The sequence below is a fragment of the Staphylococcus sp. HMSC34C02 genome, from assembly GCF_001838705.1.
Classification (GTDB): Bacteria; Bacillota; Bacilli; order Staphylococcales; family Staphylococcaceae; genus Staphylococcus; species Staphylococcus borealis.
Map to the genome: position 1 here is coordinate 1 of NZ_KV838584.1, position 43,445 is coordinate 43,445.

At 33.6% G+C, this 43,445-nt stretch carries 40 protein-coding genes and 1 riboswitch; of the genes, 24 read left to right on the forward strand and 16 right to left on the reverse strand.

Annotated elements, in window-relative coordinates; all coding sequences use genetic code 11:
* The first annotated feature begins 229 nt into the window (after positions 1–229).
* Both HMPREF3239_RS07000 and HMPREF3239_RS07005 read left to right on the forward strand, forming a co-directional pair.
* Positions 230–676: a TspO/MBR family protein gene (locus tag HMPREF3239_RS07000; protein ID WP_239469288.1), complete on the forward strand. Its 447-nt coding sequence runs from the start codon at positions 230–232 to the stop codon at positions 674–676.
* Positions 677–858: 182 nt separating this feature from the next.
* Positions 859–1,278: a MarR family transcriptional regulator gene (locus HMPREF3239_RS07005; protein WP_070855160.1), complete on the forward strand. Its 420-nt coding sequence runs from the start codon at positions 859–861 to the stop codon at positions 1,276–1,278.
* 188 nt (positions 1,279–1,466) lie between these two features.
* On the opposite strand, the gene HMPREF3239_RS07010 is transcribed toward HMPREF3239_RS07005, so the two are convergent.
* From HMPREF3239_RS07010 to HMPREF3239_RS07025, 4 genes are all read right to left on the reverse strand, one after another.
* Positions 1,467–5,588: a GW dipeptide domain-containing protein gene (locus tag HMPREF3239_RS07010; RefSeq protein WP_070855161.1), complete on the reverse strand. Its 4,122-nt coding sequence runs from the start codon at positions 5,586–5,588 to the stop codon at positions 1,467–1,469.
* Positions 5,589–5,824: 236 nt separating this feature from the next.
* Positions 5,825–6,247: a GNAT family N-acetyltransferase gene (locus HMPREF3239_RS07015; RefSeq protein WP_070855162.1), complete on the reverse strand. Its 423-nt coding sequence runs from the start codon at positions 6,245–6,247 to the stop codon at positions 5,825–5,827.
* A gap of 142 nt (positions 6,248–6,389) precedes the next feature.
* Positions 6,390–6,860, reverse strand: coding sequence for a DUF2538 family protein (locus HMPREF3239_RS07020; RefSeq protein WP_053029119.1), 471 nt, complete (start codon positions 6,858–6,860; stop codon positions 6,390–6,392).
* Between the two features lie 18 nt (positions 6,861–6,878).
* Positions 6,879–8,135 carry an LCP family protein gene (locus HMPREF3239_RS07025; protein ID WP_070855163.1) on the reverse strand — a complete coding sequence of 419 codons (1,257 nt, stop codon included), beginning with the start codon at positions 8,133–8,135 and terminating at the stop codon, positions 6,879–6,881.
* A 461-nt stretch (positions 8,136–8,596) separates the two neighbouring features.
* On the opposite strand from HMPREF3239_RS07025, the gene HMPREF3239_RS07030 reads away from it, so the two are divergent.
* Complete coding sequence (locus tag HMPREF3239_RS07030) at positions 8,597–9,772, forward strand: serine hydrolase domain-containing protein (RefSeq protein WP_053029121.1); 1,176 nt, start codon at positions 8,597–8,599, stop codon at positions 9,770–9,772.
* A 217-nt stretch (positions 9,773–9,989) separates the two neighbouring features.
* Here HMPREF3239_RS07030 and rihC read toward each other — a convergent pair whose 3' ends face one another.
* The 6 genes from rihC to HMPREF3239_RS07060 form a co-directional block, all read right to left on the reverse strand.
* Positions 9,990–10,889, reverse strand: a complete 900-nt coding sequence (rihC, locus tag HMPREF3239_RS07035) for a ribonucleoside hydrolase RihC (protein ID WP_070855164.1) — start codon at positions 10,887–10,889, stop codon at positions 9,990–9,992.
* 141 nt (positions 10,890–11,030) lie between these two features.
* Complete coding sequence (gene qoxD / locus HMPREF3239_RS07040; RefSeq protein WP_053029123.1) at positions 11,031–11,321, reverse strand: cytochrome aa3 quinol oxidase subunit IV; 291 nt, start codon at positions 11,319–11,321, stop codon at positions 11,031–11,033.
* Complete coding sequence (gene qoxC / locus HMPREF3239_RS07045; RefSeq protein WP_011276175.1) at positions 11,318–11,923, reverse strand: cytochrome aa3 quinol oxidase subunit III; 606 nt, start codon at positions 11,921–11,923, stop codon at positions 11,318–11,320. The genes qoxD and qoxC overlap by 4 nt, the downstream gene beginning before the upstream one ends.
* Complete coding sequence (gene qoxB / locus HMPREF3239_RS07050) at positions 11,913–13,901, reverse strand: cytochrome aa3 quinol oxidase subunit I (protein WP_053029124.1); 1,989 nt, start codon at positions 13,899–13,901, stop codon at positions 11,913–11,915. The genes qoxC and qoxB overlap by 11 nt, the downstream gene beginning before the upstream one ends.
* A complete protein-coding gene (qoxA, locus tag HMPREF3239_RS07055) occupies positions 13,901–15,025 on the reverse strand; it encodes a cytochrome aa3 quinol oxidase subunit II (RefSeq protein WP_070855165.1) in 1,125 nt (374 codons plus the stop codon). Before qoxA ends, qoxB begins: the two co-directional genes overlap by 1 nt.
* 294 nt (positions 15,026–15,319) lie before the next feature.
* Complete coding sequence (locus tag HMPREF3239_RS07060) at positions 15,320–15,637, reverse strand: DUF5011 domain-containing protein (protein ID WP_053029126.1); 318 nt, start codon at positions 15,635–15,637, stop codon at positions 15,320–15,322.
* 261 nt (positions 15,638–15,898) lie between these two features.
* On the opposite strand from HMPREF3239_RS07060, the gene HMPREF3239_RS07065 reads away from it, so the two are divergent.
* Positions 15,899–17,044, forward strand: coding sequence for a globin domain-containing protein (locus HMPREF3239_RS07065; protein ID WP_070855166.1), 1,146 nt, complete (start codon positions 15,899–15,901; stop codon positions 17,042–17,044).
* Between the two features lie 534 nt (positions 17,045–17,578).
* Here HMPREF3239_RS07065 and folD read toward each other — a convergent pair.
* Complete coding sequence (folD, locus tag HMPREF3239_RS07070; RefSeq protein WP_053029128.1) at positions 17,579–18,436, reverse strand: bifunctional methylenetetrahydrofolate dehydrogenase/methenyltetrahydrofolate cyclohydrolase FolD; 858 nt, start codon at positions 18,434–18,436, stop codon at positions 17,579–17,581.
* A 211-nt stretch (positions 18,437–18,647) separates the two neighbouring features.
* Here folD and purE point away from each other — a divergent pair, with 211 nt between their 5' ends.
* The 11 genes from purE to purD are packed head-to-tail and all read left to right on the forward strand — an operon-like array spanning position 18,648 to position 29,886.
* A complete protein-coding gene (gene purE, locus HMPREF3239_RS07075) occupies positions 18,648–19,130 on the forward strand; it encodes a 5-(carboxyamino)imidazole ribonucleotide mutase (RefSeq protein WP_053029129.1) in 483 nt (160 codons plus the stop codon).
* Positions 19,117–20,241 carry a 5-(carboxyamino)imidazole ribonucleotide synthase gene (purK, locus tag HMPREF3239_RS07080; RefSeq protein ID WP_070855167.1) on the forward strand — a complete coding sequence of 375 codons (1,125 nt, stop codon included), beginning with the start codon at positions 19,117–19,119 and terminating at the stop codon, positions 20,239–20,241. Before purE ends, purK begins: the two co-directional genes overlap by 14 nt.
* Before the next feature lie 3 nt (positions 20,242–20,244).
* Positions 20,245–20,949, forward strand: a complete 705-nt coding sequence (purC, locus tag HMPREF3239_RS07085) for a phosphoribosylaminoimidazolesuccinocarboxamide synthase (protein WP_070855168.1) — start codon at positions 20,245–20,247, stop codon at positions 20,947–20,949.
* Positions 20,949–21,209 (forward strand): phosphoribosylformylglycinamidine synthase subunit PurS, encoded by a 261-nt coding sequence (purS, locus tag HMPREF3239_RS07090; protein ID WP_033079949.1) that lies wholly within the window; start codon positions 20,949–20,951, stop codon positions 21,207–21,209. Before purC ends, purS begins: the two co-directional genes overlap by 1 nt.
* A gap of 1 nt (position 21,210) precedes the next feature.
* Positions 21,211–21,882: a phosphoribosylformylglycinamidine synthase subunit PurQ gene (gene purQ / locus HMPREF3239_RS07095; protein WP_053022615.1), complete on the forward strand. Its 672-nt coding sequence runs from the start codon at positions 21,211–21,213 to the stop codon at positions 21,880–21,882.
* On the forward strand, positions 21,875–24,064 hold the full coding sequence (gene purL, locus HMPREF3239_RS07100) for a phosphoribosylformylglycinamidine synthase subunit PurL (protein ID WP_053022616.1): 2,190 nt from the start codon (positions 21,875–21,877) through the stop codon (positions 24,062–24,064). Before purQ ends, purL begins: the two co-directional genes overlap by 8 nt.
* On the forward strand, positions 24,043–25,527 hold the full coding sequence (gene purF, locus HMPREF3239_RS07105; RefSeq protein ID WP_070855169.1) for an amidophosphoribosyltransferase: 1,485 nt from the start codon (positions 24,043–24,045) through the stop codon (positions 25,525–25,527). Before purL ends, purF begins: the two co-directional genes overlap by 22 nt.
* Positions 25,520–26,551: a phosphoribosylformylglycinamidine cyclo-ligase gene (gene purM, locus HMPREF3239_RS07110; protein ID WP_070855170.1), complete on the forward strand. Its 1,032-nt coding sequence runs from the start codon at positions 25,520–25,522 to the stop codon at positions 26,549–26,551. Before purF ends, purM begins: the two co-directional genes overlap by 8 nt.
* The gene (purN, locus tag HMPREF3239_RS07115) at positions 26,551–27,117 is read left to right on the forward strand and encodes a phosphoribosylglycinamide formyltransferase (RefSeq protein WP_053029136.1); all 567 of its coding nucleotides are present in this window, start codon (positions 26,551–26,553) and stop codon (positions 27,115–27,117) included. The genes purM and purN overlap by 1 nt, the downstream gene beginning before the upstream one ends.
* A 15-nt stretch (positions 27,118–27,132) precedes the next feature.
* On the forward strand, positions 27,133–28,611 hold the full coding sequence (purH, locus tag HMPREF3239_RS07120; RefSeq protein WP_070855171.1) for a bifunctional phosphoribosylaminoimidazolecarboxamide formyltransferase/IMP cyclohydrolase: 1,479 nt from the start codon (positions 27,133–27,135) through the stop codon (positions 28,609–28,611).
* Between the two features lie 33 nt (positions 28,612–28,644).
* The gene (gene purD / locus HMPREF3239_RS07125) at positions 28,645–29,886 is read left to right on the forward strand and encodes a phosphoribosylamine--glycine ligase (protein WP_070855172.1); all 1,242 of its coding nucleotides are present in this window, start codon (positions 28,645–28,647) and stop codon (positions 29,884–29,886) included.
* Positions 29,887–29,944: 58 nt separating this feature from the next.
* Here the strand turns inward: purD and HMPREF3239_RS07130 are convergent, their stop codons facing one another.
* From HMPREF3239_RS07130 to graF, 4 genes are all read right to left on the reverse strand, one after another.
* A complete protein-coding gene (locus tag HMPREF3239_RS07130; protein ID WP_011276155.1) occupies positions 29,945–30,754 on the reverse strand; it encodes an energy-coupling factor transporter transmembrane component T family protein in 810 nt (269 codons plus the stop codon).
* The gene (locus HMPREF3239_RS07135) at positions 30,747–32,150 is read right to left on the reverse strand and encodes an ABC transporter ATP-binding protein (RefSeq protein ID WP_070855173.1); all 1,404 of its coding nucleotides are present in this window, start codon (positions 32,148–32,150) and stop codon (positions 30,747–30,749) included. The genes HMPREF3239_RS07130 and HMPREF3239_RS07135 overlap by 8 nt, the downstream gene beginning before the upstream one ends.
* 12 nt (positions 32,151–32,162) lie before the next feature.
* Complete coding sequence (locus tag HMPREF3239_RS07140; RefSeq protein ID WP_053017839.1) at positions 32,163–32,738, reverse strand: ECF transporter S component; 576 nt, start codon at positions 32,736–32,738, stop codon at positions 32,163–32,165.
* Positions 32,739–32,827: 89 nt separating this feature from the next.
* Positions 32,828–32,927: riboswitch (TPP riboswitch) on the reverse strand.
* 244 nt (positions 32,928–33,171) lie between these two features.
* Complete coding sequence (gene graF / locus HMPREF3239_RS12540; protein WP_141763602.1) at positions 33,172–33,291, reverse strand: glycopeptide resistance-associated protein GraF; 120 nt, start codon at positions 33,289–33,291, stop codon at positions 33,172–33,174.
* Between the two features lie 149 nt (positions 33,292–33,440).
* Between graF and auxA the strand changes: the two genes are divergently transcribed.
* The 5 genes from auxA to ptsP all read left to right on the forward strand — a co-directional run bounded on the left by auxA (position 33,441) and on the right by ptsP (position 39,011).
* The gene (auxA, locus tag HMPREF3239_RS07145; RefSeq protein WP_053019386.1) at positions 33,441–34,736 is read left to right on the forward strand and encodes a lipoteichoic acid stability factor AuxA; all 1,296 of its coding nucleotides are present in this window, start codon (positions 33,441–33,443) and stop codon (positions 34,734–34,736) included.
* 187 nt (positions 34,737–34,923) lie between these two features.
* Entirely contained in the window at positions 34,924–36,096 is a 1,173-nt protein-coding gene (locus HMPREF3239_RS07150; RefSeq protein WP_053022618.1) for a class I SAM-dependent rRNA methyltransferase, read from the forward strand.
* A 57-nt stretch (positions 36,097–36,153) separates the two neighbouring features.
* The gene (locus HMPREF3239_RS07155) at positions 36,154–36,696 is read left to right on the forward strand and encodes a hypothetical protein (protein WP_053022619.1); all 543 of its coding nucleotides are present in this window, start codon (positions 36,154–36,156) and stop codon (positions 36,694–36,696) included.
* Positions 36,697–37,026: 330 nt separating this feature from the next.
* Positions 37,027–37,293 (forward strand): phosphocarrier protein HPr, encoded by a 267-nt coding sequence (locus HMPREF3239_RS07160; RefSeq protein WP_011276148.1) that lies wholly within the window; start codon positions 37,027–37,029, stop codon positions 37,291–37,293.
* Between the two features lie 2 nt (positions 37,294–37,295).
* Positions 37,296–39,011: a phosphoenolpyruvate--protein phosphotransferase gene (ptsP, locus tag HMPREF3239_RS07165; protein ID WP_070855174.1), complete on the forward strand. Its 1,716-nt coding sequence runs from the start codon at positions 37,296–37,298 to the stop codon at positions 39,009–39,011.
* Between the two features lie 112 nt (positions 39,012–39,123).
* On the opposite strand, the gene HMPREF3239_RS07170 is transcribed toward ptsP, so the two are convergent.
* Entirely contained in the window at positions 39,124–39,357 is a 234-nt protein-coding gene (locus HMPREF3239_RS07170; RefSeq protein WP_053022621.1) for a glutaredoxin family protein, read from the reverse strand.
* A gap of 200 nt (positions 39,358–39,557) precedes the next feature.
* Between HMPREF3239_RS07170 and HMPREF3239_RS07175 the strand changes: the two genes are divergently transcribed.
* The 4 genes from HMPREF3239_RS07175 (at position 39,558) to HMPREF3239_RS07190 (ending at position 43,261) form a co-directional block, all read left to right on the forward strand.
* Positions 39,558–40,910, forward strand: coding sequence for a cytochrome ubiquinol oxidase subunit I (locus HMPREF3239_RS07175; protein WP_070855175.1), 1,353 nt, complete (start codon positions 39,558–39,560; stop codon positions 40,908–40,910).
* On the forward strand, positions 40,910–41,926 hold the full coding sequence (locus HMPREF3239_RS07180) for a cytochrome d ubiquinol oxidase subunit II (protein ID WP_070855176.1): 1,017 nt from the start codon (positions 40,910–40,912) through the stop codon (positions 41,924–41,926). Before HMPREF3239_RS07175 ends, HMPREF3239_RS07180 begins: the two co-directional genes overlap by 1 nt.
* A 125-nt stretch (positions 41,927–42,051) precedes the next feature.
* Positions 42,052–42,711: a potassium channel family protein gene (locus HMPREF3239_RS07185; RefSeq protein WP_011276142.1), complete on the forward strand. Its 660-nt coding sequence runs from the start codon at positions 42,052–42,054 to the stop codon at positions 42,709–42,711.
* Positions 42,712–42,871: 160 nt separating this feature from the next.
* A complete protein-coding gene (locus HMPREF3239_RS07190) occupies positions 42,872–43,261 on the forward strand; it encodes a YbaN family protein (protein WP_053022623.1) in 390 nt (129 codons plus the stop codon).
* The last annotated feature ends 184 nt before the right edge of the window (positions 43,262–43,445 follow it).

A 43,445-nucleotide genomic window follows, 5' to 3' on the forward strand; every position in this document is an offset into this window, starting at 1 on the left:
AAAAGCTTGATTTAAGCGCCTTCTCAGTTCAGTCTGCTACTGCGAATTTGCAAAATAGCTGCATTATAGTATTTATGTCCAGGACTCCTTTGATATACATTTTATTTGATTTTAAGATAATTATTTCAACTATGAATATTATTTTTTGAATAGGGAAGAGGAAGTTAATAAGCAAAAGGAGAGGATTACCATTAATATATTAAAAAATACGTTTAAATTGTTACATCCAATGTTAGGTGGGAGTATCATTGGTCGAGTCATAGCGAAAGAATCAAAAGAGGATTATAACCAATTTAGAAAGCCACCATTTTCACCGCCTACAAAAGCTTTTCCAATTGTTTGGCCAATCTTATATGTACTCATGGGCGTTTCTTATTTACTCACTACGAAAAATAATGAACAGACGACTAAGATTAAAGTGACTCACTATAGTCAGTTAGCCTTAAATTATTTATGGTCAATACTATACTTTAAAAAGAAAGTTAGAGGCATTGCCTTTATTGAAAGTATGATGTTGTTTATCTCTGTCGTCGTTAATACAATTTCAATGTTTAAAATACATCGCATTGCAGGTTTATTACAAATTCCGTATGTCATGTGGTCTGCATTTGCAAGCTATTTAAATGCAGGTAATTATTTCCTTAATAAAGATAACCCGAACTATAAAAAACAATAGAAATGTCAAGCTCAAGCAATGTTTCGTTAAATTTCACGTTTGCCTTAATGGTGAGTTAAACTGAATGAAATTAAAATTGAATTATTGAGATATGTATTGTGACAAAATATTGAAAGTACATGACATATAAAAAAATCATAGTATAATAGTATTATCAATTACAAAAGTGGAGTAGAACAACAATGTATAATCAACTAGAAAAACTTATTACACTAACAAATAATGACCTGAATTTGGTTAACAGACGATTTGGACAACGCACGGACATTACAAATGATCAACTAGAATTATTGCGTATATTATATAGCTTTGATTGTTTATCACAATATGATTTAACGATGAAGATTAGCAGAGAACAATCTATTGTTTCTAGATGGATTAAGAAATTAGTTCAGAAAGGCTATATCACAAGTCAACAATCACATGAAGATTTACGTTGCAAAGACTTATGTCTAACAGAAGAAGCGCGTAATTTAATTCAACAAATCAATACTGCAAGATGTGAATTAATAGAAGCACGTTGCCAATGTCTAAGTAAAGAGGAAATACAAAGTCTAAATCAGTTATTAGACAAACTGAATAGCCGTCATATATATATTTAAGAAAATAAGCCATAACGTTTTAATGAATCTTGTTAGAAGATCATTTTAACGTTATGGCTTAATTTATGAGCATAGTAGAAGAATGATCGTTTACATTATTAAGGCTGGGACAAAATCAAATGTCCCAGCCTTAACTTTTCTAGTTTTTTAACCATTCTATCTTCCAGTTATTTGACTGAAGAATGTCATTATTTAGTATAACTTGTGATATCGAAGTATTTACCAACTGCTTTAATCTCACTGTATAGTTGTTTTAAATATTGAGCGTTGATATTAGCCCAGTTAATATCAGTTGCATATTGATGCGTAGCAGGGTGATCTGGATTCCAACGCATTTTGTATAATGTATTTTGTCCAGCTTTAATATAGTCTTTGCCTATAAATTTAGCACCACCAATAATAGCTTTAGATACTGAGTTCCAACCAGCTTGTTTAGCATAGTTAATGCCACTGTATAGTGGATTAGCATCGTATGCAGCTATACCAAATACGTTGTGATATTTTGTAGTACTCTTAGTAGTAACATAATTATTTACAATATTAGCACCTTTAGCTAATTGAGATTGACCATTACCTGTTTCAATTAACGCGTGTGCAACTAAGTAAATTTCATTAATACCTGAAGTGGCAGCCGCTTGACTGAATGCTTGTCCTTGATTCTCAAGTACACCTTTACCTTTAAGTAATTGGTTTAAACTTGCTACAGAAATGTTTTGTGGACGATCTAAACGTAAGAATTGGTACTTAAGTGTTTCATCTTTAGCTAATCGTTCAGGGTTCATCGCATTTTTAATTTCACTATAAGTAGCATTAGACCAACCATAACCGTTTCTTTGAACTTGTGGAGGTGCGCCATAAGCATTTTGTTGAAGTGACACAGCTTGATTTAAAGTTCTATATGATTTTGAATATTTAACTAATTCTTTCTTCAAATCAGTATCTTTAATCCATACATACTTACCATTGCTTAATTTACCATAATACCAAGTTTTACCATTGATGACTTTACGGTTCGTTACTTGGAAAATTTGTTCATTAAATGCTTTTAATGAAGTTGCTTTTACAGAGGTAGGATCATCATAATAAAAACCATTATAGTTATTAATAATGAATTCATATTGATACTTTTCACCAGTATTTGATGATGTATTAGATGATGTTAAGTCATCTTTAGCAATCCAACCTGTTTTACCATTAACAGTACCATATAAGTAAGATGTATTGCCTACAACAACAGATTTAGATACTTTAAATGATTGATTAGCTAAGTCTTTATTGTCTAAACGTTGTTGATTTGTACCCCATGCGATTGAGTAAAGTCCATTATTTTTATTATTAATTTTGTATGTGCCTGATGTTTTTTGTACAGAACTTGAATTTTGAATATTTAAGTCCTTAACATTAAACCAACCTAAAGGTGTATTTTGTGTCGTGTTTTGAAGTAACACATACGTATTACCATTAACTGTTTTTTCTTTAGAAACATTGAAAGTACGATTTGCATATTTAGACGCATTTTTACCAGTTTTATCATAAACAGTTGCGTGTGCACCACTGTTATTTGCATTAACTTGAGCTACTTTAGACACTGTTTGTGTTGAAGATGTAGATGGTTTAGTAGCTTTTGTATTCATTGCAATCTTAGCGTTTACTTTAGGTGCTTGTTGCACATCAGTTGATTTAATCCAACCCCAAATATTATTGATTACACCATGTAGGTATGTTTCATTTCCTACTTTAAGGTTATCAATTGATTTTAATTGTTTGCCACTAGATGGAACTGTAGCTTTAACTTGTTTAGCTGTTCCCCAAGGTGTGTCATAAATATTGGCATTACCTTTAATATTGTAATAAGTGGCAGTTGTCTTGGTAGGTGTTGAAGACTTAACAGTAATTTCTGAAGCCGGAATCCAACCTCTTGAAGTATTACCATTATAATCAGAAATTAAGTAATAATCTTTATTGTTTAACGTAGCTTTCTTAGTGATGTTATACGTCTTACCACCAAGCGTAGCATTTGCTTTTGCGTTCTTATCATAAACAGTTGTATATGATCCTTTATTCTTAGTAGAAACTTGACCTAAAGTATTTTTAAGGTTAGACACTTTTAATGTGTTGTCTACTGCTGGTGTTTTACTGCCTGATGTTGGTTTAGTTATATCAGTTAGGAAAGCTTTGCTAACCCATCCATTTTTACCATTTAATGAACCAAATAAATAAGTGGATTGGCCTACTTGTTGTGATTTTGTTGCTTTAAATGGTGCAGTATTTGATTTAGAAACCGTTCCAGCTACTTGATTATAATTACCCCAAGGTACTGTATATAATGTAGTACCAGATTTAATATTGTATGATTGGTTAACTTTTACAGGTGATTTTACAGTGTTATAAATCGTTTCACCTTGTTTAACCCAACCGTATACTTTACCGCTATTATAGTCAGATACTAAATAGTATTTGTCTTTGCCAAGTGTAGCAGATTTAGTAACAGATAGAGTGTTATGCACTTGATTTGTAGCTTTACCTTTAGCATCATAAACGGTTGTGTATAAGCCACTATTATTTGTTTTAATTTGAGCTAGTCCAGTATTAGCATTAACAGTTAATTTAGGTGATGTAGTAGTTGAACCACTATTACTTGAGCCACCTTTATTTGTATTAGATGAACCGCTATTACTTGAAGTTGTACCCCAAGGTGCGACTTGACCCGTTTTGATTAAATATTTTTCATTAATTAAATCATATAATTCGTTATAAGAATAGTTATGATTTTGTAAATAAGCGTGTGGATCTGAATGATCCGTGCCACCTAAGAAACGGCTGATAGCATAGTGTGTCCATACGGTACCTTGACCGTCATTCTCAGCACTGTTAGGTTTTAAACCGTAATATTGTAATTGTGTTGCAGCATAATCTGCATAGTTATTCATTGACTTAGCAAATGAAACATAGTCATGTGTATGCACAATTTCAACATTGATGAAACGATTATTAGCTTGCGGACCTGCACCCCATGATAAGTAGTCAGTAGGGGCAGTTTCAATGATACGGTTGCCATCAACAAATGCATGAACAAATGCTGAATTGTAATTATTTTTCATATAATTAATTTCGCCATCAATTGTTGAATTATCATTAGCAGTATCATGAACTACAATACCTTCAGGTCGACCTACACCATTACGATAGCCATATTTAGGGAAGTATGATGAATAATTTTCTTCAATCTTAGGTGCTTGTAAGTTATTTGAACGAATATAATTGTTAATTGATGAACTAACTTGTGGTTTATATTTTGGTAACGATGATGTCGTTGCTCTAGCAGCATAACGTTTTACTGTTTTTACGGGTGTTGCTGAACCACCTTTGCCACCAACTGATCTAAATCCAGAATAACCCGATTGCGCGTTGTGTGTTGCTGACGTTTGAGTAGCATTCGTTGAAGCTTTCGTTGTTGCTTTTGTTGAAGCTTTTGTCGTTGTTGTATTTTCAGAATTAGCTACTTTCGACGATTTAGCTTGCGCTACATTTGATTGCGTAGCATTTGTCGCGTTATCACTATAAGTACTAATGTTCTCAGTATTAGTTTGTTTATGCTCTGTTTGTTGCTTTGATTGAGCTGCTTGATTAGATTGAGTTGGAGTAACAGTTGATTGATTTGTATTATTTTTATTTGATGAAGTTAAACGTGCTGTTTGTTGTGAACTTTCATCAATTGTATTATTTTGGTTTTTAACATCTTGTGTAGCTTCTTGGTTTGTATTCGCAGACGTACGCTCATTTGTTTGTTGTTCAGATACTTCTGAAACATTTACAGAAGCTTGTGATGTTTGATTATTCGTATTCACATTATTTTGCGTTTGAGTCGTATTCTCTTTTTGGTCTACTTTGTTTAATGTTGATGCTTGTTGTTCATTGTTTTGAACTTTAGCTGACGTACTATTTGAATCTGCTGTATTTGTATTAGCTGTATTTTGTTTTTGTGCACCTTGTTGATTTTGTGATGACGTATCAACTGTATTTAAGTTATCTAATTTAGCATCGTATGTTTTACTTGCTGTAGCAACAGATGCTTTTACATTTTCAGGATTTTGATATGTTTGTACACCTGAAACATTTTGTGCTGAATTCGTTACTTCTTTTTTAGCCTGTTCAGCATTTTTTATATTTTGTTGATCGTCAATCACATTATTTGTGTTATTAGAATTTTGATTCGTTTCAGCTGCATGTGCTTGTTGTGTTGTAAATGCAGCACCAAATAAAGTGATTGCAATCATGGAAGGAAATTTTAAATTAAACTTTTTGGTCATATTGTTACTCCTCGTTATTAGTATAGTTACAATTCCATTATAGTATTTTAAAATTTGCTATGATTTGATTTAACTTATTTGTAAACTAACTTTAATACTTTCTTACTTATATTAAACAAATTATGAATTTACTAAGGGGTTAGCGGGGTAGAATTAATAATTAAAAGCACATTTATCAAATAGGTTAACGAAATTAAAAAATTACATATAATACATGTAATTTGAATGTACCCTGTTTATATATTCTTATACATTTTGATATGATCGATATTTTCTTCAATAAAAATGTCGCCTGTTGACATATAACCTAGTTTCTCGTAAAAACCTTGTGCCTGTACTTGTGCATTTAATACTAATTGTTGATATCCTTGATCTTTCGCAAAACGTTCGATGGCGTGCATTAAAGTTTTACCATATCCATCTTTTCTATAATCTTTTAGAATAGCAACTCTCTCTACTTTAGCAGCGTCATTATATGGTCTAAACCTTGCACATGCAAATGGCATATGATTTGTATTATACCCAATAACATGTGTTGAACTTTCTTCAAATGAATCTAATTCATTTTCCAAAGGAACACCTTGTTCTTTTACAAATACTTCTTGTCTTATGTAAAAACAATCTGATAACATGTCTTTATTTTTTACGATTTCAAACATTTCAAAGCCCCCTATAGATATAATTATTAAAAATTTAAAAAATTCAAATTAAAAAAATTATAAAGTTATTCTATCTGATTTATATACAGAAAAAATCTCCTTTTTACAAACAATAAGTAAAAAGGAGTAGGAATATCGTTTTTTATAATGCTTCTTGGCGAACAATGGCGCTATATTGCCAAAATATTCTCATTTGAGCAATATTCCAGTTATTCATGCCCATTGTGTAGCCTGAAGGTTTAAATATGTTAACATCAGTCACTTCTAATGCTGCAGCAATGAGATATTGAAGAGGTACGCTAATACTTTGCATTGTCTCGGTGATACCATTCTCATTGTAGACCCAAGAGAATGGTAAATCTGATTCAAAAACATCCACTTTATTGAAAATTTCAGGTAGGGCAAGAATATAACATGCGCCATTTACAATAGGGTTAATTGAATTCTCACCGTAGTAAACTAAAAGGGCTTCATAATTTTCGCGATGTTCGTGGTTTACGTAAAAGAACTCACTTCTGAATAAAGCCATGTCTTTGCTATGAATAATTTGTTGCTCTAAAACATTGAACATGCCGTTAATGTTAGCAGCTTTTTCATATGTTTTACGTGACATAGTATGTGATCCTCCCAATTAATATAATTGATTCGTTTGATTTTGGTTGTTATTAAATGAATCGGATTGATTTGTCTGATTAAAATTGTTGGTTTGATTGTAATTATCGTTTTGCGTAGTACCCTGACTATTTTGGTCATAACCACCGTATGAATTTGAATTATCTGTTTCTGTTGACTGTGTTTCAGTTGTATTTTCAGTACTATCATCAGTAGAAGATGTATCTTTTTGATTATTTTTCAATAATGACTGATCAAGAGGTGTAAGTGGTACTAGTGTGCCGTAATGTTTAATTACACGTTGATCTAAGAAATCATCCTTATCTGTTATTTTAGATAGTCCTAAATCAGAACGCAATATATTTGAATATTTCATAATATTACTTACGCTCGGATTGTAATAGTAAATGTTTTGTAGGTAATCATCTTCACCTTTAAGTTGAGATGTTTTAAATTCAATGTCATCAGATAAATACATAGATGCGAGTGATTTAATTTCAGAAGCGGTTAAATTATGTTTGGCATTTTTTCCGACAATTTGTACTAAGTCATCTAATTTATCGTATGAATCTAAACTTTTAGCTTTTTGGAATAGCAATTTAATTAAATCCATTTGTCTTTCGCCGCGTTTTAAGTCAGAGTCATGGTGTCTTGTTCTTGCAACAGCTAACGCTTCGTCACCGTTCAGTTTTTGGTATCCTTTTTTTATTTTAATTCTACCACTGTCGTCTGTATTTGGTTCATTTAAGTCATAAGGAACGTCGTAATAGATCCCACCAAGTTCATCTACTGCTTCAACAAACGCATCCATATTCACACGTACATAGTAATCAACTGGAACATTTAGAGTAGCTTCGACAGAATCCATTGCAGCTACAGGACCACCATAAGCATGTGCATGCGTTATTTTATCGTAATAACCAACTTTAGGAATGTAGCTAATCGTATCACGTGGGATACTCAGTAAGCGAATTTGACGTTTGTCAGGACTAAAGGTAGAAAGAATCATTGAATCTGTTCTAGAGTGTTCCGTAGTTTGGCCATTTTTTCGGCGACCTTCATTATCATCGATACCTAAGAATAAGATTGATACGGCGTCTTTAGAAGGATTTACTTTACCTTCTCGAATGCTCGACTGACGTTTTGAATCAGTCTTATCATAAGAGTCTTGCATTGCACTTTCAGAAGTTTTGTACAAATTGATGATAAAAATTACAGGAACAACGATTAATACTAATGTGAGTAGCATCATAAAATATTTTAAAAATCGGTTCATAGCATTTGCTCCTATACATATTATCTTTTATAAGTGATTTTATAATTCGAAAAATAAACACAACTATGTGCTTGTTTAAGCAAAATCATAAAAATCAAAGATAAAGTTTTTAGTTTTCGTAATTTGTTTATAGTCAAAGGTGTTAAAATGAATTGAATTAATATGTTCTATACTCTCATAGCCTTAAATTGTATTACTTTTTGGAGAAAATTACAACTTTAATTTTAATACAAGATTTACATAATTAAAATAAAATTAAAAAAAGAGATTTCGTTGCATTAATCTATACTTTATCATACTAAAGTATGATGAATTTAAAAATGATGCGTGTATGATTAAAGAAAGATGAATTCAATGATGTTGTGTTATATAATATAAAATGTTGAATGAATAAAAAAATAATATAGATAGAATAGTTTTTGATTTAGACACGCTTCTATTTTAGATGTAAGAGGGACCTCATGAAAAATAACAAATTAAAAATTATAGCTTTTATTTTAGTATTAATCGTATTAGTGCTTCTCGTCATATTATTTGTCGTTAAAGTGACTAATTACAGTATTAAAGATAGTGCATATAATAATGTGAACGATAATAAGACTTATATTGAACATAGAGATAAACACCACAAAAAGGCGCCTAAGTTAAAAACGGTTCAAGCGGATGATCATAGTATTAAACAAATTAATACATATTTAAAGAATGTTCATTTTAATGGATCGATTACAGTTTTAAAAGATGGGAAGTTAATGCTTGATAAAGGCTACGGTTACCAAAATTTGGGTAGTAAGAAAAAGAACAACACAAATACGATGTATTTAATTGGCTCAGCACAAAAATTTACTACTGGCTTAATACTCAAGCATTTAGAATTATCAAACAAAATAAATATGAATGATTCTGTTACGAAATATCTACCTTGGTTCAAGACAAATAAAACCATTACCCTGAAAGATTTAATGTTACATAGAAGTGGTTTATATAAATTTAGTGCTAATCCAGATACTAAAAGTTTAGATGGAGCAGTACACGATATTCAAAGAAGAGGGATCAACAATAAGTATTATCATAAACATTTATATAATGATGCGAATTATTTAGTATTAGCACAGGTTATCGAATCAGTCACACATCAATCTTATGTAGAAAATTACTATAAATATTTAGCTGAACCTTATCACTTAGAACACAGTGCTTTCTTTAATGAAAAGCCTTTTAAAGAGAATATGGCTACGGGTTATAAAGTTAAAAATAATAAATTAAAAAAGATGAAACCTAATATTTTAGAGCAATACTACGGTGCTGGGAATTTATACATGTCTACGCATGATATGGCACGATTAGTTAATGACTTACAGCAAAACAATATTTTTAATCAAACGGTGACAACCTCATTGCTTCAAGAAATTGGAAGTACTAAATACCCAGAGTCATATAGATATGGATTCTATGCGACACCACAAGTCAATCGAATTAATGGTGTATTTTTTGGTCAAATATTTACTGTGTACTTTAATAAAGACTACATTATTGTATTAGCGACTAATAAAGTTGATAATGCTAAGCTATCCAATGAGTCGACGATTTCACATATTTACTATCAATTATTAGGTCAAAATATTTATGAAACGAAGTAACTAAAGTCGTGCATTTGAGGCAACGTTAACCTATAGGGCTATATAATATCGATATTAGCTGGCTAGAGTGAGAGGACCTTTAAATTAAGTTTTATCAACTTTAGTTATCCTTATTGGAGAAGGGCCTAATAATAGGAAGGACATAAAAATATTCCAAAAATAAATTGGGAGTGGAGAAACGAAATCATATTGAAGTCGTTCTTCACTCCCATAGTTTTTATTTAAGTGTGTTTTTGAATATGGAAAGGTAGTTATCATTTAAACTTGATGTAACGATTGTACAGTTTGGATATGGAGAATCAAAATCGACAACTGTAGCACCTCTAGTCAGTGTGCCTTGTAGTTCGATTTGTACATCAGCCAGATGTGTTTCGTAACTTTCTGTGTCGAGTAGATAGAGTACAGTAAAGACGTCATATAATTTTAACCCTTGAGCAAAATCCTTTTCTCTATAATGTTGAAAGAGTTGATAAAGCATTGCACTTGTTCGACTCATATGTTCGAATGACGCTAGATAATCATGCGTTAATAAAGATTGTCGCGCTAAATCAAGGCCAATCATTGTGATAGGGAGGCCACTATTAAACACAATATGAGCTGCTTCAGGATCGCTATAAATATTAAATTCAGCAAGCGGCGTTACATTACCTCGTCCAGCGCTACCACCCATTAAGACAATTTCCTTAATAAAATCTTTAACTTCTGGAAATGTACTTATTAATAAAGCAATGTTCGTCAGTGGTCCTAGAGCAACGATTGTGATAGGGGTGTCTGTTTGTAAGAGAATATCTCTCATTGCAGTTATTGAATTAGTTGATGCTAATTGATTTATTGATATAGAAGGGAAGTCATAACCATCCATACCACTTTCTCCATGAACATGACTAGCATCAATAACCTTACTTATTAATGGTTTTGTAGCACCTCTATGAACGGGTACGTCACTGTTGAAGAAAGTTTTTAATTTTAGCGCATTTGCAGTCGTTTTTTCGATACCAACATTTCCGTTAACAGTAGATATCATTTTAACATCAAAAGATGGATGTAATAGGGCGACACTTAATGCAGCTGCATCATCAATACCTGGGTCTGTATCTATAATTAATGGTAAACGCATTATTCAATTCATCTCCTATATAATGATTGGTTTAATATAAAGATAACTTATCTAAGATAGTAAATGAAAGTATAAAGAAAGAACCTGTTTGAAACGCTAAGGCGTTTCATAACAGGTTCTTTTAGTGAGATAAATATTAAATTATAAGTGGTGAGAATGTCCACCTTGCATAACCCAATACGTACCAACAACAGTCACTAATGTGATGATAATCGCAAAGATAACTTTGAACGATTGTACTTGACCATCTTTACCTTCAGTTAAGTGCATGAACATTAATAATTGAACTGCAGCTTGAATAAATGCAAAGCCAAAGATGATTGTTGTTTTAGCATGGAATGTCATGTTTGTGTATAGAGTTACGAAAACTGCTAATAACGTCAAGACGATTGAGGCTATAAAGCCAACTGTATGTTTTACGATTGTATTCATCCGCTATACACCATCCCTATCATATATACGGCAGTAAAGATGAAGATCCAAACAACATCTAAGAAGTGCCAGTATAAACTTACGATAAATAATTTTGGAGCATTGTATTTATTAAGACCACGTGTAGCTACTTGGATTAATAAACAAATGATCCAGCCAATACCTAATGAAACGTGGGCACCATGTGTACCTAATAGGATGAAGAAACTAGACCAATAAGATCCAATTTGTGGTGTTACACCTTCAGAAACATAGTGAGCGAATTCGTAAATTTCGAATCCAACGAACACTAAACCTAAAAGTACTGTAAGAATCATCCAAAACATCATTAAGTTTTGTTTTTCTTTACGCATGTAATAAATTGAAATACCACATGTGTAAGAACTGATTAATAAGGCAAATGTCATAATTAATACAAGCGGTAACTCGAATAATTCAGTTGTCATTTTGCCTGCGTAATCGCCACCATGTTGCAACGTTAATAACGTTGCAAATAAGGTGCCGAATAACGAGAATTCGGCTGTAAGGAAAATCCAGAAGCCAAGTTTATTTAATTGACCTTCGTGCGTACGTGAATCAACAGTATTTGTATCATGACTCATGACCTACAGCCTCCCTTTCTTTAATACGAGCTTCTCTTAAGCGAGCTTCATTTTCAGCAACTTCAGAAGCAGGGATATGATAACCATGATCTTGAACGAAACTTTGGTAAACTAATGAACCAAGAATACCTACTAAACAAATTATAGCAGGGACGATCGTTTCAAAGATTAAGAAGAAACCACCTAATAACATGAATATACCCATAAACACACCAGTATGTGTATTGTTTGGCATATGAATGTCTTTATAGTTATGGTTATCTAAATAATGACGACCATGTTCTTTCATATCAACAAATGTATCATAGTCATTCCAATCTGGAGTGATAGCAAAGTTGTATTTAGGTGGAATTGCAGAAGCAGTTGACCACTCTAAAGTACGTCCAAGACCATCCCAGTTATCTCCAGTAGCTTCACGTGGAGCTTTGATATGACTGTATACGATGCTTGCTACTAAGAATAGGAAACCAACAGCCATTAATAATGCACCAATAGTAGAGATTACGTTTAATAACCACCAACCATCAGAAGGCATGTAAGTGTATAAACGACGAGGCATTCCGTCTAATCCAAGAATGAATTGTGGTAAGAAACATACGTTAAATCCAATCATGAATAACCAGAAACACCATGCATTTAATTTTTCGTTTAATTTGTAACCCATCATCTTAGGATACCAGAAGATTAAACCAGCTAGGCAGGCAAATACTACACCAGTAACCAATGTATAGTGGAAGTGAGCTACTAAGAAATAAGTATTATGATATTGATAGTCAGCTGATGCCATCGCTAACATTACACCAGTAACCCCACCTAATAAGAAGTTAGGGATGAAGGCTAATGAGAATAGCATAGGTGACTCGAACGTAATACGTCCTTTATACAATGTTAATAACCAGTTGAAGAGTTTAACTCCGGTAGGTACACCGATTAACATTGTTGAAATTGAGAAGAATGAGTTGATTAAAGCACCATTACCCATTGTGAAGAAATGGTGAACCCAAACTAAGAAACTTAAGAATGCGATACCAGCAGTTGCCCACACCATGCTTTGGTGACCGAATAAACGTTTACGAGCAAATGTTGGAATAATTTCAGAGTAAATACCAAATGCAGGCAAGATAACGATATAAACCTCAGGGTGCCCCCATACCCAGAAGAAGTTTGCCCATAACATTGGCATACCGCCATCAGCAACTGTAAAGAATGCAGTTCCAAAAATGCGGTCAGCTGTCATTAATGCAAGTACAATTGTGAATACTGGGAACGCAAGAATTACGATTAAAGTCGTAATAAATGTAGTTACAGTAAACATTGGCATTTGCATGAATTTCATTGTTGGTGTTTTACATCTAAGTATTGTTACAAAGAAGTTAATACCAGTCATTAATGTACCAATACCTGAAATCTGTATAGCGATTAGGTAATAGTTAACACCTGGGCCTGGACTAAATTCACCAGCTAATGGTGCATAGTTTGTCCAACCAGCTGCTGGTGATCCACCAATAATGAATGAAAGGTTGAATAAAATCATACCAACAAAGAATAACCAGAAACTAATGTTATTCATAACTGGGAACGCCACATCACGAGCCCCAATTTGTAGTGGAACAACTACGTTCCATAAACCAAAAATGAATGGCATAGCCATAAAGATAATCATGATAACGCCGTGCGTACTGAAGATTTCGTTATAGTGGTTTGATTCCAAGAAAGTATTATCTGGAATTGTTAATTGTGTACGTAAAAGTAACGCATCAATACCACCACGGACGAACATAAGTACAGCACAAATTAAATACATTAAACCGATTTTTTTATGGTCTACGGATGTGAACCATTCTTTGTAAAGATATTTCCATAACTTGAAGTAAGTAATTACTGCAATTAAACCAATAACTAGGAATGGCGCACCGATTTGTGCCATTGTAATCATCCAGTTACCTTTAACGAGTAATTGATCCCATGGAAAATTCATTAATGTCCACCTCCATGATCATTGTCTGCTTTGCTACCAAATTTAGACGCATTTTCGTCTTTCGCGCTTTTACTGATTTTTTCCATTTCCTTAGCGTTATGATCCTCTTCTTTCTTGAATTCATTATCATAAGGATCATTGTTACCAAGAATCATAGGTTTCATACCATGACGCTTATAGTTAGCGTTAGTGATTTGAACCTTACGAGCTGGTTTCTGTGGTTTATCAGTAGCATCTTTGTACAAGTCTTCTTCAGCTACAAAGTTAGGATCTTTTTGAACATAATTATAACGTTTGTAAGCGTAGAAAATGTACTCTGGATCAGCTGCAGGGTCAACGAATGCCATATGCGTACCATTGAATGTCAATTCTTTATTAGGTGTACTTGGTAAGAGTTGTTTATCAAACTCATCTTGGCTAAGTGTTTGCTTGCTCTTAGCATCTTTAACCCAAGAATCGAATTCACTTTGGTCTACAGAGTGAACTTTAAACGTTTGGCGAGAGAAACCTTCACCATTGAAGTTAGAGTTACGTCCTCTGAAAGTACCTGTTTCATCGGCTTGTAAAGTCCAATTCATTGTCATGCCAGTCATGGCATATTTTTGACCACCTAATTGAGGAATCCAGAAACTTGTCATCGTATCCATAGCTTGCAATTTGAAGACTACAGGACGATTTTTAGGAATAGTTAATGTATTCACTGTTTCTACTTTTTGTTCTGGATAAGCAAAGAACCATTTGTATCCAGCACTTACTGCGTATACAACCATTGGATCTTCCTTACTTTCTGGTGGTTTCTCATAATCGTATAAAGTTTTAACTGTTGGAATAGATAAAGCAATAACGATAATGATAGGTACCACAAACCAAATTGTTTCAATTAAAGAATTGTGGTGCATCTTACCAGTTTCGCTGTTTTTATTGTAGCTATACTTGAAAATAAAAATAGCGAACATGGTAAGTACAACAGCAACAATAACAAGCATGAAGATGATTGAATAAATAATCAGGAACTTCTGACTACTTGCTACTGGCCCTTTTGCATTAAATACTTCTACATTCGAACAACCACTAAGTAAAATTAGCGTGCCGAACATTAGAAGCAAAGACTTAAATTTTGACACTTTTTTGACCTCCTAATACTACAAATGTAGGGCTTATCATTAATTTTAGTTTATTACGCGATATTTACAAGTACTTATCCAAAAAAAATTATAAATATATATAGGAAACAACTAGCAACAATAGGAATGACGGGGAATGTAAGATTTGTTAAAATTATGTGTCTATTCTGTGAAAAATGACAAATTTAAGTGAAATACGCATGTAGTTGAGAAACGTTATCATTTTCAGTGTTTTCAAGGGTTCTAGACATAAAAAAAGATGAGACATTTCATCTCATCTCAAAATTGTCATCATTACTTAACTTCTATGTATCGCGTAGAAGTTTCTTTAGCTCCATCTGAATCAATGACGTTATATTTGACTTTATATTTACCTACTTTAGAAGTATCAACATGACCATCAACAGTAATTTTATGCGTTAAATCGCCATCTTCTTTATCATAGGCACTAATTCCATTAAGTAGATTATAGTTTTGGCCTTTTTCAATTACAATATCATTCACGCCTCTAAGTTCAGGAGAGTGATTTGTAGTAGCTTCTGCACTTAAGTTGGGGGTAACTAGAGTTGCGGAGACGCCTAGCGCTGAAAGTGACTGGATTAGTTTATTCATTAAGTTAACCTCCGTTAAAATAAAGTCATTGAGTAATTTAATTAAACTATACAATATATTCTGACAATAAACATCATACTATAGTCTTAATATATCGTATTATTTTACGAATTTAAATGATAAGAAGAAAAATATATATTAAGATTATGTAAAATGAACGTTTTGTGAATTTAAGTACATTTGATTTAAAAAATCTCAATTTTGAAATAGAATGAATTAAGAAATGGTTTGAAATATTTAACTAAATGGGAGTGACTTTTCATGTTAAATGAAAAAGAAAAAGGCATTATTAAAGAAACAGTACCAGTATTACAAGACAAAGGCACTGAGATTACATCATATTTTTACAATAGAATGTTCAACCAACATCCAGAATTGAAAAATATGTTTAACCAAACGAACCAACAGAAAGGGTTCCAATCAACTGCATTAGCACAAAGTGTTTTAGCAGCAGCAGTGAATATTGATAATTTAGGTAATATCATGCCAGTTGTTAAAGAAATTGCCTATAAACATTGTGCTTTACAAGTTCCACCTGCAGGTTACGATATTGTCGGAGAAAATTTAATCGAAGCAATTAAAGCTGTTGTAGGTCTTGAAGATGATCATCCTATTATTCAAACTTGGAAAAAAGCTTACCAAGAAATTGCTGATGTGTTTATTCAAGTAGAAAAAGATATTTATGCTGAAATGCTTTGGGATGGTTTCAAACCTTTTGAAATCGAAAAAATTGAACAATTGTCTTCAGATATTAAAGCATTCACAGTTAAATCTACTGATTATGATTTAAGTCAATTCACACCGGGTGAATATATCACTGTTGACGTAAGTAGTGAAAAATTACCTTATCGCGCAAAACGTCATTACTCAATCGTATCAGGAGAAAAAGAACGTTTAACATTTGCTGTTAAACGTGATGTAACTACTAATCATGAAGGTGAAGTTTCAACTATCTTACATGATGAATTAAAAGAAGGGGACACAATTAACTTGTCTGCTCCAGTTGGTCCATTTGCAGTTGCAAATCCAGAAAAACCACAACTATTTATTGGTGCAGGTATCGGTGTTACACCTCTAGTTTCTATGTTTGATGAAGTAGTAGCTAAAGACAGCAAAGCTCAATTTGTTCAAGTTACTGGGGACATTAACGATACACCGTTCACTTCACATTTAGAAGCTATTAGCCAAAAATCAGACAAAGCAAATTATGAACTTTATGATAGAGAAAAAAATGGCTATTTAACTAAAGACTATCTTGAAAACTATTTAAGCAATGATACTGAAGTATATGTATGTGGCGGTGCTAAGTTCATTCAATCTGTAATTGAAGTATTAAAAGCATTAGATGTGGATCAAAGTCACATCCATTATGAAACATTCGTACCAAAATTAAGTGTTACAGTTTAATAAGAATAATGGATGCTAAGACATGCTACATTACTGGATTAATGCAAGACGTATAATTATTTTATAGTGTAGTTTCTAATATATAAGGCACCTCTTTAATTTAGTGTTGAAATGATTACTAAATTATATGAGTGTGCCTTAATTTTTTTAAGAATTTCTTTACGACCCAGCCCTCTAGGCAAGCGTCTCAACTTAAGTGAAATGAAAATCCATCCAAGAGCTACTTTAGAAACAGCACCCCAGGAACGCGAAGCAACTTATGTGAGTGATTATCTATCTAAGATCGCCTTTAGAGGACTACAGGCTGAAGCTGTCCCATAAGAAGGGCCCCAACACAGAGAAACTGATTTAATCAGTTTCTACAAGCAAAGCACGTTGGGCAAGCAAGCCAACAATACTCCGTATTGTAAATAAAGAAACCAGTCAATGCGTTTGTTAAAACGCATTGACTGGCTATTTCTCTAGGAATGATGTCCTAGCCATTTCAATTTAATTATTCTAATAACATAAGACTTAAGTCAAAGTGAAGCCTTCTTATTCAATGCCACGACGCATTTTTTCAGCTAATAGTGTGTTGTTAAGCACCATAGTGATTGTTAATGGGCCAACACCACCTGGAACTGGTGTGATAGCTCCAGCAATTTCTTTAACTTCTTCAAACTCTACGTCACCTTTTAATTTACCATTTTCATCAGGCGTATTACCAACATCAACAATAACTGCGCCTTCTTTAACATCATCTTTAGTAACTAAGCCTGGTTGACCTACAGCACTAACAATGACATCAGCGTCTTTTAAATGACTATGCATGTCTTTAGTACGTGAATGTAAGATAGTTACAGTAGCGTTAGCTTGTAATAATAATTTAGATACTGGTTGACCAACGATATGGCTACGGCCAATTACAACCGCATTTTTACCTTCTAAATCAATATCAGCATGTTTAAGAATTTCCATAATACCTAATGGTGTACATGGAACAAAAGTTTGCTCATCAATATATAATTTACCGATATTTGAAGGGTGGAAGCCATCAACGTCTTTTTCAGGATTAATCGCTTCTAAGATTTTTTGTTCACTTACTTGTTTAGGAAGTGGTACTTGAACTAGAATACCGCTAACTGAATCATCATTGTTTAAACGATCTAATTCTTTTAATACATCCTCTTCAGAAGTATCTTCCTCTAAATGAACAATTTCAGAAATCATGCCGATTTTTTCAGCAGCTTTCTTTTTAGAGTTTACATAGCTTTGACTTGCACCATCATTACCAACTAAGATAACTGATAATTTTGGTGTATAACCTTTTTCTTTTAATGCTTCGACTTGATTTTGTAAACCTTGTCTATAGTCCTTAGAAATTTGTTTCCCATCTAAAATTTTTGCAACCACAAAAAATTCCTCCTTGTTTGTTTTAATCATAACTATACCTTAACTTTAAAACTGTATTCTCGTCAATTGATAGCCAAAAGACGTAAATTAAAGATAAAAATTAAGTTAAAGTTCGATTTTTAATTGAAAAAGCATCGCATGATTGTTATGCTATATCTGTAATATACAACTAATCGTATCTAAATTTCAAACTTTTGAAAGGGTGTACAACGTGAAAGTAGCGGTAATTATGGGTAGTTCTTCAGATTGGAAGATTATGCAAGAAAGTTGTGCGATGTTAGACGAATTCGAAATACCGTACGATAAGAAAGTGGTTTCGGCACATCGTACGCCAAAATTAATGTATGAATTTGCCAGTCAAGCACAGAAAAATGGCTATGATGTCATCATTGCTGGAGCAGGTGGCGCAGCGCATTTACCGGGAATGGTTGCATCAATGACAACATTACCTGTGATAGGTGTACCAATAGAATCGAAAAGTTTAAAAGGTCTGGATTCATTATTATCAATTGTTCAAATGCCTGGTGGTATTCCAGTAGCTACAACTGCAATTGGAACGGCAGGTGCTAAAAATGCTGGCATATTGGCTGCAAGAATATTAAGTATTGGCAACGAAACAGTTCGTCATCATTTAGAACAATATGAGCAAAGTCTAGTAGATAAAGTTGGTGAAATGCAAAATGAACTTCAATAAATTAAAGTTCGGTGACACTATTGGCATTATTGGTGGAGGTCAATTAGGTAAGATGATGGCTCAATCAGCACAGAAAATGGGTTTCAAAGTCATTTGTTTAGATCCTAACCCTGACAGTCCATGTAAACCTGTTGCTCATGAATTTATCACTGCTGCTTATGACGATGAAAAAGCGTTACATGAACTTGGCGAAAAATCTGATGTCATTACTTATGAGTTTGAAAATATTTCTGCTGAGCAACTTAATCGCTTAACGCAACAATTCAATATTCCTCAAGGCTATCAAGCAATTCAATTATTGCAAGACCGATTGACTGAAAAACAAACATTAGAACAAGCTGGTTCTAAAATTGTTCCATTTTTATCTATAAAAAGTGAAGAAGATTTAAATGACGCTATTCATACATTAGGCTATCCATTTATAGTCAAAACGCGATTTGGTGGATATGACGGCAAAGGACAAGTCTTAGTTAAAGATGAAACAGCGCTCCAAGAAGCTAGAGCACTTATTAAGAATCAAGAGTGTGTAGCAGAACAATATCTTGATATTTCACTTGAAGTTTCGTTAACAGTTACCATTGGCAATCACAAACAAATTACGTACTTCCCACTACAAGAGAACGAACATCGTAATCAGATTTTGTTTAAAACCATTGTGCCTGCACGAACTGACAAGGAACAAGAAGCGAGAATTGAAGTGAATAAGATTATTGATCAAGTTCATTTTGTAGGTACATTCACAGTTGAATTCTTTATCGATAAATCAAATCATTTGTATGTAAATGAGATCGCACCGCGTCCACACAATTCAGGACATTATTCTATTGAAGCCTGTGATTATTCACAATTTGATACGCATATTCTTGCTGTTACAGGTCAAAAGCTACCAGAACAAATCGAAATCTTAAAACCAGCAGTCATGATGAATTTGTTAGGACGAGACTTAGATTTATTAGAAGAACAGTTTTCAAGTCATCCTGAATGGCATGTGCACATTTATGGCAAATCAGAACGCAAGCCTGACCGTAAAATGGGACATATGACCATTTTGACGAATGATTTAAATGAAACTGAGAAAGACATGCTCAAACAGTTTGAAGGGAGAGAATAGTTAATGACGCTATTATATGAAGGGAAAGCGAAAAGAATTTTCTCAACAGACAAAGAAGGTCAATTGAGAGTTGAGTATAAAGATGAAGTTACGGCTGGTAATGGTGCAAAAAAAGACAAAATGGAAGGTAAAGGTCGATTAAATAATCAAATTACCGCTATAATATTCGACTATTTAGCTCAACATGGAATTAAAAGTCACTTTATTAAACAACTTTCAGAAACGGAGCAATTAGTCGAAGCAGTGACTATTATCCCATTAGAAGTGGTGGTTCGTAACATTGCAACAGGCTCAATTACCAAACGCTTAGGTTTTAATAAAGGTCATGAATTTGAAGCCCCTTTAGTTGAATTTTTCTATAAAAATGATGACTTGAACGACCCTTTAATTACAGATGATCATGTGAAACTGTTAAACATTGCGAATGATAGTGAAATTGAAACATTGAAAACGATGGCGAAAGATATCAATAAAGTATTAATAGAACTTATGAATGAAATGGATTTAAGATTGGTGGATTTCAAAATCGAATTTGGTAAGACATCTGACGGTAAAATCTTACTAGCTGATGAAATTTCTCCTGATACATGTCGTATTTGGGATAAACATTCTGACACTAACTTTGACAAAGATGTCTATCGAAATGATACAGGTTCACTTATTGACACATATACAACATTTTTAAATAAATTGGAGGAACTAAAATAATGAAAACGATTGAACTTCACATTACATTACAACCACAAGTATTAGATACGCAAGGACAAGCATTAAATCGAGCTGTACATGATTTAGGTTATAAACAAGTAAATGATATTCGAGTAGGTAAAGTGTTATACATGACGGTTGATGAAGCAACTGATGAAGCGGTTGATAATATCGTTACTACTTTAAGTGAGAAGTTATTCGCTAATACTGTAATTGAAGAATATAGTTATAAAATCGTTGATGAAAAGGAGAATGCATAAGATGAAATTTGCAGTTCTCGTATTCCCAGGATCTAATTGTGATAGAGACATGTACAATGCAGCGATTAAGACAGGTGCTGAAGCAGAATATGTTGACTATCGTGAGACATCATTGGAAGGTTACGATGGCGTACTTATTCCAGGTGGTTTTTCTTTTGGTGACTATTTACGCTCAGGCGCAATGGCAAGTGTAGCACCTATCATTAGTGAAGTGAAACGTCTAGCAAGTGAAGGTAAACCGGTTCTTGGTGTGTGTAATGGATTCCAAATTCTTACAGAAATTGGTTTATTACCAGGTGCATTGCTTCATAATGATTCTCATTTATTTATTAGCAGAAATGAAAGTCTAAAAATTGCCAATAATCAAACACCTTTTACAAATTTATATGGTGAGAATGAAATTGTCGTTTATCCGGTTGCACATGGTGAAGGTCATTATTACTGTACAGATGATATATATGATGAATTAATTGAGCATAATCAAATTATCTTAACTTATGAAGATAATCCAAATGGCTCTCATGAAAATATTGCAGGGATTGTTAATAAAGCAGGTAATGTTTGTGGTATGATGCCTCACCCAGAACGTGCGCTTGAAACAATTCTTGGAACTGATAGTGGTGTGAAATTATTTGAAGCAATGGTAAATTGTTGGAGGGAACAAAATGTCTAAGTTTATCGAACCTAGTATTGAAGAAATTAAGCTTGAAAAATTGTATCAAGATATGGGCTTAAGTGACGCGGAATATAACAAAGTGTGTGAAATATTAGGGAGAGAACCTAACTTTACAGAAGTAGGCATCTTCTCAGTTATGTGGAGTGAACATTGCTCTTATAAACACTCTAAACCATTCTTAAAGCAATTTCCGACAACAGGTGAACATGTCTTAATGGGACCTGGTGAAGGTGCAGGTGTAGTAGATATAGGAGACAACCAAGCAGTTGTGTTTAAAGTTGAATCACATAACCATCCATCTGCTATTGAACCTTATCAAGGTGCTGCAACAGGTGTAGGTGGCATCATTAGAGATATTGTATCAATTGGAGCTAGACCTATTAATTTATTAAATAGCTTGCGTTTCGGTGAATTGTCAGTGAAACAAAACCAACGTTTACTTAAAGGTGTTGTTCGTGGTATTGGCGGTTACGGTAATTGTATCGGTATTCCAACAACAGCTGGAGAAATTGAATTTGATGATCGCTATGATGGTAATCCGTTAGTCAATGCTATGTGTGTCGGTGTGATTGATCATGACATGATCCAAAAAGGAACTGCTAAAGGTGAAGGTAACTCGGTTATATATGTAGGTCTCAAAACAGGTCGTGATGGTATTCATGGTGCCACTTTTGCGTCTGAAGAGTTGACTGAAGAAAGTGAAAGTAAACGTCCGTCAGTTCAAATTGGGGATCCATTTGTAGGTAAAAAACTTATGGAAGCAACATTAGAAGCGATTACTTTCGACGAATTAGTTGGTATTCAAGATATGGGTGCCGCTGGTTTAACATCTTCATCATCAGAAATGGCAGCTAAAGGTGGCAGCGGTCTAGAATTACATTTAGATAAAGTGCCTACACGTGAACCAGGTATTTCACCTTATGAAATGATGCTTTCTGAAACGCAAGAACGAATGTTACTAGTCGTTGAAAAAGGTACTGAACAAAAATTCTTAGATTTATTTGAAAAACACGAATTAGATAGTGCGGTAATTGGTAAAGTAACGAACACTGACCGCTTCGTACTTAAATATGAAGATGAGCTATTTGCAGATATCCCTGTGCAATCTCTTGCAGATGAAGCACCGGTTTATGTGCTAGAGGGTGAAGAAAAAGAATACAACACATCAAAAAATGACTATAGTTCAATCCATGTTCAAGATGTCTTTGAAAAACTTTTAAAACACCCAACAATTGCTTCTAAACATTATTTATATGAACAATATGATCAACAAGTTGGTGCAAATACGATTATCAAACCAGGACTACAGTCATCAGTTGTTCGTGTAGAAGGTACGAATAAAGCTATTGCATCTACGATAGACGGTGAAGCACGTTACGTATTTAACCAACCGTATGAGGGCGGAAAAATGGTCGTTGCAGAAGCGTATCGTAATTTAATTGCTGTAGGTGCTACACCACTAGCTATGACAGACTGCTTAAACTATGGTTCACCAGAAAAGAAAGAAATCTATCAACAATTGATTGATTCAACGAAGGGCATGTCAGAAGCGTGTGAAGTATTAAAAACACCAGTTGTTTCAGGTAACGTTTCTCTTTATAACGAAACACGTGGCACATCCATTTTCCCAACGCCTGTCGTAGGAATGGTTGGATTAATTGAAGATATTGATTACCTTAATGACTTCCACCCTGAAGCTGGCCATAAATTGTATTTAGTTGGTGAAACAAGAGATGACTTTGGCGGTAGTCAAATTGAAAAATTATTGTACGGTAAAGTGAATCATGAATTTGAAGCGATTGATTTAAGTGATGAAGTTGCTAAAGGAGAAGCGGTTAAAAATGCGATTCGAAATGGCGTGGCTTCACACGTGCAAACAGTAGGTAAAGGTGGTTTATTAATCACTTTAGCACGCTTAAGTGCACACTACAGTTTAGGGTTAGAAGCTTCAGTTGATCTTACAGATGCACAATTGTTTAGTGAAACGCAAGGTCGATACATTATTGCTGTTAAAGAAGGTCAGACTTTAAATATTGACGATGCTATAGAAATTGGTCAATTAACAGATGTTGATGAATTTAAAGTAACGAATGCTCAAAGTTCGATTGTTGAAAAAGTCTCAGAAATTAAAGAAAGTTGGGAAGGAGCAATTGCACAATGTTTAACTACAGTGGATTAAACGAGGAATGTGGTGTATTCGGCATTTGGAATCATTCAGAAGCCGCTCAATTGACTTATATGGGACTTCACAGTTTGCAACATCGTGGTCAAGAAGGTGCAGGTATCGTTGTATCAGATGGAGAAGTTTTAAAAGGTGAACGTGGTCTTGGATTGTTAACAGAAGCAATTAAAGGTGACCAAATGGATCAACTTAAAGATGGTCACAACGCGATTGGCCATGTTCGCTATGCGACTTCAGGTAATAAAGGTATTGAAAATATACAACCATTTTTGTATCACTTTTACGATATGAGTGTTGCGATCTGCCATAATGGTAATTTAATTAATGCACAGACATTGCGTCAATATTTGGAAAAACACGGTGCGATATTCCATTCGTCATCCGACACTGAAGTGATTATGCATTTAATACGTAGAAGTAAGGCACCCACTTTTGAAGAAGCATTAAAAGAAAGTTTACGCCAAATTAAAGGTGGCTTCACCTTTGCAATTCTTACTAAAGATGCATTATATGGCGCTGTTGACCCTAATGCGATTCGTCCGTTAGTCGTTGGCAAAATGCAAGACGGTACGTACATCTTAGCTAGTGAAACATGTGCCATTGATGTATTAGGTGCAGAATATGTGCAAGACATCCATGCTGGAGAATACGTTGTGATTAACGATGAAGGTATTGAGGTTAAATCATATACAAGTCATACGAATACAGCTATATCAGCGATGGAATACATTTATTTTGCGCGACCTGATTCAACCATCGCGGGTAAAAATGTCCACGCAGTACGCAAAGCATCTGGAAAGAAATTAGCACAAGAAAGCCCTGCAGATGCAGATATGGTCATCGGTGTACCCAACTCCTCATTATCAGCGGCAAGTGGCTATGCTGAAGAAAGTCATTTACCTTATGAAATGGGCTTAGTAAAAAATCAATATGTTGCTCGCACATTTATTCAACCGACACAAGAGTTAAGGGAACAAGGTGTTCGCGTTAAATTATCAGCAGTTAAAGATATCGTAGAAGGAAAACGCATTGTTTTAGTTGACGATTCAATTGTACGTGGCACAACGAGCAAGCGTATTGTCAGAATGTTAAAAGATTCTGGAGCTAAAGAAGTGCATGTCAGAATTGCTTCACCAGAATTTATGTTTCCTAGCTTTTACGGAATTGATGTTTCAACGACTGCCGAACTTATTTCAGCAAGCAAGTCACCTGAAGAAATTTGTGATTATATCGGTGCAGACTCGCTATCTTATTTAAGTGTAGACGGTTTAATCGAGTCAATTGGGTTGGATTATGATGCACCATATAGCGGATTATGTGTAGAGAGCTTTACAGGTGACTATCCAGCAGGACTGTTTGATTATGAAGAGAAATATTATAAGAACTTAAGTCAACGTCAACAAGATTATATCAATAATCATAAACACTACTTTGATAGAGAGGGTAATATTCATGTCTAAAGCATACGAACAATCAGGTGTTGATATTCACGCAGGTTATGAAGCAGTAGAGAGAATGTCCAGTCATGTGAAACGTACGATGCGTAAAGAAGTATTAGGTGGTTTAGGTGGATTTGGTGCTACTTTTGATTTATCGCAATTAAATATGAAAGCACCCGTCTTAGTTTCTGGCACAGATGGTGTAGGGACTAAATTGAAATTGGCTATTGATCATGACAAACATGACACAATCGGTATAGATGCGGTTGCAATGTGCGTGAATGATATTTTAACTACAGGTGCGGAACCACTATACTTTTTAGATTATATTGCAACAAATAAAGTTGTCCCAGAAGTGATTGAACAAATCGTAAAAGGCGTCAGTGATGGTTGTGAAGAAACAAATACTGCACTTATTGGTGGTGAAACGGCAGAAATGGGTGAGATGTACCACGAAGGTGAGTACGATCTTGCTGGGTTTGCTGTGGGTGCAGTTGAGAAAGACGCATACATTGATGGCTCAGCGATTGAAGCTGGACAAGCCATTATTGGTTTAGCTTCAAATGGTATTCACTCTAATGGTTATAGTTTGGTACGTAAATTAATTAAAGAATCAGGGATTGATTTAAATGATGACTTTGATGGTCGTTCGTACTTAGAAACGTTTCTAGCACCAACGCAGCTATATGTAAAACCTATTCTTGCTCTAAAAAAAGCTGTTCAAATTAAAGGAATGAATCATATCACTGGTGGTGGTTTTTATGAGAATATTCCACGTGGGTTACCAGAAGGTTTAGCAGCTAACATTGATACACAAGCATTTCCAACACCAAACGTATTTAATTGGCTACAACAACAAGCCAATATAGATACTAAAGAAATGTACAATGTCTTTAATATGGGGATTGGCTTCACTGTCATAATCGATAAAAAAGATGTTGCGCAATCACTTGATATTTTAAAACAAGAGGGTATAGCTGCTTTCGAAATAGGTGAAATTATTGAAGACAAAGACACGCCTATTCATCTTGAGGGGGTAGAGTAGTGGCTAAAGTAGCAATATTTGCATCTGGTTCAGGTAGTAATTTCGAAAATATTGTATTATGCGCAGATAAAGGGGAACTCAATAATATAGAAATTACATCTTTATATACTGATCATCACGATGCATACTGCGTCAAACGTGCTGAACAATTAAAAGTAGCTGTCAATATTAATGAACCTAAAGATTTCGAATCAAAAGCAGCCTATGAACAACATGTAATTAAGTTGTTACAACGCGAAGAAGTAGAATGGATTATCCTTGCTGGCTATATGCGATTAATTGGTCCTGACTTATTAGAAGCATACGAAGGTAAAATTTTAAATATTCATCCATCATTGTTACCGAAATATAAGGGGAAAGATGCTATAGGACAAGCATTTAATAGCGGTGATAAGATTACTGGTTCAACGGTTCATTATGTAGATAGTGGCATGGATACGGGAGAAATTATTGATCAACGACAATGTGATATTAAATCGGACGATACTAAAGAAGAATTGGAAGAACGTGTTAAACAATTAGAATACGAACTTTATCCAAGTGTTATAGCTAAAGTTATTAAATAAGGAGTTAAGCTAATCATGAAAAAAGCAATTTTAAGTGTCTCAAACAAAAGTGGAATAGTGGAATTTGCTAAATCGTTAATCAAATTAGATTATGAACTTTATTCAACTGGAGGAACTAAAGGTGCTTTAGAAGATGCTTCTGTACCAGTGAAATCTGTTTCAGAGTTAACACAATTTCCCGAAATTATGGATGGCCGTGTTAAAACATTACACCCAGCGGTACATGGTGGTATTTTAGCGGATAGAGATAAACCTGAACATTTAGAACAATTATCGGAACAACATATTGATTTAATCGATATGGTGGTAGTGAATTTATATCCTTTTCAAAAAACGGTTGAAAATCCTGATGTGACTGAAGCAGAAGCAATTGAAAACATTGATATTGGCGGACCTACGATGCTACGTGCTGCAGCTAAAAACTTTAAGCATGTAACGACAATTGTACACCCATCTGATTATAATGAAGTCATCGAGCGTATAAAAGAAGATCGACTAGATGAAGCGTACCGTAAAGCATTAATGATAAAAGTATTTACACATACAAATGAATATGATCATGCTATTGTAAGCTTCTTTAAAGGAGATAGCGAACAATTAAGATATGGCGAGAACCCTCAACAATCAGCTCGCTTTGTTCGTACTTCGAATAGTAAACATACTATTGCAGGTGCTAAACAATTACATGGTAAAGCGTTAAGCTTTAATAATATTAAAGATGCGGATTCAGCACTTTCACTTGTGAAGAAGTTTAGTGAACCAGCTGCTGTTGCCGTTAAACATATGAACCCTTGTGGTGTAGGTATTGGCGACAATATTGAAATTGCGTTTAAACATGCTTATGATGCAGATAACCAATCTATTTTTGGTGGCATTATCGCATTAAATAGAACAGTGACTGCTGAATTAGCAGAAACGTTGCATGCGATATTCTTAGAGGTGGTTATCGCGCCACGATTTACAGATGAAGCTTTAGATATTCTTACGCAAAAGAAAAATATCCGATTGCTTGAAATTGATATGACGATTGATAATCGTGAAGAAGAATTTGTTTCTGTATCTGGTGGTTATTTAGTCCAAGACAAAGACAACTTTGAAGTTGCTAAAGAAGATATGAAAGTTGTAACTGACAAGGCACCTACTGACGATCAGTGGGATGCGATGCTATTAGGTTGGAAAGTAATCCCTTCTGTAAAAAGTAATGCTGTCATCTTGAGTAATACGAAACAAACGGTAGGGATTGGTGCAGGTCAAATGAATCGTGTTGGCTCTGCAAAAATTGCGTTAGAGCGTGCAATAGAAATCAATGACAATGTTGCCCTAGTTTCAGATGGTTTCTTCCCAATGGATGATACCGTTGAATTGGCTGCACAGCATGGTATTAAAGCTATTATTCAACCGGGTGGTTCAATTAAAGACCAAGATTCAATTGATATGGCGAATAAATATGGCATTGCTATGGTGACAACTGGTATGCGTCACTTCAAGCATTAATTTGTCATTTAAATAATGGAAGGGGTAATAATGATGAATGTTTTAGTTATCGGAGCGGGTGGCCGCGAACACGCTTTAGCTAATAAATTGCGTCAATCACCATTAATTGATCAATTACACGCAATTCCAGGTAATGACGCTATGGTTAATGTTGCAGAAGTGCATACAGATATTGCAGAAAGTGATCATGAAGCCATCTTAAACTTTGTTCAAGAAAAGAATATTGAATGGGTAATTGTAGGACCGGAACAACCATTAATTGATGGATTACCAGATCAATTACGACAAGCTAATGTAAAGGTATTTGGTCCAAATAAGGACGCGGCTCAAATAGAAGGGTCTAAACTATTTGCTAAACAATTAATGAAAAAATATAATATTCCAACTGCGGATTATAAAGAAGTGAATTCTAAAACAGAAGCACTCGACTATATAAAACATTGTGATTTACCTATCGTAGCTAAGAAAGATGGCTTAGCAGCTGGTAAAGGAGTTATTATCGCTGATACACGTGAAGTGGCGAAAGAAGCGGTTGAAACACTATATCCGGAAGAGCAGGGTAAAGTGGTATTTGAACAATTTTTAGAGGGTGAAGAATTCTCTTTAATGACCTTTATTAATGGTGAATATGCAGTTCCGTTTGATTGTATTGCGCAAGACCATAAACGTGCCTTTGATCATGATGAAGGACCTAATACTGGTGGTATGGGTGCATATTGTCCAGTGCCTCATATTACTGACGATGTCTTAACACGTACGAATAAAGAAATTGCACAACCCATTGCGAAAGCGATGAAAGCAGAAGGTTATGATTACTTTGGATTACTTTATATTGGTGCGATTTTAACATCTGAAGGACCCAAAGTGATTGAATTTAATGCACGCTTTGGAGACCCAGAGGCACAAGTATTGTTAAGTCGATTAGAGAGTGATTTAATGGCTCAAATCGTTGCTTTAGATCGTAAAGAACCAATTAGATTCCAATGGCAAGATGACTATGTCGTGGGCGTCATGTTAGCCTCTAAGGGTTATCCAGGAAGTTACGCTAAAGGTGCTAAAGTAACTGGGTTTGAATTGAATGATACTTATTTCGTAAGTGGTTTACGTAAAGAAGATGATGCATTTGTTACTTCAGGAGGCAGAGTGATATTAGCTCTTGGAAAAGGTGCAACAATTGAAGATGCACAGAATGTAGCTTATGACAATGTAGAAAAAATTAAGTGTGATAACCTATTTTATCGTCATGATATTGGAAATAAGGCATTGAATAAGTAAATGTAAATAATGGAGTGGGACGATGAATTCAAAAGAATTCTGTCCCACTCCGTATTTTTTATGAGGTATAACCTGATACACGAGCATCAGTAATCCCAGTGATAGGGAAGTATTGTGAAAGATAAAATGCGATGATTAATATGGCCACAACGCAAATTACAAATAAAATATCTTTATAAGAAAACGGTGCTTTATAATAATATGTTCTTGGACCATCTTTGAAGCCTTTAGATTCCATCGCAACAGACAGTTGATGCGCACGACGGATATTTTGACTTAAGATAGGTATTAATAAATGTTTTAGACGTTTAAGCCCTCTATAATTTGAAGCATCAATCATTTGATAACGCATTTTAAGCGAACGTCTCAATTGAATAAGTGATGTAAAAATGAGAGGTACCATTCTGATCGCAGCCATAAACGCATATGCAATTTTAGGTTTTACTTTTAAATGTTGCATTAGGCTATAAAAAATCATGACAATTTCGGACGTGAGGGCCAATAAAATACCAAACATTGACACTGTAATTGTACGTAATGATAAATGCAAGCCACGTACAATACTTTCAGTACTAATTTGAATAATGCCCCATTTAAATAACATATGTGTACCATCACCATAAAGGATCATAAATAATGACGATAATAGCGCAAATAGCACAGTGGCTAAAATAAAGGCTCCGGTAATTTTAAACTGCGTACCATTAAATGCCATTAAAAATAAAAACATAATAATGGTAATGTAAATCATATAATCAAAATTATGGACAAATATAATGAAAATGAATAGCGCTACACCAAGTAAAAGTTTCGTAATGATATTAACGTCATCTACAAAGGAATAGTGTTTCTTCCAACGTTCAAACATGTGATTCACCTTCCTCTTCAATGAGTTGGTTATCTTCGACGATTAAACGACGTGTTGGATAGCGATGAATGATTTCCGGATCGTGTGTAACCATAATGATGGTTTGACCACTAGAGACGCTTTCTTGGAAAAGTTCAATCAATTGGAATGTATTGTGACTATCCAGTCCGAATGTTGGTTCATCTAGCAAGATGATATCGGCTTTTGAACTTAGTGCAGTAGCTACGCTAAGACGTCGTTTCTGACCCATAGATAATTCAAATGGATGTTGGTTTTTAACGGCTTCTAAATGCAATAATTTTAAAAGTTTCATCGTTTCATTTTCAGCGATTGAAGGTTCTTGATGATTATAATGAATATATATTTCTTCATAAACAGAATTTGTTATAAATTGTAATTCAGGGTTTTGATAAACGAGATACATATGCTTGGCTGCATCTTTTATTTTCTTCAATATTGTATTCTTGTAAGCCATCGTGCCTTCATATTTTATAAGTTGCATCATTGATTCTAACAGCGTTGTTTTACCTGTACCATTTTTCCCAGTTATCGTAATCCATTCTCCAGAATGAACATTTAATTCGGATGTCTGGAATAATTGTTTTTTACCACGAATAACTTGACCATTCTTAAAAGTAAATAATGTTTCAGCTTTATTAGCTGGAAATGTCATCGGCTTTGGCGCATGATCCCAAGCATGAGGATGCCAAACGCCAAATTCAGTGAGTAAATGCTCACAGTTATTTAATATGTAATCCGGTGTGCCATCTGCTATGATTTGCCCTTCATAATTCAATAAGATGACTCTATCGACATGCTCCCAAATATGTTCAACTTTGTGTTCGACAATAAGCACAGTTTGATCAGACCATAACTGAATAAGTCGTTGCCATAAATCAGCTGTAGCATCTACATCTAACATGGCAGTAGGCTCATCTAAGAAAAGCGTATTAGCTTCTTGTAAAATAGTTTCAACAATAGCGAGCTTTTGTTTCATACCGCCACTAAGATGATTGACGAATGTATTGTCCGTAACATTTAAATCAACCGATGCTAAAGCATTCTCTATAAGTGCGTCCATTTCATTGCGTGGTACTTGTTTATTTTCTAGAACGAAAGCAAGTTCTTCATACACTTTAGGCATACAAAACTGCGTATCTGGATCTTGAAAGATGACACCGGAATGTGGATCGATTTCAAGTTCATCATATTTCATAGGTAACTCAATTAAATTTGGCACAATGCCACTTAAAACATTAAGTAATGTGCTTTTACCAGATCCTGAAGGACCTAGTAAAAGCACTTTTTCTTTATCTTTAATTTCAATATTCAAATTATCGAAGATTTTACGTTCGCCATTCGGATATTTCAGACGTAAATTTTTCGCTTTTAACACTTTAATTTCCCCTTATAGGTTGTCGTAGTCTTTTTGAGAAGCAGGGCGGAATAATTTCGTCACACCTGTTTGATCTAATGCTTTAACAATGAGATAAGATAATAAGCCGGCAATGACAATACCGCTAATAGAACGGAATATAATGAATAAAAGAAGATTCCATCCTGCGACTTCAGCTAAATAACCGTAATAATAATCAACTGGAAATGAAATTAATGCAGTTGCTAATCCAGCTAATACAGCAACCATTAATGATCTAGATTTGTATTTAAAAATAGCAAAAATAATTTCACAAGCTAAACCTTGAAGAATTGCATATACAATTGTAGGAATATCAAATTTACCCATAACAATTGTTTCACCAGCACCTGCAGCAAACTCTGCAATAAGTGCAATACCAGGTTTAGGAATAATTAAATATGCGACGATAGCTGCCATAAACCAAACGCCGTATGTTAATTGTTCAATATGAACACCGGCAACTTGCGCCACGTTATACGCAAACCACCATAAGTTATAAATTATCGCAAATACTACTGCAATCAGAACAGTTACAAGGATTTCTGAAAGCTTTAAACCTTTTGACATGATATTTCCTCCTAAAAAAACGCACAACCATCCGTAGAAAGTTGTGCGTGAATTTAAATAAAAAGTTTTATATGTATTTACTACAATTATTTATATTAGCAACACTTTCCTACGCTAGTTTTAACTAGTTCAGGTTCAAAGGGTTCGAGGTAAAACCTCATCTCAGTATACACACCCCTAGTGCGTTTTATATTTAATTTATTTTAAATGTATGACTTTTATGAATTAATGTCAAGGCGATTTTAATTAAATTAAATAAAATGAGAGAAAAATCGATATTCATAATGAATGAAACATTATGAATTGATGGCCTTAAATACCATTAAAAATGAAAAGAACTGAGAAGCGCATGAAATATTGCGCCATCTCAGTTCGGTTAGCTACGCAAATGAATGAGTGAAGCTGTAGCCTTTATAAATAATTGCTTTAGTTATTAATCTAAAGTGTTTTGAACATCTTTTTTAGTTTGTTCGATGTCATCAGTTTTTTCTTCTTTTTGTTCTTTTAATTTTTCTTCTACTTCTTTTGCTTTTTTAGCATCTTCGTTTGTCATAATGAACACTCCTTGTTAGATTAATGTTTACAATTTAAGTTTACCCATATAAAACTAGGATAAACTTATATAGGTCTCAAGATGTATTTTATTGTTTAATAAAGACAAGATTAACATCTTACTATATAATGAATTTTGAGGTGAACAGTATGTCTTTTCTTAAGAAACACACCGAGATTATTTTTAGTTATATTGTCGGTATCGTTTCACTCTTCACGGGTCTCATAATACTTATAAATTTACCTTTAATTAATCAATTAAAGGATAAAGATAAAGTTGAATTAAAAATTCATAATTTATGGGATTTCCTTAATGCATTCTTCAGTGAAATTATTAGAGTGATGAGTAGGTTCATAGGCAACTTTCCTATTATTAGTGCAGTCATAATTATTCTGTTTGGTATTCTTGTAATGCTTATTGGTTATGCATTATATAGAACTACGAAATATGATTACGACATCTCAATTTTCTTTTTAATTATTGGGATTTTATACTTCCTCATTTCAATTACTTTAATGACTCAAGTATATAGTTTTTGGGCAATTATTTTTATTATTCCTTTTATTATTCACACAGGCTACATTGTATATAAAGATGAACTTAATGTTGCTAATAGAAAAAATCATTACTTATGGATTATTTTTTCTTACGGAATAAGTTATTTAATTACTCAAATTTCTTTATACGGCAAAATTGATGCCAATGAAATTGCACCAATAGATATATTAAGTGTAAATACATTTTTCTTAGTAATGTGGTTATTAGCGCAAGCTTCAATTTGGAATTTCTTATTCTTAAGAAGATCCTTACCATTGACTAAAGAAGAATTGGGAGAAGAAGAACCTGAATTATCAAGAACAAGTAAAGGAAATGTTTCGAATCAGTCTAAAGTTCATTTTAAACAGCTTCAAGATAAAACATCAGAATATGCACGTAAGACGAGAAGAAGTGTCGATTTAGAAAAAATCAGATCAAAACGTGATAAATTTAAGAATAAATTCAAAAATGTATTTAATATTGAAGAAGATGATATTCCTAATTGGATGAGACGTCCGAAATGGATTAAACCAGCGTATGTAGAAATATTCTGTGGTTTCATTTTATTCCTATTTACATTTATTGAATTTAATAACAGAAATGCTTTATTTGTATCAGGTGAATGGGAACTATCCCAAACACAATATGTTGTTGAATGGGTAACTTTATTATTATTAATGCTAGTTATTATCACTTATATTGCAACGACATTTACACATTTCTTAAGAGGTAAATATTATTATTTACAACTCTTTATGGTTAGTATTCTATTCTTTAAATTGTTAACTGAATTTGTAAACATTATGATTCATGGATTATTATTATCGATCTTTATAACTCCAACGTTAATCTTAATGTTGATAGCGGTTATTATCGCATTTACGTTACAATTGAGAGAAAGACCTTAATGCGTTTAATTTTGATAAGGTGGTAACGTGAAATCTATGGTGACAAAATAGACTTCAAGTTCCGCCTTTTTTGTTTAATGTTGTTTTGTGTAATGATAATTTTATATTTGTTAAACTAGTGTTGAACGATAACGAGAGTGTTGTATAAAATTCAAACTTAAAACAATCTAAATAGGAGCGTTTGAAAATGAAAATAGCCACATTAAATAGAGGTAAAGAAACAAAGTATTTAAATCACTATCCGCTAGTAGATGAAGCGGATATTTATAACAATGATCATTTAAAAGAAGGCGACTTATTTTACATTATGAATGGTCAAGAACAGTACATTGCAACCGCATATGTTGGACGCCAACATAAGGGACTTGGCTGGATATTAAGCTACGATCAAAATGAAACAATTAATACATCTTTTTTCGAAAAAAGATTTGAAATTGCATTACAAGAACGTGACTATTATTATCATATCGAAGGTACTAATGCGTTTAGATTATTTAATGCAGAAGGCGATGGCGTTGGTGGTTTAACGATTGATAACTACGATGGCCATTTATTGATTCAATGGTACTCAAAAGGAATATATAAATTCCGCTATAATGTCATTGAAGCGATTCAGAAAGTATTTCCATTTAAGTCAATTTTTGAAAAAATGCGTTTTAAAGATTCGGAATATACAGGTGGACATGTATTAGGAGAGACGCCTGAATTTCCAATAGTTATAGAGGAAAATTTCACATTTTATAATGTAGATTTAGATGATGGCTTGATGACAGGCATTTTCCTAGATCAAAAAGAAGTAAGAAAGAAATTACGAGACCACTTTGCAAAAGATAAGCATATACTTAATTTATTTAGTTATACTGGTGCATTTTCGGTTGTAGCTGCTAAAAATGCGACTACAACAACAAGTGTGGATTTAGCCAATCGTTCACGTAGTTTAACGGAAGAAAACTTTGGTTTAAATGGTATTGATCCTAAAAGCCAGTATATTTATGTAATGGATACATTTGATTTTTACAATTATGCTGCGCGACACGGCAAAGTATACGATACGATTGTAATTGATCCACCAAGTTTCGCTCGTAATAAGAAGAAGACATTTTCGGTACAAAAGAATTACGATGATTTAATTAATGGTGCATTAAATATACTTGCTCCGAATGGTTCTCTATTATTATGTACAAATTCAAGTGCTTTTTCATTGAAAGCCTTTAAAAATGTTATTAAAACTACGCTTAATGAAGCAGATGTAGCATATGATATTGAGGAAGTTATGGGGTTACCTAAGGATTTTAAAACGCACCCACACTATAAGCCGTCAAAATATTTAAAAGCTGTATTTATTAATATCAAGCATTAAATCATTAAAAATGGGTATACATGGTTAATGAATGATTTAAGAAAGGTGTGTCTTTAAATGGGCATTATGAATAAATTTACAAGTGGCGTTACAAATAAAGTTGGGAACAAAGTTTTAAATATTGAAGAAATTAAAGAAAAAAGTAACTTACCGACTACTAAAGAAGAATTAGCTGAACGCAGAGCAAAAGCGGAAACAATTGTGAAGAAAAAATCATTATTATCATCAAGCATGAGTATTGTGCCAATTCCTGGACTAGACTTTGGCGTAGATATTAAATTAATGCGAGACATTATTGAAGATGTTAATAAAATTTATGGCCTAGATCATAAACAAGTGAATACGCTTGGGGATGATGTGAAAGAACGAATTTTAGCAGCAGCAGCAATTCAAGGTAGTTCATTTATTGGTAAAAAAGTATCAAGTGCTGTGTTAAAAGTGGTTATTAGAGACATGGCAAAACGTGCTGCAGCGAAACAAACGAAATGGTTCCCTGTTGTTGGACAAGCTGTTTCAGCATCAATCAGTTACTACTTCATGAACAAACTTGGGCGCGAACATATCGAAAAATGTGAAAAAGTGCTTCATGATATTATTTAAAATGAAAATGTTGTAGTATAATTGGAGTAAGCTTAATGATAAAGGCTAAATAGTTATCATACGAATTTGTCTTAAATTATAATTTAAACCAAAGTTGTGACAGTGATTTTAATTTGTGCTGTTATGCATACGATAAGTAAAAATATTGAAGGTTAAAATCGACTTTTTACAATTTGAAACACTTGTTTATTTCTATAAAAACCAATTATAATAGTATTTCAATCCTATTAGAATTGAATTTAGTAATATATTTTGGTAGTGTTATGGTATAAAATTATGTTAGATTATGACAAATTTGAATATTCTAACTTTGCGAAGGAGAAATAGATTATGGAACAAAAATCTTATGTAATTATCGATGAAACAGGTATTCATGCACGCCCTGCAACTATGTTAGTTCAAACTGCATCAAAATTTGATTCAGATATTCAATTAGAATATAACGGTAAAAAAGTTAACTTAAAATCAATCATGGGTGTTATGAGTTTAGGTGTAGGTAAAGATGCTGAAATCACTATCTACGCTGATGGAAGCGATGAAGCAGACGCAATTCAAGCAATCAGTGATGTCTTATCTAAAGAAGGTTTAACTGAATAATTATGTCAAAATTAATTAATGGTATTGCGGCATCAGATGGTGTCGCAATTGCTAAAGCTTATTTATTAGTAGAACCTGATTTATCATTCACTAATGAAAAAGTTACAGATACTGATGCTGAAATTCGAAAATTCAGAAATGCGTTAGAAGCTTCTAAAATTGAATTAACTAAAATTAGAAATAATGCTGAAAAGCAATTAGGTCCTGATAAAGCTGCAATTTTTGATGCGCATTTATTAGTACTTGATGATCCTGAGTTAATTCAACCAATCGAAGATAAAATTGCGAATGAAAAAGTAAGTGCTCCAGAAGCCCTTGATGAAGTTACTTCACAATTTATTACAATCTTCGAATCTATGGATAATGAATACATGAGAGAACGTGCTGCAGACATTAGAGACGTGTCAAAACGTGTGTTAGCACATCTTTTAGGTGTTGAATTACCAAACCCAAGTATGATTGATGAAAGTGTTGTTATCGTTGGAAATGACTTAACACCTTCAGATACAGCACAATTAAATAAAGAATTTGTTCAAGGTTTCGTTACAAATATTGGTGGTCGTACAAGCCATTCAGCAATTATGAGTCGCTCATTAGAAATTGCTGCAGTTGTAGGTACGAAATCAATTACTAAAGAAGTTAAACAAGGCGATATGGTTATCGTTGATGGTATCACTGGTGACGTTATTGTTGACCCAACAGAAGATGAGTTAATTGCTTATCAAAACAAACGTGAACGTTTCTTTGAAGATAAAAAAGAATTACAAAAATTACGTGATGCTGAAACAGTAACCATCGACGGAGAACATGCAGAATTAGCTGCAAATATCGGTACACCTGATGACTTATATGGTGTAATGGAAAATGGCGCTGAAGGAATCGGATTATATAGAACTGAATTCCTTTATATGGGTAGAGATCAAATGCCAACAGAAGATGAGCAATTTGAAGCCTATAAAAAAGTGCTTGAAACAATGAAAGATAAACGTGTTGTAGTTCGTACGTTAGATATTGGTGGCGATAAAGAACTACCATATTTAAATTTACCTAAAGAAATGAATCCATTCTTAGGTTACAGAGCAATCCGTTTATGCTTAGATCAACAAGATATTTTTAGAACGCAATTACGTGCATTATTACGTGCTTCAGTATATGGTAAATTAAACATTATGTTCCCAATGGTCGCTACAATCAATGAATTCCGTGATGCGAAAGCGATTCTTTTAGAAGAAAAAGAAAATCTTAAAAATGATGGTCATGATGTCTCTGATGACATTGAACTAGGCATCATGGTTGAGATTCCATCTACAGCTGCATTAGCTGATATCTTTGCTAAAGAAGTTGATTTCTTCAGTATTGGTACGAATGATTTAATTCAATATACTATGGCAGCTGACCGTATGTCAGAACGCGTTTCTTACTTATATCAACCATACAACCCAGCTATTTTACGCTTAATTAAGCAAGTTATTGAAGCTTCTCATAAAGAAGGTAAATGGACTGGTATGTGTGGTGAAATGGCTGGAGATGAAACAGCGATTCCATTATTACTAGGTTTAGGCTTAGATGAGTTCTCAATGAGTGCGACATCTATTTTAAAAGCTAGAAGACAAATCAATGGTTTAAGTAAAAATGAAATGTCTGAATTAGCTAACCGTGCAATTAATTGTGCTACTCAAGAAGAAGTAAAAGATTTAGTTAATCATATTTCTAAATAATAATATATAGATTAAACACCTTAACTGACGTTAAGGTGTTTTTTTACAATAAAGAACCTAGCAACTAAATCATTTCATTTAGTGCTAGGTCTGTATCGTTAATATGATTATGCTATGAACTAATATGACATGCAGCATTAATCTTATCTAAGTCCACTTGATACATTGGTTCGCCATCTAAGAGAATAAATGGTGTAGCGAACGCATCATAATCCATCATTTCAGCGCGATATTGTTGATTCGCAATGTTCTTTTCAATATAACCGACCTTGTGTTCAGTAAGATAATTTTTTACAAATGTACAAGGGGGACAATCATTTTGAGTAAAAATAACGATGTTTGGCAATCGAGCTCACTCCTATCGAGTTATTATCATGAAAAATACTATATATAATTTTGGAAAGAAATGCAAACTGTGAAAATTATGTGAATTTCATAAAAAAATCTTCCTTAAATTTAAGCAAAAGGATTTAGTTAGAAAATAGAACATAATATAATTTATATTAATTGCTTTTTAAAAATAGATATAGAAAAGGTGATAAAATTATGGATTCCGTTGAAATTAGTCGTTTCCTAACTGGTATGACATTAGCAGTACATATCATCTTTGCGACGATAGGTGTTGGTATGCCACTTATGTTCGCAATTGCAGAATTTTTAGGAATCAAAAACAAGGATCCTAAATATATAGCATTAGCCAAGCGTTGGTCGAAAGGTTATACCATTACTGTTGCTGTCGGTGTTGTAACAGGTACAATTATCGGTTTACAATTATCATTAATTTGGCCAACATTTATGAAAATGGGTGGGCATGTCATTGCTTTACCACTATTTATGGAGACATTTGCGTTCTTCTTTGAAGCGATATTCTTAAGTATTTATTTATATACATGGGATCGTTTCAAAAATAAATGGACACACTTCATTATTAGCATCCCAGTTATTATCGGTGGTTCATTCTCTGCGTTCTTTATTACATCAGTGAACTCATTCATGAATACACCAGCAGGATTTGAAATGAAGGACGGCAAAATGGTTAATGTACAACCACTTGAAGCAATGTTCAATCCTTCATTCCTAGTAAGAGCGTTCCATGTGGTAGCTACTGCAGGTATGACAATGGCGTTTGTTCTAGCATCTATTGCAGCATTTAAACTATTGAAAAACAAATATAATAAAGATGCAGAATATCATAAAAAAGCTTTAAAAATGACTATGATTGTTGGATTCTTATCAACATTATTGTCAATGTTAGCGGGAGACTTATCAGCTAAATTCTTACACCAAGCGCAACCTGAGAAATTAGCGGCTTACGAGTGGCACTTTGATACGCAATCGAAAGCGGATTTAGTATTCTTCGGTGTATTAAACGAGAAGACTCAAGAAGTTGAAGGTGCTATCAAAATACCAGGTATGCTGAGTTTCTTAGCGGATAATAATGTAAACACTAAAGTAGAGGGACTCAATGATTTTCCGAAAAATGAACTACCTCCATTAATTGTCCATTACTTCTTTGATTTAATGGTAACTATGGGTGTATTATGCTTTGTTATTTCAGGTGCTTTTATTTTAACTTTAATCATTAAGAAACTACGTAAATTCGTTACGCATAAAGGTATGTTATACGCGATTCTTCTTACTGGGCCAGCTTCTATGTTAGCTATCGAATTTGGATGGTTTTTAACTGAGATTGGGCGTCAACCATGGATAGTTAGAGGATATATGCGTGTGAGTGAAGCTGCTACGCAAGCAGGGGGAATAACATTAGTTACTATACTATTTGGATTACTCTACTTAGTATTACTCTTTACATCAGCATATGTACTCATTCGTATGTTCAAAGATAAACCTGCCCAAGATGATGTAGATAAAGTCATCGAAAAAGGAGGTCATGCTTAATGGATTACACTACAATAGGTATTACCGTACTTTGGACGTTCTTATTTTTATATATCATTGTTGCTTCAATTGACTTTGGTGCGGGTTTCTTTACTTTACAGACTAAATTAACTGGAGAAGAGAAAAAGATTAACCACTTAGTTGAACGATACTTAAATCCAGTATGGGAAGTTACAAATGTATTCTTCGTGTTCTTCTTTGTTGGATTTGTAGGATTTTTCCCTGATTCAGCATTATATTTTGGTACTGTGTTGCTAGTACCTGGTTCTATTGCGCTTATTCTGATTTCTATTCGAGGAAGTTTCTACGCATTTGAACATTATGGTCAAGACACTAAATTGCCATGGATAGTTATGTATGGTTTAACAGGTTTGTTAATTCCAGCATCATTAGCAACGGTATTAACAATATCTGAAGGTGGCTACATCAATGAACGTGGTTCACATTTTGATTTAGATTGGTTCCAATTACTACTTAGTCCATTTGCTTGGTCAGTCGTCTTTTTAGCAATCATTAGTGTATTGTATATATCTTCAGGATTTTTAACATACTATGCATCGAAAGCTAAAGATGAAGTGGCATATAAATATATGAGACAATGGTTTATTTTCTGGGGACCTCCTATGATTATTATTTCACTATTTGTTTTCTTATCGTTGAGAATTCAAAATGCAGATCATTTCAATAATGCAGTACAACATTACTGGTGGATGTTTGCATTAAGCTTCATTTGTTTCATTGTAGCGGGTATTTTGAACTTCATTAAGAAATATCATGGTCTAGCATTTATAATGGTGATACTCCAAATGGCATTTGCATTTTATGGATATGGCATAAGTAAATTACCTTATTTATTATATCCATTTATTAAGGTAAGTGATTCAGGTGTTAATGATTCAATGGGATTAGCACTTGTGATTGTATTTATTTTAGGTTTACTTTTATTAGTTCCATCGTTAATATTATTATTGAGATTATTTGTATTCGATAAAGAATATGTAGAAGGTAAAAAATAATTATAATAATAGAAGGGGGCTGAGATAATGAACATCAATGTATATTAACTTTATGAAGTATAATATACATGATGTCATTTATCTCAGCCTTTGCCTTATTTTTAAGAGATAGGGGTAGCCGTTCAATGGAGAAAGAATATGTTGTTATTGGGTTAGGTCGCTTTGGTGGAAGTATAGTAAGAGAGTTAAATGCGTTAGATATGGATGTTATGGCAATTGATAGAGACGAGGCACGTGTTAATGAATATAGTGACATTGCAACGCACGCAGTCGTAGCTGATACGACAGATGAAGCTGTGATGAAAAGTTTAGGTATTCGTAACTTTGATCATGTTATCGTAGCAATTGGTGAAAATATACAATCTAGTACATTAACTACGCTTATTCTTAAAGAATTAGGTGTTAAAAAAGTTACAGCAAAAGCTCAAAATGATTATCATGCTAAAATATTAAATAAAATTGGTGCAGATACAGTTGTCCATCCTGAGAGAGATATGGGACGTCGAATTGCGCATAATGTAGCAAGCGCTAGTGTTTTAGACTACCTTGAATTAGCAGATGAACACTCACTAGTTGAATTAAAAGCAAGTGAAAAAATGACAGGACAATCAATTATCGATTTAGATATTCGTGCGCAATTTGGAATCAATATTATTGCGATTAAACGTGGTAAAGAAATTGTTGTATCCCCAGACCCTTCGATGAACATCGAATTTGGAGATATATTGATTATGATAGGTCATGATAATGATTTAAATCGTTTTGAAAAGAAAATTGTAAGATAAAGTTTGCATCACAATTATTAAAGGACTTCGAATCATAGACATAAGATTGATTGACGATTTGGTAACTTTAATACTTGTGATGTTTTTATAATAACTAGAGGGAATGTAAGTGGAAAATATCTAGTTTCAAAAATGGGATATGGAGTGATGATACAAGTAAATGAGATATGTATTAATAGCATTAGGTATATTATTTACTGTAATAGCTTTTATAGGTGCAGTGTTACCATTATTACCGACAACACCGTTTTTAATTTTAGCAGTCATATGTTTTACGAATAGTTCCAAAAAGTTCAAAGTATGGCTTGAAAGCACTCAAATTTATAAAGATTACGTTGAGAATCTTAAAAAGTATAAAGGTTATACGATGAAAGAAAAAATAAGAATACTTATAAGTTTATATATAGTAGTTGGTTTTTCTATTTTTATGATTTCAAACTTATATATTCGAATTGGGTTAGTCATTATGGTAATCATTCAAACGATTGTGTTATTTACATTTGTTAAGACATTACCAGCGAATTTTAATCAAGACAAAGGATCATCATAGTTATCGTAATCAGGAAGAGGTTGGGACATCATTCCTAGCAAAAATGCCAGTAAATGCGTTTGTTAAAACGCATTTACTGGTTTCTTTCGTTACAATACTTGATATTGTTGGCTCGCTACCTTAGGGGACAGCTTCAGCCTGTAGTCCTTTTAAAGAAATGCTTAGATGAACATTTACTCATTCT

Excerpts from the sequence above, each read along its gene's own strand:
- HMPREF3239_RS07175 (WP_070855175.1), top strand. The coding sequence starts at position 39,558 with ATGGATTCCGTTGAAATTAGTCGTTTCCTAACTGGTATGACATTAGCA.
- HMPREF3239_RS07020 (WP_053029119.1), bottom strand. The coding sequence starts at position 6,860 with ATGTCACGTAAAACATATGAAAAAGCTGCTAACATTAACGGCATGTTC.
- HMPREF3239_RS07065 (WP_070855166.1), top strand. The coding sequence starts at position 15,899 with ATGTTAAATGAAAAAGAAAAAGGCATTATTAAAGAAACAGTACCAGTA.
- auxA (WP_053019386.1), top strand. The coding sequence starts at position 33,441 with ATGTCTTTTCTTAAGAAACACACCGAGATTATTTTTAGTTATATTGTC.
- HMPREF3239_RS07015 (WP_070855162.1), bottom strand. The coding sequence starts at position 6,247 with ATGTTTGAAATCGTAAAAAATAAAGACATGTTATCAGATTGTTTTTAC.
- HMPREF3239_RS07160 (WP_011276148.1), top strand. The coding sequence starts at position 37,027 with ATGGAACAAAAATCTTATGTAATTATCGATGAAACAGGTATTCATGCA.
- HMPREF3239_RS07010 (WP_070855161.1), bottom strand. The coding sequence starts at position 5,588 with ATGACCAAAAAGTTTAATTTAAAATTTCCTTCCATGATTGCAATCACT.
- HMPREF3239_RS07150 (WP_053022618.1), top strand. The coding sequence starts at position 34,924 with ATGAAAATAGCCACATTAAATAGAGGTAAAGAAACAAAGTATTTAAAT.
- purD (WP_070855172.1), top strand. The coding sequence starts at position 28,645 with ATGAATGTTTTAGTTATCGGAGCGGGTGGCCGCGAACACGCTTTAGCT.
- purK (WP_070855167.1), top strand. The coding sequence starts at position 19,117 with ATGAACTTCAATAAATTAAAGTTCGGTGACACTATTGGCATTATTGGT.
- HMPREF3239_RS07140 (WP_053017839.1), bottom strand. The coding sequence starts at position 32,738 with ATGTCAAAAGGTTTAAAGCTTTCAGAAATCCTTGTAACTGTTCTGATT.
- qoxB (WP_053029124.1), bottom strand. The coding sequence starts at position 13,901 with ATGAATTTTCCATGGGATCAATTACTCGTTAAAGGTAACTGGATGATT.
- purM (WP_070855170.1), top strand. The coding sequence starts at position 25,520 with ATGTCTAAAGCATACGAACAATCAGGTGTTGATATTCACGCAGGTTAT.
- HMPREF3239_RS07030 (WP_053029121.1), top strand. The coding sequence starts at position 8,597 with ATGAAAAATAACAAATTAAAAATTATAGCTTTTATTTTAGTATTAATC.
- purL (WP_053022616.1), top strand. The coding sequence starts at position 21,875 with ATGTCTAAGTTTATCGAACCTAGTATTGAAGAAATTAAGCTTGAAAAA.
- ptsP (WP_070855174.1), top strand. The coding sequence starts at position 37,296 with ATGTCAAAATTAATTAATGGTATTGCGGCATCAGATGGTGTCGCAATT.
- HMPREF3239_RS07185 (WP_011276142.1), top strand. The coding sequence starts at position 42,052 with ATGGAGAAAGAATATGTTGTTATTGGGTTAGGTCGCTTTGGTGGAAGT.
- rihC (WP_070855164.1), bottom strand. The coding sequence starts at position 10,889 with ATGCGTTTACCATTAATTATAGATACAGACCCAGGTATTGATGATGCA.
- HMPREF3239_RS07190 (WP_053022623.1), top strand. The coding sequence starts at position 42,872 with ATGAGATATGTATTAATAGCATTAGGTATATTATTTACTGTAATAGCT.
- HMPREF3239_RS07180 (WP_070855176.1), top strand. The coding sequence starts at position 40,910 with ATGGATTACACTACAATAGGTATTACCGTACTTTGGACGTTCTTATTT.
- HMPREF3239_RS07060 (WP_053029126.1), bottom strand. The coding sequence starts at position 15,637 with ATGAATAAACTAATCCAGTCACTTTCAGCGCTAGGCGTCTCCGCAACT.
- HMPREF3239_RS07005 (WP_070855160.1), top strand. The coding sequence starts at position 859 with ATGTATAATCAACTAGAAAAACTTATTACACTAACAAATAATGACCTG.
- purS (WP_033079949.1), top strand. The coding sequence starts at position 20,949 with ATGAAAACGATTGAACTTCACATTACATTACAACCACAAGTATTAGAT.
- HMPREF3239_RS07155 (WP_053022619.1), top strand. The coding sequence starts at position 36,154 with ATGGGCATTATGAATAAATTTACAAGTGGCGTTACAAATAAAGTTGGG.
- HMPREF3239_RS07000 (WP_239469288.1), top strand. The coding sequence starts at position 230 with ATGTTAGGTGGGAGTATCATTGGTCGAGTCATAGCGAAAGAATCAAAA.
- qoxC (WP_011276175.1), bottom strand. The coding sequence starts at position 11,923 with ATGAGTCATGATACAAATACTGTTGATTCACGTACGCACGAAGGTCAA.
- graF (WP_141763602.1), bottom strand. The coding sequence starts at position 33,291 with ATGACAAACGAAGATGCTAAAAAAGCAAAAGAAGTAGAAGAAAAATTA.
- HMPREF3239_RS07025 (WP_070855163.1), bottom strand. The coding sequence starts at position 8,135 with ATGAACCGATTTTTAAAATATTTTATGATGCTACTCACATTAGTATTA.
- purQ (WP_053022615.1), top strand. The coding sequence starts at position 21,211 with ATGAAATTTGCAGTTCTCGTATTCCCAGGATCTAATTGTGATAGAGAC.
- HMPREF3239_RS07130 (WP_011276155.1), bottom strand. The coding sequence starts at position 30,754 with ATGTTTGAACGTTGGAAGAAACACTATTCCTTTGTAGATGACGTTAAT.
- purF (WP_070855169.1), top strand. The coding sequence starts at position 24,043 with ATGTTTAACTACAGTGGATTAAACGAGGAATGTGGTGTATTCGGCATT.
- purC (WP_070855168.1), top strand. The coding sequence starts at position 20,245 with ATGACGCTATTATATGAAGGGAAAGCGAAAAGAATTTTCTCAACAGAC.
- purH (WP_070855171.1), top strand. The coding sequence starts at position 27,133 with ATGAAAAAAGCAATTTTAAGTGTCTCAAACAAAAGTGGAATAGTGGAA.
- qoxD (WP_053029123.1), bottom strand. The coding sequence starts at position 11,321 with ATGAATACAATCGTAAAACATACAGTTGGCTTTATAGCCTCAATCGTC.